This is a genomic window from Lactiplantibacillus xiangfangensis (assembly GCF_001438845.1).
Classification (GTDB): domain Bacteria; phylum Bacillota; class Bacilli; order Lactobacillales; family Lactobacillaceae; genus Lactiplantibacillus; species Lactiplantibacillus xiangfangensis.
The window spans coordinates 1-43,960 of record NZ_JQCL01000051.1 but is presented as its reverse complement, the minus strand read 5'-3'; the positions used below and the strand labels follow the sequence as shown (position 1 = coordinate 43,960).

The 43,960-nt window shown below is 46.0% G+C and carries 36 protein-coding genes, 4 tRNA genes and 1 other annotated feature; of the genes, 23 read left to right on the top strand and 17 right to left on the bottom strand.

Annotated features, from left to right (window positions below; all coding sequences use genetic code 11):
• The 5 genes from IV64_RS04175 to dltC form a co-directional block, all read left to right on the top strand.
• Positions 1 to 813: RNA-guided endonuclease InsQ/TnpB family protein (locus IV64_RS04175; protein WP_237757310.1), on the top strand; the 813-nt coding region annotated here is incomplete at its 5' end.
• A gap of 202 nt (positions 814 to 1,015) precedes the next feature.
• Positions 1,016 to 2,467 carry an aminotransferase-like domain-containing protein gene (locus IV64_RS04170; RefSeq protein WP_057705891.1) on the top strand — a complete coding sequence of 484 codons (1,452 nt, stop codon included), beginning with the start codon at positions 1,016 to 1,018 and terminating at the stop codon, positions 2,465 to 2,467.
• Between the two features lie 679 nt (positions 2,468 to 3,146).
• Entirely contained in the window at positions 3,147 to 3,554 is a 408-nt protein-coding gene (locus tag IV64_RS04160) for a GtrA family protein (protein ID WP_057705889.1), read from the top strand.
• A gap of 29 nt (positions 3,555 to 3,583) precedes the next feature.
• Entirely contained in the window at positions 3,584 to 4,528 is a 945-nt protein-coding gene (locus IV64_RS04155; protein WP_057705888.1) for a glycosyltransferase family 2 protein, read from the top strand.
• 91 nt (positions 4,529 to 4,619) lie between these two features.
• Positions 4,620 to 4,862: a D-alanine--poly(phosphoribitol) ligase subunit DltC gene (gene dltC / locus IV64_RS04150; protein ID WP_157061028.1), complete on the top strand. Its 243-nt coding sequence runs from the start codon at positions 4,620 to 4,622 to the stop codon at positions 4,860 to 4,862.
• Between the two features lie 80 nt (positions 4,863 to 4,942).
• Here the strand turns inward: dltC and IV64_RS04145 are convergent, their stop codons facing one another.
• A complete protein-coding gene (locus IV64_RS04145) occupies positions 4,943 to 6,148 on the bottom strand; it encodes an MFS transporter (protein ID WP_057705886.1) in 1,206 nt (401 codons plus the stop codon).
• 126 nt (positions 6,149 to 6,274) lie between these two features.
• Here IV64_RS04145 and IV64_RS04140 point away from each other — a divergent pair, with 126 nt between their 5' ends.
• The 3 genes from IV64_RS04140 (at position 6,275) to IV64_RS04130 (ending at position 7,470) form a co-directional block, all read left to right on the top strand.
• Positions 6,275 to 6,637, top strand: a complete 363-nt coding sequence (locus tag IV64_RS04140; protein ID WP_057705885.1) for a winged helix-turn-helix transcriptional regulator — start codon at positions 6,275 to 6,277, stop codon at positions 6,635 to 6,637.
• Between the two features lie 262 nt (positions 6,638 to 6,899).
• Positions 6,900 to 7,118, top strand: coding sequence for a type II toxin-antitoxin system PemI/MazE family antitoxin (gene mazE / locus IV64_RS04135; protein WP_057705884.1), 219 nt, complete (start codon positions 6,900 to 6,902; stop codon positions 7,116 to 7,118).
• A 1-nt stretch (position 7,119) separates the two neighbouring features.
• A complete protein-coding gene (locus IV64_RS04130) occupies positions 7,120 to 7,470 on the top strand; it encodes a type II toxin-antitoxin system PemK/MazF family toxin (RefSeq protein ID WP_057705883.1) in 351 nt (116 codons plus the stop codon).
• Between the two features lie 174 nt (positions 7,471 to 7,644).
• Here the strand turns inward: IV64_RS04130 and IV64_RS04125 are convergent, their stop codons facing one another.
• Together IV64_RS04125 and IV64_RS04120 are read right to left on the bottom strand one after the other, a co-directional pair.
• Entirely contained in the window at positions 7,645 to 9,699 is a 2,055-nt protein-coding gene (locus IV64_RS04125) for a hypothetical protein (RefSeq protein ID WP_057705882.1), read from the bottom strand.
• Positions 9,696 to 10,688: a glycosyltransferase family 2 protein gene (locus IV64_RS04120; RefSeq protein ID WP_057705881.1), complete on the bottom strand. Its 993-nt coding sequence runs from the start codon at positions 10,686 to 10,688 to the stop codon at positions 9,696 to 9,698. Before IV64_RS04120 ends, IV64_RS04125 begins: the two co-directional genes overlap by 4 nt.
• Positions 10,689 to 10,962: 274 nt before the next feature.
• Here IV64_RS04120 and IV64_RS04115 point away from each other — a divergent pair, with 274 nt between their 5' ends.
• The 3 genes from IV64_RS04115 to IV64_RS04105 all read left to right on the top strand — a co-directional run bounded on the left by IV64_RS04115 (position 10,963) and on the right by IV64_RS04105 (position 15,758).
• Positions 10,963 to 11,655 carry a response regulator transcription factor gene (locus IV64_RS04115; RefSeq protein ID WP_057705880.1) on the top strand — a complete coding sequence of 231 codons (693 nt, stop codon included), beginning with the start codon at positions 10,963 to 10,965 and terminating at the stop codon, positions 11,653 to 11,655.
• Between the two features lie 148 nt (positions 11,656 to 11,803).
• Positions 11,804 to 13,033 (top strand): HAMP domain-containing sensor histidine kinase, encoded by a 1,230-nt coding sequence (locus IV64_RS04110; protein ID WP_237757309.1) that lies wholly within the window; start codon positions 11,804 to 11,806, stop codon positions 13,031 to 13,033.
• Between the two features lie 157 nt (positions 13,034 to 13,190).
• Entirely contained in the window at positions 13,191 to 15,758 is a 2,568-nt protein-coding gene (locus IV64_RS04105; protein ID WP_057705878.1) for a YfhO family protein, read from the top strand.
• A 307-nt stretch (positions 15,759 to 16,065) separates the two neighbouring features.
• On the opposite strand, the gene IV64_RS04100 is transcribed toward IV64_RS04105, so the two are convergent.
• The 3 genes from IV64_RS04100 to IV64_RS04090 all read right to left on the bottom strand — a co-directional run bounded on the left by IV64_RS04100 (position 16,066) and on the right by IV64_RS04090 (position 19,702).
• A complete protein-coding gene (locus tag IV64_RS04100) occupies positions 16,066 to 17,535 on the bottom strand; it encodes a serine hydrolase (RefSeq protein WP_057705877.1) in 1,470 nt (489 codons plus the stop codon).
• Positions 17,536 to 17,736: 201 nt separating this feature from the next.
• A complete protein-coding gene (locus IV64_RS04095; protein WP_057705876.1) occupies positions 17,737 to 18,396 on the bottom strand; it encodes a P-loop NTPase family protein in 660 nt (219 codons plus the stop codon).
• Positions 18,397 to 19,000: 604 nt separating this feature from the next.
• Positions 19,001 to 19,702: an EAL domain-containing protein gene (locus tag IV64_RS04090; protein WP_057705875.1), complete on the bottom strand. Its 702-nt coding sequence runs from the start codon at positions 19,700 to 19,702 to the stop codon at positions 19,001 to 19,003.
• 138 nt (positions 19,703 to 19,840) lie between these two features.
• Between IV64_RS04090 and IV64_RS04085 the strand changes: the two genes are divergently transcribed.
• Positions 19,841 to 21,196 carry an FAD-dependent oxidoreductase gene (locus IV64_RS04085; protein ID WP_057705874.1) on the top strand — a complete coding sequence of 452 codons (1,356 nt, stop codon included), beginning with the start codon at positions 19,841 to 19,843 and terminating at the stop codon, positions 21,194 to 21,196.
• Between the two features lie 116 nt (positions 21,197 to 21,312).
• Here the strand turns inward: IV64_RS04085 and IV64_RS04080 are convergent, their stop codons facing one another.
• Together IV64_RS04080 and IV64_RS04075 are read right to left on the bottom strand one after the other, a co-directional pair.
• Positions 21,313 to 23,316 (bottom strand): ABC transporter ATP-binding protein/permease, encoded by a 2,004-nt coding sequence (locus tag IV64_RS04080; RefSeq protein ID WP_057705873.1) that lies wholly within the window; start codon positions 23,314 to 23,316, stop codon positions 21,313 to 21,315.
• 191 nt (positions 23,317 to 23,507) lie between these two features.
• On the bottom strand, positions 23,508 to 24,089 hold the full coding sequence (locus IV64_RS04075) for a TetR/AcrR family transcriptional regulator (protein ID WP_083491565.1): 582 nt from the start codon (positions 24,087 to 24,089) through the stop codon (positions 23,508 to 23,510).
• A 115-nt stretch (positions 24,090 to 24,204) separates the two neighbouring features.
• Here IV64_RS04075 and IV64_RS04070 point away from each other — a divergent pair, with 115 nt between their 5' ends.
• A complete protein-coding gene (locus tag IV64_RS04070; RefSeq protein WP_083491564.1) occupies positions 24,205 to 24,942 on the top strand; it encodes a sulfite exporter TauE/SafE family protein in 738 nt (245 codons plus the stop codon).
• A gap of 503 nt (positions 24,943 to 25,445) precedes the next feature.
• Here IV64_RS04070 and argS read toward each other — a convergent pair.
• The 5 genes from argS to IV64_RS04045 form a co-directional block, all read right to left on the bottom strand.
• Positions 25,446 to 27,134, bottom strand: a complete 1,689-nt coding sequence (gene argS, locus IV64_RS04065; protein ID WP_057705872.1) for an arginine--tRNA ligase — start codon at positions 27,132 to 27,134, stop codon at positions 25,446 to 25,448.
• Positions 27,135 to 27,514: 380 nt separating this feature from the next.
• Positions 27,515 to 27,589: transfer RNA gene (locus IV64_RS04060), tRNA-Asp, on the bottom strand.
• 44 nt (positions 27,590 to 27,633) lie between these two features.
• Positions 27,634 to 27,704: transfer RNA gene (locus IV64_RS04055), tRNA-Gly, on the bottom strand.
• Between the two features lie 63 nt (positions 27,705 to 27,767).
• Complete coding sequence (locus IV64_RS04050) at positions 27,768 to 28,013, bottom strand: hypothetical protein (protein ID WP_057705871.1); 246 nt, start codon at positions 28,011 to 28,013, stop codon at positions 27,768 to 27,770.
• A gap of 67 nt (positions 28,014 to 28,080) precedes the next feature.
• Complete coding sequence (locus IV64_RS04045) at positions 28,081 to 29,472, bottom strand: MATE family efflux transporter (RefSeq protein WP_057705870.1); 1,392 nt, start codon at positions 29,470 to 29,472, stop codon at positions 28,081 to 28,083.
• A gap of 284 nt (positions 29,473 to 29,756) precedes the next feature.
• On the opposite strand from IV64_RS04045, the gene IV64_RS04040 reads away from it, so the two are divergent.
• From IV64_RS04040 to IV64_RS04025, 4 genes are all read left to right on the top strand, one after another.
• Positions 29,757 to 30,548, top strand: a complete 792-nt coding sequence (locus IV64_RS04040) for a tyrosine-protein phosphatase (protein WP_057705869.1) — start codon at positions 29,757 to 29,759, stop codon at positions 30,546 to 30,548.
• A 217-nt stretch (positions 30,549 to 30,765) separates the two neighbouring features.
• Positions 30,766 to 31,004, top strand: a binding site (T-box leader).
• 49 nt (positions 31,005 to 31,053) lie between these two features.
• Positions 31,054 to 33,360 carry a 5-methyltetrahydropteroyltriglutamate--homocysteine S-methyltransferase gene (gene metE / locus IV64_RS04035; RefSeq protein WP_057705868.1) on the top strand — a complete coding sequence of 769 codons (2,307 nt, stop codon included), beginning with the start codon at positions 31,054 to 31,056 and terminating at the stop codon, positions 33,358 to 33,360.
• A gap of 13 nt (positions 33,361 to 33,373) precedes the next feature.
• Positions 33,374 to 35,230, top strand: a complete 1,857-nt coding sequence (locus IV64_RS04030; RefSeq protein ID WP_057705867.1) for a bifunctional homocysteine S-methyltransferase/methylenetetrahydrofolate reductase — start codon at positions 33,374 to 33,376, stop codon at positions 35,228 to 35,230.
• 70 nt (positions 35,231 to 35,300) lie between these two features.
• On the top strand, positions 35,301 to 35,660 hold the full coding sequence (locus tag IV64_RS04025; RefSeq protein WP_057705866.1) for a DUF1516 family protein: 360 nt from the start codon (positions 35,301 to 35,303) through the stop codon (positions 35,658 to 35,660).
• A gap of 36 nt (positions 35,661 to 35,696) precedes the next feature.
• Here the strand turns inward: IV64_RS04025 and IV64_RS04020 are convergent, their stop codons facing one another.
• Positions 35,697 to 36,170: a GtrA family protein gene (locus tag IV64_RS04020; protein WP_057705865.1), complete on the bottom strand. Its 474-nt coding sequence runs from the start codon at positions 36,168 to 36,170 to the stop codon at positions 35,697 to 35,699.
• Positions 36,171 to 36,331: 161 nt separating this feature from the next.
• Here IV64_RS04020 and IV64_RS04015 point away from each other — a divergent pair, with 161 nt between their 5' ends.
• The 4 genes from IV64_RS04015 to IV64_RS04000 all read left to right on the top strand — a co-directional run bounded on the left by IV64_RS04015 (position 36,332) and on the right by IV64_RS04000 (position 38,772).
• Complete coding sequence (locus IV64_RS04015; RefSeq protein ID WP_057705864.1) at positions 36,332 to 37,348, top strand: hypothetical protein; 1,017 nt, start codon at positions 36,332 to 36,334, stop codon at positions 37,346 to 37,348.
• 154 nt (positions 37,349 to 37,502) lie between these two features.
• A complete protein-coding gene (locus IV64_RS04010; protein ID WP_237757312.1) occupies positions 37,503 to 37,922 on the top strand; it encodes a hypothetical protein in 420 nt (139 codons plus the stop codon).
• A gap of 314 nt (positions 37,923 to 38,236) precedes the next feature.
• Positions 38,237 to 38,320, top strand: a tRNA-Leu gene (locus IV64_RS04005).
• A 379-nt stretch (positions 38,321 to 38,699) separates the two neighbouring features.
• Positions 38,700 to 38,772, top strand: a tRNA-His gene (locus tag IV64_RS04000).
• Between the two features lie 361 nt (positions 38,773 to 39,133).
• On the opposite strand, the gene IV64_RS03995 is transcribed toward IV64_RS04000, so the two are convergent.
• Both IV64_RS03995 and IV64_RS03990 read right to left on the bottom strand, forming a co-directional pair.
• Complete coding sequence (locus tag IV64_RS03995; protein WP_057705862.1) at positions 39,134 to 41,398, bottom strand: ATP-binding cassette domain-containing protein; 2,265 nt, start codon at positions 41,396 to 41,398, stop codon at positions 39,134 to 39,136.
• A gap of 89 nt (positions 41,399 to 41,487) precedes the next feature.
• Positions 41,488 to 41,775 (bottom strand): hypothetical protein, encoded by a 288-nt coding sequence (locus IV64_RS03990; RefSeq protein WP_057705861.1) that lies wholly within the window; start codon positions 41,773 to 41,775, stop codon positions 41,488 to 41,490.
• 118 nt (positions 41,776 to 41,893) lie between these two features.
• Here IV64_RS03990 and IV64_RS03985 point away from each other — a divergent pair, with 118 nt between their 5' ends.
• Together IV64_RS03985 and IV64_RS03980 are read left to right on the top strand one after the other, a co-directional pair.
• A complete protein-coding gene (locus tag IV64_RS03985) occupies positions 41,894 to 42,406 on the top strand; it encodes a hypothetical protein (protein ID WP_057705860.1) in 513 nt (170 codons plus the stop codon).
• Between the two features lie 116 nt (positions 42,407 to 42,522).
• The gene (locus IV64_RS03980; RefSeq protein ID WP_057705859.1) at positions 42,523 to 42,999 is read left to right on the top strand and encodes a MarR family winged helix-turn-helix transcriptional regulator; all 477 of its coding nucleotides are present in this window, start codon (positions 42,523 to 42,525) and stop codon (positions 42,997 to 42,999) included.
• A gap of 42 nt (positions 43,000 to 43,041) precedes the next feature.
• Here IV64_RS03980 and IV64_RS03975 read toward each other — a convergent pair whose 3' ends face one another.
• Positions 43,042 to 43,737, bottom strand: coding sequence for a CPBP family intramembrane glutamic endopeptidase (locus tag IV64_RS03975; protein ID WP_057705858.1), 696 nt, complete (start codon positions 43,735 to 43,737; stop codon positions 43,042 to 43,044).
• Positions 43,738 to 43,960: the final 223 nt, after the last annotated feature.

The window sequence follows — 43,960 nt, the reverse complement described above, 5'->3', positions numbered from 1 at the left end:
CAAGGATTTAAAACTGACCGGGCAAAAATTGTCGCTGGTAAGCTTAGGCTGGATAAGCCACATGGCGTTAAGAATTGGTATGACATCAGGATTAGTAAACACGTTGATTTGTCAGGTGTACTGAAGGTGGTCAGTATTTACCGTGAAAATGGTAAATACTGGGCTAGTTTTCCCTTTGAAGTTAAGCTTGATGACAAGCCACAAACTGGTGATAATTCAGCCGTTGACGTGAACGTTGGTCATTTAAATTACACGGCTGGTGTTATTAACACCTTGCCGAAACGATTACGTAAGCTGTATCAGCGGATCAAATTCTACCAAAAGCAGTTAGCTCATAAGCGAGTCGTGAATGGGAATAATGCAACTAAGAGCGGTTGTTACATTGCAATGAGAGCCAAATTGCAGCGTGACTATCGTAGAGTTGCCAATATCCAACACGACATCATGCAAAAGTTTACGACACAGCTAGTCAACGATTACGACAAAATTGTGATTGAAGACTTGTCCGTTAAGGCGATGCAGATGAGTCACGTTGCTTCTAAAGGTTTGCAACGGTCAATGTTTGGCTACTTCCGGCAAATATTAAGCTATAAGTGTGACTGGTACGGTAAAGAGCTTATTCTGGCAGATCACCAATATCCTTCAACGCAGCGCTGTTCAAAGTGTGGTCATATCAAAGTTGGGGACGACAAAATCACTTTACAAGGTAATGAGAGACACTGTACTAAGCATAATGAATACGTTTGTTATAGCTGCGGTGCAGTGCTTGACCGTGATGAAAATGCTGTTGCCAACTTACTAGATTTAATCTAAAAAAACAATAATTTAACGGGGCCGGCTAAAGCCCTTAAGCTGTCATAGTTGGTCCATACGATTACTCCCTATGGAATATCGGAACACCGGCGTTATAACGGTAGCAAGCAAAAATCAAGAAAGGAAATATGTAATCTTTCTAAATGTAGAAATCAGTAATGTTTTTCTACATTTCTCCATATTTTGCATAGCAGGTCTTGCGATGCAAACGCTTAAAATCAACTGGCAACCCGATAAGGCGGCCACAACCCCAATTTATCAACAAATCACGAATTATTTTCAACGCCAGATTACCCGCGGTGACTGGCCAGTCGGCGCCAAACTACCTTCCCAACGGCATTTGGCTGAAGTCTTCGCTGTCAACCGGAGTACGTTAATTACCGCCCTCGACGAATTGATCGCCGTTGGCCTGATTACTAGTAATCCCGGTTCTGGCATGGTCGTTTCTGGGAACCACTGGTCAAGCTTACTAGCTGAGCACGTCAATTGGTCGCAATACGTTAAGGCGGGTCAGTTTAAACCCAACTCCCACGCACTACAAAAAATCAATCAGTTTGAAACTGACGCCGTGATTAGACTGAGCACCGGCGAACCAGCACCCGAACAGTTTCCCCAAGCACTATTTCAAAAAGCCTTCGACCACCTCGGGCACAACCTGACTAGTCTGAACTATACCGAACCAGCCGGGATTTTGGCTTTGCGGGAACAAATCGCGCGCCACTTACTCAAGGTTGGTATTCACACGCAGCCAGAAAATATCCTAATTACTTCTGGTTCGCTGCAGGCACTCCAACTCGTCTCGATGTCGCTATTTCCAACTAACGCAACTATTTATACCGAGGCACCAACCTACGTCAAATCGTTACACGTTTTTCAATCAGCACAAACTCACTTAACCGGCATTCCCATGGATAGTCAGGGGTTGGCTTATTGGCAAATGACGCCGCCAGCTAAGGACGAGCACGCCATCATTTATTCAATCCCAACGTTTAACAACCCGACCGGGATCGTGATGAGTGCAGAACGGCGGCAACAGACACTCCAATATGCTCAGGAACACCGTCTCCCCATCTTAGAAGACGCCGCTTATCAAGATGTCTGGTTCAATCAGCAGCCACCCCAGCCTTTAAAAGCGTTGGACACTACGGGTAACGTCATCTACTTCGGTAGCATCTCAAAGTCCTTGGCACCCGGGTTGCGTATCGGTTGGACGGTTGCGGCGAAACCCGTTATTGACCGGTTGACCGATGTGCGGATGCAAACCGATTACGGTGCCAGCTCACTGTCCCAACTCGTGCTTGCTGAAATTTTGGCCGACCCCGAGTACGATACTTACCAGGCACACTTTCGAACGGTCCTCGCGAAAAAAGCCGCGGCCGCACAAGCCATCTTGCACCGGTACTGGGATGACTTTGCAACTTGGCAAGCGCCAACCGGTGGCTTCTATTTATGGGTACGCTTAGACGATGCCATCAACATCCCCAAATTATTCGACCTAGCAACCGCGCAAAACGTCCTGTTTAATCCGGGCAGTATTTACGATTTTCAGCCGAACCAGTATATTCGGCTGAGCTTTTCTTACGAATCTTCAGCGCGGTTTGAACAGGGCATTCAAATTTTGACCAACCTGATTCATGAGCACTTTAACGTTTAAACTCAAGGCTAAAAGCATTAAATTAGGCACAATCGCTGTTATATCAAAGATAAAAAATAGGATGCTTCATCGCTCCGCCGGACAGAATCAGTGGGCTGTGGGGTCGGCTACAGCCAAGGTACGGGCTTCCGCCTCACTTGTAAGCCTAAAGCCCAAGTCTTCCAAGACGCCCCGCCATGTCGCCAGGCAGGATATGCAAGGCGACATGACCGACACTGCCCACTGATTCTACCGGCTACGCTAGGATTGGTTAAAAGCGAGCTAAATCAATTTCCATCGAAAGATCAACTTAGCTGGAGGTCGACCATGATAAATCTTCCGTGGCAGGTGAAATAATCTTACTATTGTTATTTCCATCAGTGGCGACCGGAATAGCTTGATTTTGTTAATCCAGTCATTGATACAACAGTAACTAATCCTTAAATTTAAGTTTTACCCTAACTGCATTAAAAGACGTCTGAAAGTTAATTTCAGGCGCTTTTTACTATTCTCAAGTTAACTATCTGTTTTAGTTTCGATTCCAAACAATCGAGTTTACTGTCCTTTCGACCTTACTAGCTTTAAGCTTAACAAACATCAAATAATTTATGAGAGCTTATCATTTTTATTCAGTCAAGATAAGGGCAGTGACTACCATCGACGCTTATATTAAAAGTCAGTCACATAAGGAGCGTACAGCATGCTTCAACGCATTTATAGCCAGTATAAAAACGTGGTCGCTTACCTTATTTTTGGTGGCCTAACTACCGCGATGAACTTTATTCTATTTGGCCTTCTGACCCTTCCCGCCATTAATTGTCCCTACTTGATCAGTAACGTACTTGCGTGGTTCGGTTCCATCTTATTCGCCTACACCACTAACCGTCGCTGGGTCTTCGACAGTCAGGCCAATACGTTTCAAGCACGCTTTCGCGAGGTCGTTAGTTTCTTCGGGTACCGCGTTCTTAGCTTGGGTGTTGATGAACTCATCATGTTTATCGGGATTAGCTTATTGGCTGGTAACGGCTTGATTGTTAAATTGATCGACCAAATCATTATCGTTTTGATTAACTGGATCTTCAGTAAATATTTCATTTTTAAAAATTAATATCGTTCTAAAAGGGAAGGTCTGGATCTATGAAAAAAATTTCAATTATCGTGCCGTGTTACAACGAGGAAGCTACCGTTCAACGGTTTTACGACGCCGTTCAAACCGTCTACCGTGAAAAGATTGCCCCCATTTGGCCGCCTTACCAACTGGAATACTGGTTCATCGACGACGGCTCAACGGATCGCACCTTAGTCCTTTTAGACCTGATTCAGCAACTTGATGCCGACCACGTTCACTTGCTCTCATTCTCACGCAACTTTGGTAAGGAGGCCGCCCTCTATGCCGGTCTCCAGCACGCGACCGGTGACCTAGTTGTCGTGATGGACGTGGACTTACAGGACCCACCGACTCTATTACCCCGGATGATATCCGGCATTCTCGAGGAGCGCTACGACGTGGTCGGTACCAAACGCGTCGATCGTAAGGGTGAACCGGTTATCCGTTCGGTTGCTGCCAACGCCTTTTACAAACTGATTAACCACATTTCAAAAACTAAGATTGAACCCAGTGCCCGTGACTACCGTATGATGACCCGTCAAGTAACCGATGCCATCCTAGCTTTGCCTGAATATAACCGGTTTTCTAAGGGAATGTTTGCCTGGGTCGGTTTCAAAACCAAATCCATCAGTTTCTACAATCGTAACCGGGTTGCCGGTAATACCCACTGGTCTTTTTGGGACTTAGTCAACTATTCACTGGATGGCATCATTAATTTTTCCGACAAGCCCTTAGCCGTCGCCTCATTCTTAGGCTTGGTAACCTTTGTCCTCGCTTTAATTGCAGCCATCTTCATTGTTGTCCGTGCCTTAATATTTGGCGACCCCACTGGCGGCTGGCCGTCCATGGTAACAATTATCCTGATGCTAGGTGGGCTTCAATTGTTTTGCCTTGGCATTGTTGGTAAATATATCGGCAAAATCTACTTGGAAACAAAACACCGGCCAGTCTACGTTAGCAAACTTGAACGTTAAAACTTACTTAAAAAAGCGTCAGAAAGCTTCAGTTCGTCGAAACTATGCTAAGCTATAAAGGATTTAAATCTATTAAACGATAAGGGGAATTATTATTATGGATGATACAAAAGCAACAGTTTTATCAATTTTACAAGACTTAACGGGGGAAGACGTTTCCGGTAATATGGACACCAACCTTTTTGATGAAGGTATTTTGGACTCCATGGGCTCCGTTCAACTCTTACTTGAATTACAAAATCAATTAGGAATTGAAGTCCCCGTTTCTGAATTCGAACGTTCAGAATGGGACACACCCGCTAAAATCGTTGCTAAAGTTGAAAGTATGGCTTAATCAACACCAAAAAATGGCGCCTCAGAATTTTCTGAGACGCCATTTTTTTGACTGCTAATCATTATAACTAAACGGGAAAACTAATCTTCGCAATCCCCAGATACCCGGCGTTCAACTGGTCGTGCTAACCAGATCAAACCGGCTAGTAAGATCAAGCTAATGGCCACCATCAAAGCACCGAAAATCGGTGTCCACGTTAAACCAAACCGGGTCGTGACCTGACCCCCGATTCCCGACCCTAGCGCAATTCCCACGTTAAACGCTGAGATATTTAACGCTGAAGCCATCGTAATATCTTGTGGCGTATGCACTTCTGCTAATTGCACAATGTAAAGTTGTAGCCCCGGTACGTTCATAAAGGCAAAGATACCCATGGCGAGGACCGTAAATAGGCCTAACCAGTGACTATGTGCCGTTACGGCTAAGACCAATAGCGTGATCAATAACCCGACAAACATCTTAAAGAGTGCCGTCAACGGGCGCTGGTTAGCCCACCGACCACCGAGCGTATTTCCTAAAGCAACCATCAAACCGTAAACGACTAAGATAACGACCACGGCGTTGGCGGACCACCCCATTGCTTGTTCCAACAACGGTGACAGGTACGTGTAAGCCACGAAGGTTCCACCGTACCCTAACGCAGTCACTAATAACGCCAATAACAATTGCGGATTCGTTAAGACCCGGATAATTCCCCGCGCCGTTGCTTTTGCAGGTAACGGTAAATTACGTGGAATCAACCAGTAGTCGGCCAACAATCCTAAGACCCCAATCCCACTAATGAAGATAAAGGACCACCGCCAGCCGCCCAGCTGACCAATCATCGTACCCAACGGCACACCGGTAACCGTTGCAACCGTCAAGCCAGTGAACATGACCGCGATTGCGGAGGCCCGTTTTTCCGGTGCAACCACGTCCGCCGCGATAACGGAAGCGACCGTCATAAAAATACCGTGCGCTAAGGCAGCAACGATGCGCCCTAACAATAAAATACTAAACGTTGGCGCGAGCGCTGCTAATAAATTACCAACAATAAATAGTCCCATGATTAGCATCATCAACCGGTGCCGGTTCAAGCGTCCGGTCAATAACGTCATGACGGGTGCCCCCACCATGATTCCTAAGGCGTAAACCGAAACGGTTAACCCCGCCTGGGCTAAGTTAATATGAAAGTGACTGACAAGTAGTGGCATTAAACCGACACTAATAAATTCCGTGGACCCGATGGCAAACGCGCTAATTGCGAGTGCTAACAGTGTCCAAGTTGGATTGATTTTTTGATTCATTTCTCTACATCTCCTTAACTTGCTAACGTGATAAATAATGATTATACTAGCAAGTAACTTAAGAACAAGTACCGACTTTAAAGTGGGATACCCACTAAAAAGTAAGTATGCATAAGGAGGCTAACTATGCCAGAAAAGACTTATCAAATTGGGGTTGAAGCGACCATGGAAGTGATTGGTGGCAAATGGAAATCCATCATCCTGTGCCATCTCCGTCTGAAGCCCATGCGCACCAGTGAGTTGGAACGGGCAATTCCCCAAATTTCTCAAAAAATGCTTGTCCAACAGTTGCGAGAACTGGAAGCCGCTAACATTGTTCAACGTCACGTTTACCAAGAAGTGCCGCCACGGGTCGACTACCGTTTGACCGATTACGGACACAGCTTGTCAGGCGTTCTGCACCAGCTTTGCGTTTGGGGCGAAGAAAACATTGATCGCCGCCGCGACCAGGGCGAAGCCATCACGTTATTACATCGTGACGACCTATAAAACAAACTAGCCTATTCACCGCTTCGTTGAACAGAACCGGTGTGCTATGAGGGACAGTCCCAGCCATGATGGTGGTGTTTGGGAAGTACTTTTGCTGGTCTTTACACCACGGAAAGTCCGAAATCGCATGTTATCAAGGCCAACTAAAACAGATGTAATGAATTTGTCAATATTATGTTTTATTTAGATTAGGTCATAGGTTATAAAGTAGTATAACTTCGTAATACATGTTATACTCAGTTACAAGAAAGGGGCGCTTAACATGATGGAAGTAAAAACAGTGAGTCGCGGTAACTCCTTAGCATTGAGCTTGCCAAAAGATAATCGTTTCAAAAAAGGTCAACGTTGGCTGTTAATCCCCTCCACAGATGGAGAATCATTCACTTTGGTTCCCAGAATGGAAAATCCATACCTTAAAACTAAAGGCTCAAAACCCATGACGGAAGAATGGTCTGACGTTAATTGGAGTGAAGTAGAGTAAAATGGCATATACTCCTAAGCAAAAAGACCTCATCTGGATAAATTTTGATCCGCAGCGTGGCCGAGAAATTAAAAAACACCGCCCTGCCCTTATACTCAGTAGTGACCTTTACAACAAGAATACTGGCTTTGTTATTGTCGCACCAATTACATCCACAATTAGAGATCTGCCAGGTTATCTAACCTTGGGTGACAATTACCAAACTCATGGTCAGGTTGTGGCTGCACAAATTTACTCATTTGATGCCTCACCCACTGCCAATCGTCAAATTGATTACATTGAGACCATGCGTGATGAAGATTTTTACCGGGCCGCACAGATTGTTTACTACAACTTCGATTTTCCGTTTTAAACTATTCAAAGACTTCAGTCACATCTACAAACCAATAAATACCATTTGAGAATACAGAAATCTAAAAAAATAAAAACAAGGTGTCACACAACTACTTACGTTGTGAAGTGAACCCCCAATGTTGGACAATAATCCAACATTGGGGGTTTTCTGATTACTACTTTGTAGCTCGATTTATTTTTTATACTTACGATTCCGGTCAGTACTCATGTTTAACCCCAGCCAGGCACTTCCAAACAGCCCGGCTGCAACGATCACACTAACCACCATCGGACTCAACGGTCGTGCGACATGATTATCCCGAACAACGTACCGCAAGTAATTTTGTGGTCGCCGAGTCAACGCACCCGTCGTTGGATTATAAAACGCTTTGACGGTCCCGTATTTAATAGTTTGATGGCCCACGTTGGTCACCGTCACTCGTAACGAGGATTGATTAGTGGTCACGTAACGCATCGTTCTCAGCTCACGGGGCGTGCCCACTTTGCTCACTAACAGCCGGTTACCCGCCTCGATCTGAATCGCCACCACCCCCGTTTGTGGTCGGATGGGCGATAAATCTAATTGATTGCTAGGACCAGCCGTTTGGATCGTCTGGGTCACCGCCTGTTCAGGTTTCAAGCGCTGCGTCATGTTCTCAACGTAATGACCATTCCCCTGAATAGCGACCGTCGTTTGCGCAAGTTGCACCCGCCGACTCGTCTGCCACAGACTAACCCCACTAAACACAGCTAAGCCACCAAAAATCATCAACACTGGCCAATAACCGCGGGCATTCAGCGTCCATTGTGCCCGTTCGCTCATGCCAATAGTCCCTAATAAGGCGAGTCCCGGTAACAACGGTAACGCATACCGCGGCTCCGCCTCCCAGAAAAAGACGTGAAAGGCCGTCAATCCTAAAATCGTCAACGCAATCAGTAACATGCCATGACGATCCACGCGTGCCGTCAACAAAGCAAGCACGGCTTCAATCAAAAGCGTTAAGTAGCCCGCCTGTGTCATCAGTACTAACCAGAATTGGACTTGCCGCTGATGAGTGACGTAAAAACGTGGCGCTCGGATCCACTGGGTTGTCAATTTAAAACTGTCAAAATCACCAGTGGCCCAAAAGACCCGCATTTTTTTCGTTAGGTGGCCCACAAATCCAGTCACACCCAGTTGTCTAACGCGCTGAGTGATCATTGTTTTGGCCCGCCGTTGCTTGGCCGCCGCCGTGGGTTGTTGGTTGACCGATTCAAAATCAGCGTGGACATACTGTCCGCTATACTTAGGATTCAAGCTCATTGCAATCCAACTGGTTGCGGGTAATTGTGAATTAGCATCCGCATGAAATCCCGCTTGTTGCCGCCACACGCTGAACAAACTAAACACAACACCTAGGGTCACGGCAGTGCTCAATAGCCAACCGCTAACCGTTTGCCAAGTCACCCGGTGTTGAAGGCCTAAAACTAGGCTCGTTAAGATAAAGGCAATTTCAAAAACCACCAGGTTCGATTTCATTGCGACCCCGATTGCTAGCAACCATTCGCCGGCAATCACGCCACCCCATTTTTGCCAACCAGAACGTGTCAGTGCCCAAGTTAACACTGCTAACACATCAATGACTAATGGCATGACTAGCGCGTCGGTGTACGCGTACAACGCGTAAGCATAGACTGGCGGGCTCACCAACCAAACGATGAGTAATCCCAGCATTACGGTGCGGCCACAGTGCCAACGTTTTAATAAGTAGTAGCCGCTTACTAACGCCGTATCAATCCATAAAAAGCGCAGCCCGTTCAACACGACCCACGGACTCGCAATAACTGAAGTAATCGTTTTTATCAGACTAGCTTCCAGCAACGTAAAATTGACGTTATTAGGATAAATCAAAAAATAGTGCAACCAGTGGTGCTGGCCTTGAACTAACGCTAACGCCTGCGTTCGGACATAAAAAGCGTCGGCGCGGCTAACATCAATAAAACTGCACGCCACGACTAACTGGATAACAACCAGCAACGCTACTAAGCTCCACATCACGCGTTGAACGGTCTGCGGTGACCAACGCCGAATCCATCCCTGGCTGCCATTAATTAGTAGGAGCAACGTTAAGGTCAAACAGCCCACCACGACGGGTGAGGCTAGGTCCGGGTCACCTAAAAAATTAACGGGCTGCAACCAAGCCACCAACCCGGCCCAGCCTGATACCCCCGCAGCTAGCCAATTAATTCCCTTTAAAATACGATTCATGGCTGAATTTTCTTAGTTAATACCGCGGGTTGCTGCGTCGCAGTATAATCATCCGTTTCGATAATATAGCGTGGCCGGTGCTTCACTTCAGCAAAAATTTTGCCGACGTATTCCCCGACAATGCTAATGCCAATCAGTTGCACGCCCCCTAGGAACCATAAACTAGTCATCAAGGACGCCCAACCATCGACCGTGTTTCCAAGTAGATGTTGAACCAACGCAAAAATCATCATTAGCAGACTCACGCCGCTAATGACCACGCCAATTGAAAGAATCGCTTTGATTGGGGCGATTGAAAACGACGTGATGCCATTCATCGCAAAACTAATCATTTTCTTTAACGGGTACTTGGACTCACCCGCCAGCCGCGGTTTGCGTTGGTAATACAGCTTAGTCGTTGGAAAACCCAATTGTGGGACGATTCCCCGCAGAAATAAGTTGGTTTCGGAATAAGTCATCAAGGCCGTGACCGCCCGTTGGCTTAACAACCGAAAATCAGCGTGGTCGGGCACCAGCTGGACGCCAATTTTACGCATGACGGTATAAAAAGTCTCCGCCGTCCACCGTTTGAACCGCGAATCACTAGACCGGTCATTGCGGACCCCTAAAACAACGTCACTCCCAGCCTTGAAGCGGGCCACCATCTCCGGAATCACCGTTGGATCATCTTGTAAATCGGCATCAATGGTAATCACGGCGTCTGAAGTCTCCCCCGCAACTTTCATCCCCGCCATTAACGCATTTTGATGCCCAAAATTTCGACTAAATTTCAGACCGCAATAAAGTGCCGATTGCTGTTCTAGGCCTTTAATAAGTGCCCAGGTTTGATCGGCGCTGCCATCATCCACAAATAACACGCAACTGTCCCGATTAAGTTGGTTACTTTGAATCATTTTCTGTAAGATCTCCCCTAATACTTTAGCGGAGGTCGGCAACATTTCTTCTTCGTTGTAGCAGGGTACAATAATCGTTAAACGTGGCTGTTGCATCGTAACGACCCCTTTCTTGTCCCATAAACCTAACTCACTTTAGACTAACTCAAGATTAGTATAGAAAACCACAAATTGAAAAACTAGTCATTGCGCCTACATATTTTCTGAAAAAATCTCAGAAAACGTTTAGTTAATCATAATGGCTGATTTAACGCGGGTTCGCTAAAATGGAACTATTATGATAGTTGAAATATCAAACGGATTCCTACTTCAAGCAACGATAAAAACCGCTATACTGAAAATAAAAAGACATGAAAGTGACATTTAACCCATGGCAAAAATACTGCTTGTCGACGACGAAGCTAGTGTCATCGACTTTTTGGAACAAGAACTAACCTTTGAAGATTATCACGTTGTTACGGCAATGGATGGTCACGAAGCTTTACAGACGTACCAAGATCAAAAATCCGATTTAGACCTCATTATTTTGGACTGGATGCTTCCTAAAATGGACGGCTTGGAAGTTCTGCGGCGAATTCGTAAACACGATGACATCCCCGTCATTATGATGACTGCCCGTGATTACGTGGGCGACAAGGTGGCAGGCCTAGATGGTGGCGCTGACGATTACATCACCAAGCCGTTTGACACCGAAGAACTATTAGCCCGTATCCGTGTGATTCTTCGTCACGAGCAACGTGCGAAGACCCCGCAAAAGGTCTACCAATTTGCCGATTTGGCACTTGATACTAAGTCCCGGCAAGTTCAACGTAACCACCGCTCAATTCAACTGACCCAGCGAGAATACGATTTATTATTAGTCTTACTCAAAAATGCACCCACTACCTTAACCCGTGACGAGTTATTGGACCAAGTCTGGGGCGTTGACTTTGAAGGCCAACCCAACATCGTTGACGTTTACGTGCGCTATTTACGTCAAAAGGTAGATACGGAACAGGAACGCAAATTAATCCATACCGTTCGTGGGATTGGCTATTGTTTGCGAGATGACGCCAATGCTTAAACTCATCCGGGGACATTCCAACACCGCTGAAATCACGCGAACTTTCACGATAATGATGCTAATTATTATTTTTATTACCGGCTTGTCGGTTTCTACCGTCATTGGCCTGCGTCTAACCCGTAACCGTGTTGAGGACGCGCACACACTCATGAAAAGCTTAAAACGTTCAGTCACGGATGACGACCCTGATTGGAATCAGTGGAGCTTAAGAAGTCCAATTAACACAAAGGATACGTACGTCCAGGTAGAAACGGCCGCACCAAAACGCGCCGCCCACATTTACTACTCGCCAAAAACCAAATCTTTTTTAAAAGCTAGTGAAACCGCGGTACCAGGCTTTCCATCCGTTCGCTACCGCCACGGATATGGTCTGTTTTACCATCTAGTTTCCGATAAACACACAATCAATTACGAGACTTGGACGAGTTTAAATTCGGTGCTTCACATTTTCCGCCTAATTTTGGAAGACATGTTACTGGTGCTACTTATTTGTAGCGTGTTAGGCTACTTTGTGATGGGATGGTTGGCTAAACACCTTAACCGGCCACTTGCAAACTTGACTCAAGCCGCCCAACAAATCAACCACGCCGACAACATTTCTTACCACGAAGCCTTGCCGGTACCACTACATCCTGATGAAGTTCACGAATTAGGACTAGAAATCAACGACTTACTACGGTCTCTGAATGAGCAGGTTCTCCGTGACCACCAGTTCGTTTCCGACGCGTCCCACGAGCTCCGTACCCCGTTAACGGCTATCCGGGGGCACGTGAGTCTTATCAAGCGCCGGGGACAGCAACATCCTGAAGTCGTTCCCCGCTCATTAAGCTTTATTGATCACGAGTCGGCGCGCATGCAAACCCTTGTGGAAAGCCTGTTACGTTTATCCAGAATGGACCACGTCGACCTCACTGGTGACTTTTACGACGCAACCCAATTAATTCAATCAACGATTACTAATTACCAAGATGAGCTACCACAGCCCATCACGTTGAACTTACCGAAGCAGCCCGTTTCAGTTTATGTCAATGCGGATAGTCTGCAACAGATTCTCATTGCGTTACTGAGCAATGCTAGCAAATATTCGCCCACCGACGCTCCCATAACGGTCTCCCTGACCGTGGTTGACAGTCATCCAACCATTAAAGTAGCTGATGGTGGTCTTGGCATTCCAAATGAGAATAAGTCTCACATTTTTGAACGCTTCTATCGCGTCGATCAAGCCCGCTCCCAAAAGATTCCCGGAAACGGACTAGGACTATCCATTGTCAGCCGTTTAGTTGATTTGAACCACGCCACCATCGCGGTAAGTGACAATTATCCCCGTGGCACCGTCTTTACCATTCAACTCGCCACGACACCGCCAGCTGACGCTTAACATTTTAGACACTTGTGATTATTTCCAGGTGTCTTTAATTTTCCCTTATTTCATGGCGGTTCTTTCAGTTAGCTTTCTTAGCTACCCAAAAGCCATGATAATTATTATTTTTATATCAAATTAACCCTCATCAACAAGGTATCGGAGTTGAGAATTGATGTTGAAATCATTACAACAACGCGACTGGCTACGACCACTCTGTGCTGCGCTACTTGCCATAATGACCGTGACCATTATTTTTACTGCTGAAGGCATTACGCCGTTTGGTAATCATAATTTATTAATCAGCGATATGGGGGGCCAATACCTGTCCTTCTTCACCGCCTACCGTCACGCTCTGCTAGAGCACAATTTCCAATTATATTCATTTTCACAGTCACTAGGCGGTAGTGCCGTTCCCACCATCGCTTACTACCTGATGAGTCCGTTCAACCTGATTATTTTGCTATTTCCCGCCACGGCGCTACCAACCGGACTCAGCATACTTATCATAATTAAGATTGCGGCCATTGCGGGAACGACTACCCTCTTCTTACAGCGGCACTACCGAACAACGAGCTGGGCCGCGTGCCTCTTTGGCCTCGCATTCAGTCTGTCCGGCTTTGTTGCCCTGAACTACTTCACGATTATGTGGTTAGACGCACTAATCTGGCTGCCATTAATTTTGATTGGCTTAGAGCACTTGATCATGACTGGTCACGCCGCCATGTTTTTCTGGTGGTTGTGGATCAGCATCATCACGAACTATTACCTCGGCTACATGACGTGCCTATTTGTTATCTGCTACTTCGCATACTTACTATTTGAAATGAAGGCCCCTGGCACTTCACTGTGGCAAGTCCTGAAACAACGTGCCCACTTGATTCGACGAGTCGTTGTGACCGCGCTTTTGAGCGGAATCAGCACCCTCTTCTTACTGATTCCGACACTGCTAGGCATGCTACAGACCGCTAAGTCCACGGTTGAAAAATCAAGCTACTACCCCACGCCACAATTCGGATTGAGTGTCCTGAGTCAGTTTGGTCTGGGCGCGAATAACTACGCAACTCGGCTTGAACACGACCCGACCTTATTCAGTACAACGTTCGTGGTCTTACTAGTCCTAGTCTTCTTTGTACATCCCCAAGTTAAGCGGGCCCATAAAGCCCACGTGCTTGCGCTACTACTGATCTTATTTCTAAGCATGGCCATTCGTACCCTTGACACCGCCTGGCACATGTTCCAACGGCCAGCGGGATTTCCATACCGCGAAGCCTTCTTCTTTAGTTTTGTCATGGTAATGGTCGCGTTTGAAGCCTGGCAAGCCGGCGCTAAAAAGATTGAACGCAAATGGCAATGGGGCCTCCCACTAATCCTGATGGGGGCGTTAGTCATCGGGTGGCGACATCAGCTGCCTTCAACGTCATCAGTGTCTAAGCAGACCCTGATGATTAGCCTGTGCTTTGTCATCGTGACCGCTCTAATTTTATTTACCACTCGGCACCTCGTCCGAGCCGGCTTACTGACCGGTGTTGTCACCGCAGAACTAGTCGGTAACGGCATTTTAACCATGCAAAAATCACCGTTCGGTAACCAAGCCGTCTTTCAACGGGCTTACCAATCAGAATACCGACAAATGCAGGCAGTCAACGATCCCGACGGTCAACTTTACCGGGTTGAAAATCGCAATACGCTTATTAACAAAGCCTATAATTACAATAGTCAGTACCGTAACTATAACGACCCCATGTTATTTAACTTTCATGATATTACCTACTACAGTTCCACCTTCAACAACCAGACTAGGTTGATGCTTAAATCACTTGGCTTTTTCAGCAAAAACGCCCGCCGAGTCAGCTCGGAAGGTCTCAACCGGGTCAGCGCCATGCTGCTAGGCGTCAAGTACAGCGTGATGCTCAATACGACCGGTGAGGCCTCAACCAAGACGTTGGCCAGTCACGCTGGCATGGGCTTCGCCGTTCCGACTGATCTGACGACCTTATCGCTGCATGCCGATAGTGCAATCGTCAATCAAGAGGCAATCTTGCAACGCTTACGTCCGAGTGCCACACCGTACTTTGCCAACGCTACAATCGTGAAGCAGCTGGTTAAACACAACAAAACGGCTAAAGAATATCCTTATAGCCATACCCTGTGGCTCAAGGCCAACCATACCGGTAACTTATATTATGATGATCCTTCAGCATCCAGCAAGTACACGACGATGCGCGTGAATGGGCAACTGGTCAAAACTAAATTCAATGCTAATGGCGGCGTGGTTCTACGTAACCTAGGCTTCTTTAACAAGGGCAGCCTCGTTAAATTAACCGTCAAAACGACCCACGCTAAGCTCACTAACCGACTTCATCTGGCTAGTTTGGATCAGGCTGCCTTCAGAACAATTTATCATGGTTTACAAGGAAGTGCCTTTATTCCTGAATACCACGCGTCCGGCCTAAACACCGTCGTTTCGGGTCACATGACTAACGATAACCACCGACAATGGCTGTACGTGGCCATCCCCGCTGACACCGGCTGGCACGTGACGGTTAACGGGCACGACGTGACTCGCAAAGAGAAGACGGTCCTTGGTGGCATGCAGGCCATTCCAATTCAGCCTGGAAAAAATCAAGTCAAAATGGTCTATCACGTCCCCGGTGGTCACCTCGGCGCACTAATCTCACTATTCAGTTTAGCGAGCTTTAGTGGCATCACTTGGTGGTGGCGACGAGACCGGCAAGCTTAACGATAACCAACTAAAAATTAGCCGCTCCGTCGGGTAGCCTTGCGTGCTATCGGTCGTGAAGGTGGCGTTGAGGTGGTGATTTTCCACATCTACACCACGGACAGTCCGGGACAATTGCGTTTTTTGCAAGTGTTTCGGGCGAGGATTAAGACCGCTCCTCAGGCTTAACCCGGTCCCACGACCGCATGTCATCAGTGGCAACCGGAATAACTAATCCTTAAATTTATGTTTCAAACTTCAGTACCCACGCAAAAAGCACCGCAAAATCGACATGATTTTGCGGTGCTTTGTTTAGTCTAATCTTTAACTAGTAAGCGATCTTTTGGACGTGTTCAGCAATATTGGCAATCCGTGGGAAGCCAGTAAAGCCGTGTTGCCCGTGTCCCCAAGTAAGAACGACGAGGATGTACCGTTGCCCATTTGGCATGGTGACAATTCCGGCGTCGCCGTTGTTATCATCCAAGAAGCCAACTTTATCTCTGACAACCGTGCCCTTGTTAGCCCGCGTCACACCGGTTGGAATCCCGCGACGGTAAACTTGGCGCTTCATCAGGCTCAAGATAAAGGCCCGGTCCTTCTTATTCGTGAAGGCCTTTTTCCCGTATTGTAGGTCTTTTAAGACTTTGACCAAACTGTTAGCCGTCGTCACAGTATTACGATTTGAACTAAATGGTGTGCCGTAATACCCTTGTGAAGCCAACCAGCGGTTAACGTTAGTCCGACCATACTTGTTCAAGATGCTGACCGGGTAATCATTGGCTGAGTCCACGATCATCCGTGTCATCCCAGCCCGGTTAGCCTTAGTCCATGAGAACTGATGTTGTTTCTTTAAGTTCATCAAGTACGCTGCAATGTAGAGCTTATAAGTGCTAGCAGAAGTGGTGACGTGGTTGCCACGGGAATTAACCGCTAGCTTACCACTCTTATAAAGTGAGGCGTGTTTCGCTTTAGCCGCTTTACTCCCCTTTACTGGAGTTAAGTTATAATAAGCAACTTCAGCTGTCTTATCCTTAGTGACAGAGGTTAAGTACTTCTTGATCTTCTTCTTCAAAGCTGTTCGGTGCTTAGCAACGTCGTAGTAAGTACCCTTCTTTAGATCCTTATGCCAGACCCAGCCCTTAGTCTTGCCACTAGTGACGTAGTAGTACGAGTAGGCTTTACCCTTTTGGTAATACATCCGTTTTTTAGTGGCTTTATAAGTCTTAGTCTTGCTAAGAGACTTGCCCTTAGTCCAAGTCATCGCCGATTTCTTACCGGATAATTGGTAAATCTTTTGGGTTGGTGCTTTGGCCTTCTTGAATTGCTTAGCTTTAATGTAATTTTTAGCTTTGATCTTCTTAGTCGCCGTAACTTGATAATTACGACCCGCCTTTAAACTACTTTGTAATACCCAGCCATTTGCACCGTTCTTAGCGTTTTTAACGTATAAGTAACGAGCCGTTTGACCGTCTGGCGTCGTAATATCCGTTTGAGCAGTAGCCGTCCAAGTCGTTTTCGTGTAGTTCTTTAAATTGTGATTTGACCGCATCTTGACTTGGTCGTTGCTACCTGACAAGACGTAGGTCTCACCCTTAGTCCCGTAATAGGCTGTCGCTGGCATTGAGACCGTTGCCGTTCTTGTTGTGACTTCAGTTGGTGTTGATGCTTGACTACTACTCTGACTGTCCGTATTCGGTGTCGTCGCAGCGCTTGCTAACGTAGGTGCTAACAAGGTCAAGCCACCAATAACGGTTGCAAGACCGAGCGTCAATCCCCGATCTCCCTGAGCAAAACTCATGATGATTCCCCTTTTCATTTATCAATCTAAAACCTGTTTGACTGACTATAATTATAGGTTAATTAATTAATAAATGAAACGGATATTTTTTATTTTATATTCGAATAACAACTGCTTTTCTACCGTCTATATTGGCGCACAAAAAACGGCTGCGACCGATAGCCGCAACCGCTCTGTTATGCCTGATAATCAAATGCGTCACTACGCTGTGATTTTAGCCAACAATTGTTCCGCATCAACGAGCACCTGTTTCGGGTCCTCACGCGCGTCCCTTAAAGTGCCCAGTGGCTGGAGTTTCATTGCGGCAAACTCAACGTGCCGGGACTGAAAATCACGGTGAAAAGGCACCAGTTCTTTGGCGGGAATCGCCTGACAAACTGCCGCTGGAGACGGGTAAGTGTTCATGACGGTATAAATTGCTGGGTTGGTTGCAGTGTACTCCATGCTAAATTGCAACGTTCCTAGATCTTCAAATAGTTGCTGATTCAAGTCAATATTTTCCGAGTAGGTTAAAATAATTTCATCTGCTAGTGGTAGCCAACAATGGTTTAAGAGCCAAGTATAGTTCGTATATGTCGGTCCAGATGATTTCAAATCAATTAATAAATCGTCAGTTTTAACAAATTGTAAGTCCATCCAAAAGTTTTCTAATTGGTCAGTCGATTTTAATTCTGATTGCCATTGATGTTGTCGCTTGGCTGGTATCACCTGAGTCCACGTTGCGACGTCGTAGTCACAATGAACGATGGTGACAGATCTGCCCTGATCACACAGAACGTTTGCCAGTGCGAGTGTTAATAAACTCTTACCACTCGCCGTTTGCGTACCACCAATGAGCAGTGTACGCGGTTCTTTTCTCAAATTAATTACCCCAAATTTCTTTTTGAATTACCCACAGCATACCCGGTGATGCAACTAAAAGCTAGCCACTTACCGTCCCTTAACGGGGTTGAAAAATAATTAATGAGAACTCGCTGATAATTTTGTTGGCAAATTAAATCTGTGGTTAAATATTGGACGTTCACTCACAAAAGTGAACTAACAACCCGGCTGCCAACAAGTTAAATTGTCACGCGACTCATTTATGTAGGACGTGTACAATTAAAACTGACACTATTAATTTCAACAAAGGTTAGTTTATCAACCGTTAAATGAATTTTTACTAACAATTTGTGTTTTAATGGTTAACTAACTAATTGGATTTCAATCTCATGGCCAAGGTTGGAATTAATGAAACCGTTGTCAATACTGCTATATTGGCGCTGCCTCTTCTTAAACCAGACAATTTTTCATTTAAATTGGTCCCACAGCTACTAATTTGAAGTGTCAATTCTTGACTAACTTTTAGGGCAAATAAAAAGATCACCCGAAACTTAATTTCAGACGATCGATTAATATTTAAATACCAACCAAAGGCGACATCGTGTTTGGTTTGATTGCGTTAAGCTCATGATTAATAAACCAGCTAATGTGCAAGGATTCTCTCACTGTTTTGCGGCAACGTCAGTAAACGTGGCTTGCCGAAGTAATAACCTTGTTTGACTTCGATCCCAATTTTTTTACTCAATTGATTGTCCGCTTGCGTTTCAATGCCTTCCAAAACTAAGCGCACGCCATATTCAGCACTAATTGCCCGCCAAAAATGAACGCGACGTTGCATTTCTGGTTCTTGAAAATCTTGTTTGAAGTTTTGTAGCGCAAATTTAATTTCACTTGCATAGGGAAGTAACTCCCGAATTTCAGTAAAGTAGTTTTCCCCGCTACCAACGTCATCCAACGAGACTTCCATGCCATTTTGCAAAAAAGTTTTAATGTGTTTTAGCACCGAATCGGTACAGTACGTTTGGGTACTCTCATCTTCAGTTAATTCAACAACCAGCTTAGTCGGATAAAGTTGCTCCTGACACTTAACGAGTGCATTTGCGATTGTTGTAGTCATTAACTGCTGGCGACTAATGTTCACCGAGCATTGTTCAACTTTCGGGGCTAGCACCCTTGTCGTCACGACTAATAATTTGGCAAAGACTTCTGGATCAATGTCATCAAATGAATCCGGTAGCCGCCAACCTTGGGCCGTTTTTTGCCGAATCAAAAGTTCAAAACCACTAATCATTTTCGTTTGTGTATCAATTTGTGGTTGCACAAAGAAGCGATAAACTGGTTCCATATGAATCCCCCCGCTCACAAACTTGTTTTCACTAAAAAAGATTAATATAGTGTGCTAATTTAGTGCGTAAATACAATTAAACGTATAGACTTGACTATATAGTAATCTTATCTGTAAATTAATTAAAGGGGCATTTTTATGAAAGTTATCGTCATTGGTTGTACGCACGCGGGAATTGCCGCCATCAAGCAGATCTTAATCAATTATCCAACGGCTGAAATCACCGTCTATGAACGTCAAGAGAATATTTCTTACCTCTCTTGTGCCACATACTTACATATAGAGGGGACCGTAAAAAGTCTGGATGAGACTTTTTACGCTGAACCAGACGAATTTGTGAAACAAGGCGTCAACATGCGTATCAGGCACGATGTCATTAAAATCGATGCTGCGACACACACACTACTAGTCCAAAACTTAATCACCAAAGAATTTTTCAACGACACTTACAACAAATTAATCATGGCAGCTGGCTCAACCACCGCTATTCCAGCAATTACGGGTATTGAGAACCCTAGGGTACTGCTCTGTAAAACTTATGATCAAGCCCACGACCTTTGCCAAAAAACGGTGTCACAACGACGGATTGGGATTTTAGGTGGCGGCCGAATTGGGATTGAACTGGCAGAAGGCTATGCCAAAAGTGGCCATGCAGTCACCCTATTCCAGCGACCTAAATACTTACTCGATAAATACGTCGAACCGAATTTATCGTTAGCGACCGCTAAACTGCTCACGAAACACGGAATTAAAGTGTTGACCAATACAACGGTCACAAGTTTTGATGAAGACCCAGATGGTAGTTTAGTCATTGCGACTCAGGATGACCGTTACCACGTCGACATGGCAGCGGTTAGTGCCGGCATGTTACCTAACACTAAGCTACTTAAAGGCCAAATTGAGACCACGCCCGATGGTGCAATCATTACGGATGACTACATGTACACCTCCGATGAAGCTATTCTGGCCGCTGGAGATGTGGCGGCCGTTCGCTTAAACATCACCGATCAAAATACCTATTTGCCCTTAGCCTCACAAGCCGTTCGTCAAGGCACACTTGCTGGAATGAACGTTGGTGAACGCCGCGTTCGGACGCTGGGCTCTCAGCTCACTTCCGGCATGTTAGTCTTTGGTCACACCATTGCTGAAGCCGGGCTGACTTTAGAAGCAGCCAAAGCGGCCCACTTAAACGCTGCAACCGCACACTATGAAGGTCCTTACCGGCCAAACTTTATGCCGGACGCCTACGAAGTCAACATTAATCTGGTTTATGACCGTAATAATCGTCGGGTACTCGGTGTACAACTGATGAGCCAACACGACGTCTCCCAATCAGCCAACGTGGTCTCTATGTTGATTCAAAACCACGGTACCATTGATCAGTTAGCCATGGTTGACATGTTATTCTCACTTAATTTCAACAATCCCTTTGACTATTTGAATTTAGTGGGCCAAATTGCTGTAACACAAGAAAACGGCTATGCTCGTAGCTAAAAGCATGTTTCGACCATAATAATCGAAAAAAGTCTGTTCAGAAGTATTTCTGAACGGACTTTTTTAGTCTTGTAACAGCTATTTGCGAAGAACTTGTTTCACAAACCAGCTTAACGCTACCGGGCAGCTAACGCCTTAATTGGGTTAGCGCGTGCAGCGCGCCGGGCTGGTAAAATCGCGGCCAACCACGCAATGACAATTGCCAAAATAAAAATCATCCCAATACTTTGCAGATGAATCTGAACTAGCGGGTACCCCGCAATCTTATACAGCCAATGGTTGAGCACAGCTCCGAATCCGTAAGTCAAACTGGTCGCTAAGACCGCACTCAGGCCGCCTAACATCAACGCTTCACTGGTAAATAGCCGCCGAATATCGCGGCGACTCTCACCAAGCGAACGTAGAACCCCGATTTCCTTCATCCGCGCGCTGACAGACATGAACATCGTGACAATGATCATCAGTGCCGACACAATCAGCGAAATACCAGCAATGGCCGCAAGTACCGTCGTCGCGATTCCTACGTACGTGTTGACACGGTCTAAGGTCGTTGAAATACTGTTGGCGGAAAATTGTTGGCGGCCATTCACTTTCAACTGGTTGATTTCATCCACGACTGCTTCATTTTGGTCACGCATTGACACCCGTACCGTTGCGAAGGTCGGCTGCTTCGACGTCCCGGCCCCCTGCGCCATCGCTTGCATGGTCGCATAGTTGACGGCATTTAGGCTCGCACCCGACGGACTATCCACAATGCCGGAAACCGTCAGTTGCCGTTTCACCGTGACCGGTTTGCCCTTCGCGTTAGCCGTCTGATAGGATACGGTCACCGTACGACCAACCAAGTCCCGCCAATTCGTTGCGGACCATTTTTGGGCAATCGTCCGCTTATCCAAAACAATTTGATTATTCCCAGAAGGACGGTGACCCACTTTCAAGCTTGAGTTGGGGTCCGTGCTAGTCCAGGTCGTCAATTCTGGCGCTGAATACCGGTCATTGCCCACCATCACGGTCGCATTCGTCGCAGAAATTCCGGGTTCAACGTCAATCACGTGGTGCAGTTCCCGCAAGGTCTGTAATTGCTTTTGCGAAAAGGTCTTCATGTGCGAGGCAATCGTCCCCGCAAGTGCCGGGTCAACTGCGACTGACTGTTCCTCTTGGTCCTTACCGTTGCTACTATAGCGCATGACCGTGATCGATTGCGGATCAACCACGTTATTGATTTGATGATTAATATACCCCCGAATTCCATTGCCAAGACCGGTAAAAAGCATCACCGCAAATAAACCGATAGCGGTTCCTAGCACGATTAAGCTGTTCCAGCTCCAAGTAAAACGCATGTGCCGAAATGCCGTCGCAAACGACACGTGCCATGGCAAAGGTCGGGCAGCAATCGTTTGCTGTGGCGTTTCGGCTGGATCTTGCGCTGGGGTTGCGGGGCGTAAAACGTGTTCGTTCTTAATTTGGCCGTTAACCAAGTGTTCCACGCGGTTAGCCGCTTGGGCGACTTTCTCAGAATGCGTCACGCAAATGACCATCCGCCCATCCGTGGCAATTTTTTGTAAGATGCGCATCACTTCGGCCGTATTTTCAGCATCGAGGGCGCCGGTTGGTTCGTCCGCCACGACAATCGGCGGGTTACCGGCAAGGGCCCGAGCGATGGCAACCCGCTGTTGCTGTCCACCAGAAAGCTGATTGGGATATTTCTTGACCTGGTCCGCTAACCCCACCTGTCTTAATAACTCGTGCGCCCGGCGCAGTCGTGCTGCACGCCCTAATTTTGTCATATCCAAAGCCAGCATCACGTTTTCTAGGACGTTCAAATGTTGGATTAAATTATAACTTTGTGAAACATAGCCAATCGTTTCACGACGGTAGCGGTCTAGTTGGCGTTCCCGTAAGTGATCCAACGTCTGTCCGTGGACGGTAACCGTCCCATCAAAGTTGCGATCCAGCCCGCTAATAATATTCATCAGGGTGGTCTTGCCCCCGCCAGATTCCCCTAAAATTGCGACAAATTCACCTAGCTCAACTGATAAATTAATGCCTTTCAAAACCGGAAAGGCCTGCTTACCAATGTAGTAACTTTTGCGGACATCCTGAACTTCCAAATAAGCCATACCGTTGCCCCCATTTTCCTATACCAATTCTGTCTAAGCTTAGCACCCACTAGCTTAGACGGGGGAATTGACCCGTTGGTACCGCATGTTTACTTATTTAGTAGTGCGTAAATTGGTTTATGAGCATTAACAAGGCATTAGCGGCTATTAAGGAAGCTCATTCTGTCATAGCTGATTTCAAGTCATTTAAATCAATTCCCACTAATCGATTGATCCGACCTAATCATCAAATGACTAATTAATGCGGCAATTTGTGCCTGTGACAACCCCTGTTGTTGTCGTTGATAGGCATAGCTGTCACTTTTTAGCATCGCAAGGACCATGTCAGCTCTAAAAGTGAGTTCGGTCGCACTGATTTCACCGCTAATAGGAAACAAAATGCGTTTGAATAGCTCGACCAACTGTTGGTACAACGGACTCTGATAATAAGTCGCCATCACAGTTGGACCTGTCTCAACCGCCGTTAACAATTGTATGCGCCGCTCACGAAAAGCCAAGTATTGCGCTAACACCTGCTGAAATTGAATCACCGGTTTAGCCGTCGTTTGAGCCAGATACTGTTGACTCGTTGTAATAAACTGGCGAATAAAGTCCAATGACAAGGCCAGGCATAATTCGCTCTTATTGGGATAGTTACGATAAAGCGTTCCCGTACCAATCTGTGCTGTGCTGGCGATATCCTTCATGCTCACCGCGCTGACTGAGCGCTGTTGAAATAATTTAGCCGCCGTCGCCAAGATTTTGGCTCGATTTTCTACTGCATCTTTACGCATCTTGACACCCACCTCACGTTTCGCTCTCAGCTTACGCTAACTAAACTCGCTTGACAAGTGGAGCACACTCCACTTATAATCAATTTACTTTTACTCTTTGAAGAAGGTCAACTAAATGCTCATTTTCGCCTATGGTTTAATTATTGGTATTTTTGTCAGTTTAATCGGTGGCGGTGGCGCAGCTTTATACCTCGGCGTCCTCACCAGCCAAATTGGCTTAACGACCGCAGTAGCAGTGCCGACTTCCTTATTGGTAGCCCTTCCCGCATTGTTTTTCGGTTTTCTGACCCAAATGCGTATCAAGAATGTCAACTTTCATGTGGGCAATCAAATGATTCTAGCAGCTGTTCCTGGCATATTGGTAGGAACCATCAGTGCGCAATTCATCCCACAAAAGTTATATAACTGGATTGTTGGCATCATCTTTATCGTGATGGGTGGCATGGTATTACTTAAAGCCATTCGGCGTCAAAAGAAATCCCGTAAAACGGCTCAACAAATTTGGATTGCCCGTGGTTTCGGCCTACTCAGTGGGCTAATGGTTGGTATCGGCGGCTTAAGTGGTGGTGCGACAACGGCGGCTGGGCTCACCATTTTAGGGTTAACCGCAGTCGAAGCTGCCGGCACTGCCACCTACGTGCTAACAACGATGTCGGCAATTAGTCTAATCGGACACCTATTCACCAGTACTTTTGCTTGGCAAGCTGGTTGGTTATTGATGATTGGTGCCATTATCGGTGCAGTCATAACACCCCTTGTGATTCGCCGATTAGATTTAGACAAAGTCAATCGGGTCCTAACACCATTTCTCGGTTTACTGATCATTTACTTTGGCGTCAAAATGTTTATTTAGCACGCCGGTTTAAATCTCAGACCTTTCAACCCATAACTATAATTAACTAAAGATTGAAAGTGCTAAAACTAGTTCAATCGTTGCCACGACACTACTTATCATTACTAAATTAGTCAAGTTTGATAGCAACCTCAACATAGCTGAAAGTTGCTTATGCTAGTCGGATGCTCGGAGGTTGCCACTGATGACATCGGTCGTGAAGGTGACCTTTGACCGGTGAATTTCCGGCCTTAGACCACGGAAGGTCCGGGACAATTGTGTTTTTTGCAATTGTTCCGGGATCGGGGCAAGACCGCATGTTATCAGTGGCAACCGGAATAGTTTACAAATAGCTAATTTTCATGGCTTAGATACTGATATAGCAGTACTTAATCCTTAAATTTAACTTTCAAACTTTAGTAATTAAAAAAGAATCCGTTCAGAAATAGACCACATTTCTGAACGGATTCTTTTATATTATCTCAGACGCTAACCATTATAACGTCATTTTAAATGTCACAAATTTACATTTCGTCTGGTGCTTTAACACCTAATAACCGAAGTGATTCTTTCAAGACGATGCTGACACTCTTAACAAGGGCCAAACGCGCATTCAATTCGTCGTCTTCAACTAAGACCTTGGTGTTACCGTAATACTTATTGAAGGCCTTGGCTAAATGAATCGCGTACTTAGCAACAATCGATGGTTCGTATTCGGCACTAGCGCGAACCACCGTTGCTGGGAATTCACTCAATAACTTCAAAGTATCCCAAGCAGCGGGATCACTCAAGGATTGGCCGTCAGCGGCAAGTTCTGGGCTACCGGCTTTACGTAAGATACTTTCGGCACGGGCGTGTGCGTATTGAACGTAAGGGCCAGTTTCACCTTCAAAACGAACAACTTCTTCCAAGTTGAAGTCAAAACTGTTCATCCGTTCGTTCTTCAAGTCGTGGAAGACCACGGCGCCAATCCCAACGGCGTCGGCTACGGCGTCCTTGTTATTTAAGTCGGGGTTCTTAGCTTCGATTTGTTGATGTGCTAAGCTGACCGCGTCGTCTAAGACTTTGTCCAACAAGATCACGCGACCACTCCGCGTTGACAACTTCTTACCACCAGAAGTGATCAAGCCGAATGGGATGTGGTGGATCTGGTCAGCCCAGTCAAAGCCCATTTCCGTTAAAACGGCCTTTAATTGCTTAAAGTGGTTAGTTTGTTCATTTCCTACGACGTAGAGTGATTGAACGAAGTCGTAAGTCCGCTTCCGGTAAATGGCAGCCGCTAAGTCCCGAGTAATGTAGAGCGTTGCGCCGTCAGACTTTTTGATCAAGGCTGGGTTTAAGTCATACTTGCTTAAATCAACGACTTCCGCACCCTGACTCTCATGGAGCAAGTTCTTGTCTTCCAAGATATCGACAACTTCGGCCATCTTATCGTTGTAGAAAGCTTCACCCTTGAAGGAATCAAAATCAATGTCCAACCGTTTGTAAATCTTCTTGAATGCTTTTAATGATTCAGAACGGAACCATGACCATAAATGGGTGGCTTCTTCATCCCCATTTTCCAACTTCTTGAACCATTCACGGGCTTCGTCGTCCATTTCAGGATGGTCCACGTCTTCTTTATGGAAACGTACGTAATACTTCAGTAAGTTATTGATTGGGTCAGCTTTAACTTCTTCTTCACTCCCCCACATCTTGTAGGCGGTGATCAGCTTACCGAATTGTGTTCCCCAGTCCCCTAAGTGGTTGATCTTAACGGGTTGGTAATCCAATTTGCTTAAAATGTTGGCTAACGAATTCCCAATGACAGTTGACCGTAAATGGCCCATTGAAATGGGTTTAGCAATGTTTGGTGATGACATGTCAATTGGCACTTGGCCTTTGGCACCCAAAGTACCGTCACCAAAATGACCTTCTTGCGTCAAAACTTGGTTTAAGATATCCGCTGAAAAAGCATCCTTTTTCAAGAAGAAGTTGACGTATGGTCCCATGGCAACGACCTTTTCAAACTGACTTTGGTCAACCTTTTCGACCACGTCGCCAGCAATCATCTGTGGTGCTTTGTGCATGATTTTAGCTAACGTAAACGTTGGGAAAGCCAAGTCCCCTTGTTTCGACGTCTTAGGTTGTTCAATTTTGCTTAAAATGTCATCCTTTGATAAATCTGGTAGGGCTGGTGCTAATGCATCCGCCACGAGTTGTTTGTAATCCATGTTTTCCTCCTCAGGGTATTGGGAACAAAAAAAAGTCCCCTACACATCGTTAAATATGTAAGAGACGAGACGTTCCCGCGGTACCACTCTAATTGATATTACATCCACTTTTATTATCGAATTGTCGTCTTCAAAAGCGCGCTTCGAACGGGACTGGGCTCGGCTTTCATCAACCCGAACTCGCTAAACCAGTACTTGGTCCTACTATTCTTTCTCATTAGACGTGTAAATTTAACCAAGCGTTAGTATAACAGACTTTACTAACTTTGACTAGCATAACGCTAAAACCATACCTTGGTGTGCAATGCCCACTTTTAAGCAGCCTGGTAGCCACCGGTTGAAAGCTACAAAAAAAGACATTCAACTGAATGCCTTAATGACGGTCCGTACGAGACTCGAACTCGTGATCTCCTGCGTGACAGGCAGGCGTCCTAAACCAACTAGACCAACGGACCATGGGTTACGGGAGCTGTGCGCGACTGCTCCGTATTGAAACTAAAGCGGGTGACGAGAATCGGACTCGCGACGCAAGCTTGGGAAGCTTGAATTTTACCACTAAACTACACCCGCATTCGACAACAGAAATTAGTATAGCATACATTTTTTCCGTTGTCATGGTTATTTATAAATTTTTTATGCTTCTGGTTCTGGAACTTTGACTGGCTGAGGTGCGGCCTTGATGAGTTTTGCATCACCCTTGCGAACAACTGCACGGTGATTATATTCATTCACGACTGGTTCATCGGATTTAGTGAATTCCTTGATTAAAATCAAGACTGAATTTTCATACACTTTTTCGATTTCACCTTTAAAGTCGTGTTCCAGTGAAGCAAATTTCTTACCTTGGACGTAATCGCCAATTTTTAATTCTACAGCCATGTGATAACTCCTTAATTAAAATTGATAACAAATATTATCAAAAAAGTTCCGCGCATGCAAGCCCAAATTACTCTTTTACGGTATTTTCTAACGTTGATTCAGCTTCCCCGTTGGTCACTTGTTCGTCCTTAGACCGTTGACGCAGTTCGCGAACGGCTTTGACGTACGCTGGCAGTAACACGGCACATGACCCGATCCAGGCCAAGGGTTCCGACATACAAGCCCCAGGATAAGCCAAAAGGCGAACTAAAATCAAGGCCGCAAAGACCCGCATGAACAGTTCCGCCGCCCCCGCTAAGGTTGGAATCGCACTGCGGCCCAACCCTTGAAGCGTATTCCGCATAATGAAGAGCATTGAAAGGAAAATATAAGTACTTCCGATAATGTTGAAGTATGTCTGTGACAAGTTCAAAACGGCCATGTCTTGATGACCAACGAATAAGCCAACTAACTGTTTGCCCCAAATAATTTCGATCAACCCAGCGGCGACACTAAAACTTCCCGACAGCCACATCGTCTGTTTGACCCCTTTGATGATTCGCTCATACTTGTGGGCCCCAAAGTTTTGGGCGGCAAAGGTTGCCATCGTCACACCAAACGACATTAGTGGTTGGGTCGCCACCTGGTCAATCTTTTGAGCAGCCGTGGTTGCGGCCACTGAATTAGTCCCAAGACTGTTCAGTGCAGCTTGCAAAACAATCGTTCCAATCGCAATGATTGACATTTGAAATGCCATCGGTAACCCGACGTTCAAGTGGGCCTTAACTTCTGACCATACCAACTTGAAATGACGACGGCCAATGTGCAAAATCGGCACTTTTAAAATGATGTAAACCAAACACATCACCGTTGCAATCAACTGTGCCAAGATGGTCGCCCAACCGGCACCCGCAATGCCCCAATGGAAACCTAAAATGAATAGAAGTTCCAATCCAATGTTAATTAACGAACTAATAATTAAAAACCATAACGGCGTCCGACTATCTCCCAGGGCACGAATAATGTTTGATAACAAGTTAAACGCAATCGGGGCTAGCATCCCGCCCAGCATGATCTGTAAAAAGGTCCGTGCATCATTCATGATGTCTGGTGGTGTCTGCATCAGGACTAGGATATGATCCACAAAGAACATGGACAAAATCGTTAAGATCATCCCAACAATCAGACTAACCACAATACTGATGGCAAAACTACGCCGAACGCCCTTATAATCTTTGGCACCAAAGTACTGGGCCGTTAGTATTGAAAGTCCGGCCGTGAGTCCTTGAGCGAACCCAATGATTAAGAACTGGACACTACCAGTTGACCCAACGGCAGCTAAGGCTTTAACGCCTAACGTCTGTCCCACGATCAGTGTGTCTGATAAACTGTAAAATTGCTGAAAAATGTTTCCGATTAGTAACGGAATCGTAAACCAAAAAATTAGTTTTAACGGTTTCCCTTTTGTTAAATCGTTCATTTTCGCACCCCTTTCATATATTAAGATGGTAGCCAAGCAACCGTTTTCAACATCGACGAACTGCTAAGCAAACTTTGCTAGTATATCAACTTTAGATGGGGAATACTAGTGATTTACCCGAAAATATTAAAGTACTTATTTTTATGACCATTTATCCGCATTTTGCTGAATTCGTTCCCCAATAATTGTAATAAATTAGCCTACCGCACAAAGGAAGTCCCCCACGACGTTACGACTAATAAAAGCAACTATACTAAAGCCAAATCATTTGGGAGTGTGATATTATGCGACAATTTCTACAACGATTAACGCTCGTTCTCCTGGCCACCGGCTTACTGACAGGCTGTACGGCACAAGCCGCCCCCATCAGTACCACGTATGGTCAACATATTAGTCTCCAAGGTGGTAGCAACGTCCAAGACTTGGGCGGAATCACAACAACTAACGGCCGTAAAATTAAAGCCCACCGTTTGATTCGCAGTAATCAGTTGACGCACCTCACAAAAGCGGACACTAAAATTTTGGCCAACCACTACCAGGTCAAAGTGGTCGCCGACCTGCGTGCCCGTAATGAGATTCAAGCGGCACCGGATGTGGAACTCGCAAATGCGGCTTACGACCAAGACAGCGTGGTCGCTAACGGTCAGGTAACGGGCAACACGCTTCAATACTACCGCGACCTCGTCTCCACCCCCGTTGCACGTCGCGGATACACGGCCCTGTTCCACCAACTCCTGACCAATCATAGCGGCGCTTTGCTGTACCACTGCACGTACGGGAAAGACCGAACGGGAGTTGCGACGATGCTGATTTTATCCGCGTTAGGCGTTTCTAAAAAGACCATCCTGCAAAACTACTTGTACTCAAACGTCAATCTCGCTCGGGGGTCCCGGCTCGCTTTCAAAGATCCCGCCAAGCCTAATCAACCATTTAAACACGTCACGGCCGCGAACCTTAACGCCGCCTACCAAGAAATCAATCATCAATACGGGTCACTAACTAATTTTCTCCGACGCTTAGGTCTCACCCCGGCCAAACAGCAACAGCTCCGCCAAATGTACCTAACCAACCGTTAAAATTCACCTTCCAACCTTTAATTAGAAAATATAAATTAAAAATTGAAGAATAATTTATTAATCTTCTATAATTAGTCAAGCTAGCCTAAATTGGCACCCAAGACAGCTCACAACGTGATATAAGTAAAATAATATCAATTCATCTAAATGAGCAAACGATTAAATTTTTGTTTGACCAAATGAGATTATGGTGGTATTTTCTAATCAAGCATAATTATAGAACGTCTTGATGAGGAAAGTAGTCTTGCAATCCCGTTCAGTGAGCCTGGAATAGTGGAAACCAGGTCGGCGAGCACTTGATGAAAATGGCCTCTAAACGGCACCGCCGAGCATTTGCTAGGTGATGACAGCCAGCTCCTGTTACCCAGCTACCGTATGAAATGTACGGGATAAGATCAATATCGTGAGGTATTGATAAACTAAGGTGGTACCGCGAACGGCAACTTCGTCCTTTTGAGACGAAGTTGCCGTTTTTTATTCTCACTAAATTAAAGGAGTGGTCATTATGACTGTTATTAGTAGTAATTTAGGGTACCCCCGCTTGGGCGAACATCGCGAATGGAAACACTTATTGGAACACTTTTGGAAAGGACAACTGGATACCACCGCGTTCCACGCGCAGGCCAAACAACTCCGGTTAGCTAACCTCAAAAAACAACAAGCGTTAGGCATTGACCTCATTCCAGTCGCCGATAACTCCGACTATGACCACGTGCTCGATACGATTGCGGCTTTTGGGGTCATCCCCGCCCGCTATGGTCACTTTGACCAGCAACTTGATTTACACGATTATTACGCCCTCGCCCGCGGCACAAAGGATGCGGTGGCTTCTGAAATGACGAAATGGTTCAATATCAACTACCACTACATCGTGCCCGAATTTGACGACGTCCACTTCCAATTATTAGATAACCGGTGGCTGCGCTACTACCAGGAAGCCAAAGATGAGCTCGGTATTACCGGTAAGCCCGTTATTTTAGGGCCCGTCTCATTCTTAAAACTCGGTAAACGTAATGGCCAATACTTAGACGACGCGGCAGTCACCGAACTGCTTCCCCAACTGCTGCCACTCTACGTGCAAGTCTTTCAAGAGTTGGCCGCAGCTGGCGTCCAATGGATTCAACTAGACGAACCAACCCTCGTCAAAACTACGCAGTCAGCTGAACTCAGACCTTATAAGGAAGCTTTGACACAACTACACGCAGCGGCCCCAACGTTGAACATCGAATTACAAACTTATTTTGACAGCTTAGATTTATATGATCAGATCGTCACGCTACCGGTTCAAGCCATCGGGTTAGACCTCGTCCACGACCACGGTGAAAACTTAACCGATCTTTTACAACGTGGTTTTCCAACTGACAAAGTTCTCGCAGCCGGCATCATTGACGGTCACAACGTCTGGGTGTCCGATTTATCAGCCAAACTAGCCCTCATTCAACAACTATTAGCAGTTGTCCCTAGTGACCACCTGTGGTTACAACCAGCCAACTCCTTGCTACACGTGCCAATCACGACCGCTAATGAGACGAAAGCCGATCCCGTTTTACTCGGTGGCTTAGCTTTTGCGGACCAAAAGTTAGCTGAACTCAGTACCCTGACCACCGCGGCCAATAAGGGGACTGCCAGCGTCCAAGCTGCTTTTGACCGCAACCGTGCCAACCTGGATGCCCTCAATCAATCCAGTCACCGCAATAACCAGGCCGTTCGTGAAGCGGAAGCGCACCTTACTGACCAGACGTTTGAACGCCAGGCTCCGTTTGCCACTCGGATTCAGTTACAACACGACCGGCTAAATTTACCGTTATTACCGACAACGACGATTGGGAGTTTTCCGCAAAGCAGCGAAGTCCGGTCTAAACGCGCAGCTTGGCGTAAGGGCAACCTGTCCGATGAAGACTACCAAGCCTTTTTACACGCTGAAACGAAACGCTGGATTGAAATTCAAGAACAGCTCGGCTTAGACGTGCTCGTGCACGGTGAGTTTGAACGCACTGACATGGTCGAATACTTTGGACAAAAGCTGACCGGGTTTTACGCCACCCAAAACGGCTGGGTTCAATCATACGGCTCCCGCGGGGTTCGGCCACCAATCATCTTTGGTGACGTCGCCTATACGCAGCCAATCACGGTTGCCGCTTCAGTTTACGCCCAAAGTTTAACCACTAAGCCGGTCAAAGGGATGTTAACCGCCCCACTGACCATCATCAACTGGAGCTTCGTCCGTGACGACATCCCTAAGGCCCAGGTTCAAAACCAAATTGCACTCGCTTTGCGCCAAGAAGTGGGTAATTTGGAAAAGGCGGGCATTAAGATTATCCAAGTAGACGAACCCGCACTCCGGGAAGGACTCCCCTTGAAGGCCCGCCACTGGAAGTCCTACTTAGACGAAGCCGTCTACTCTTTTAAAATCACAACGACCGGCGTCCAAAATGACACCCAGATTCATACCCATATGTGCTACTCGAACTTTGCTGACATTATTGGAACCATCAAGGCCTTAGACGCCGATGTTATTTCGATTGAGACTTCCCGGTCACACGGCGAAATCATCAGCGCTTTTGAAACGACCGGCTACGACAAAGAAATCGGTTTAGGGGTCTACGATATTCACAGTCCCCGCGTCCCAAGTGTTGATGAGATCAAAACCAATATCCAACGGGCCTTACGCGTCATCGACGTTCACCAATTTTGGATCAACCCGGACTGCGGCTTAAAGACACGACAAGAGCCCGAAACTCGCGCCGCACTGGCCAACATGGTCGCCGCTCGTGATGCCATTCAGTCGCAACTGAACACGCCTACCAAGTAAAGGGGTGATTTCTATGGATTTAAGACAAGCACTCAAACAACGCGTCCTGGTTGCGGACGGTGCCATGGGGACCCTTTTATATGGTAACTACGGTATCTCATCGGCTTTCGAAAATCTGAACTTAACCCACCCCGACACGATTTTACGCGTCCATCAAGCCTATATCAGTGCGGGGGCCGATATTATTCAGACGAACACCTACGCCGCTAACCGTTTAAAACTAGCCCGCTACGACTTACAAGACCAAGTGACGGCCATTAATCAGGCGGCGGTCCAAATCGCCCACTCTGCCCGGCAGCACGCTGATCACCCGGTCTACATTTTAGGAACGATTGGCGGGCTAGCTGGTGATACCGACCAAGAGATTCAACGGGCAACCCCCGCCGCTATCGCTTCTAGTTTAACGGAACAGCTCGACGCCCTCCTAGCAACCAATCAGTTGGACGGCATCCTACTCGAAACTTACTACGCCTTACCCGAACTGCTGGCAGCGCTCAGACTCGTCAAAGCTAAAACTGATTTACCGGTCATCACCAACGTTTCAATGCTAGCGCCGGGCGTCTTGCGGGACGGGACGACGTTTGCCGCGGCTATTCGGCAACTCGCCAAGGCGGGCGCCGATGTCGTCGGCACCAATTGCCGCCTGGGACCGTACTACCTGGCCCAATCGTTTGAACACCTTGCGATTCCCGAAAACGTTCAACTCGCGGTCTACCCCAACTCCGGGTTACCGGGGACCGACCAAGACGGCGCGGTTGTTTATGACGGCGAGCCCAGTTACTTTGAAGAATACGCGGAACGATTCAGACAGCTAGGACTGAACATTATTGGGGGCTGCTGTGGCACGACACCGTTGCATACCGCGGCAACCGTTCGCGGATTAACGAGTCGCACGATCATTCACCACCGGACGCCGACCCATCAGCCGCTAGCCACGCCATTAGCCCCAGCCAAGGGGCAGCACCCGTTTCTAGCAAAAGTTGCAACGGCTAAAACCGTTTTGGTGGAAATGGACCCACCCCGCAACTTCGACACGACTAAATTTTTTAAGGGCGCACAACGACTGAAAGCCGCCGGTGTCGATGGGATTACCCTATCCGATAATTCCTTAGCCGAAGTGCGGATTGCAAACGTTACGATTGCCGCACAGTTAAAATTGAACTACAGCATCACTCCAGTCGTTCACCTGACGACCCGCGACCATAACTTGATTGGCCTTCAGTCCGAAATCATGGGCTTACACAGTCTCGGGATCGATGACGTTCTCGCAGTGACCGGTGATCCCGCAAAGTTAGGCGATTTTCCCGGAGCCACTTCCGTCAGTGACGTTCGTTCCGTTGAGCTCATCAAACTCATCAAACAGTTCAATAGCGGCATTGGTCCGACTGGAAAATCCCTCAAGCAAGCCAGCGATTTTCGCGTGGCCGGCGCCTTTAACCCGAACGCCTATCGTACCGACGTCTCCGTTAAGTCCATTGAACGTAAACTCGCGTACGGGTGCGACTACATTATTACCCAGCCAGTGTTTGACCTCGCCAACATTTACGCCATGGCTGACGCCCTTAAAGCAAGCAATATTCACGTTCCGGTATTCGTTGGCATCATGCCGCTCGTATCCAAACGCAACGCTGAATTTCTGCACCACGAAGTTCACGGTATTCGACTACCAAAAACCGTCCGCGACCGGATGGCACAAGCAGAACTAGACGGCAATGAACGGGAAGTCGGTTTACAAATTGCCAAAGAATTAATCGATGGAGTTTGTGAAGTCTTTAACGGTGTCCACATTGTCATCCCGTTTAATCGTTTTAAAACGGCCATTGAACTCGTGAACTACGTACAACAAAAGAATCTAACGGCAACCCATTAAAACAAAACGCCTCTAAAGCTCACTTTCATGCTAAAATTAGACATGAACTGCGAACTTGGAGGCGTTTTTGATGTTTCTCATAATTCATATTATTGGCTGGTTGTGGTTAACCGTCATGGTGGCCCTCGGACTCAGCCGTAAAGCGGTCAAATCAGCTAACCGCTACTTAATTTTAAGTCGGCTTGGCTATTTACTTCTTATTGTAACGGGCGTTTATTTGGCCACTAAAACGTTCACCGGCAACTGGTGGCTGACGCTAATCAAGGCCGTCTTGGGTATCGGAACAATCGGTTTAATCGAAGTCGCCTTTGCCCGTAAACAAGAGAGTCATCTCACGGGTCACCTACTGGCGTTACTCAGCCTTGGTATTTTGGTGACGGTGGTTTGTGGTGCGCTCTTGCACTGGAATCTGACTGGTAATTGGATCTAAAAAAGCACCTAGAATTTAAGTTCTAGGTGCTTCAGATTACGAATTGCGATTACTTAAACGTTTCATTAAATTGCGGCGCATGCGCATCTTTTGATTATGCTCCATAAAGATCAAGCGCGAGGTTCCGTAGTTAAACAACCCCACGAGGACTTGGTCAATGATTTTGACCAGTAATGGTCCCCAGAACAATAATGAGATTCCCACGAACATAATCAGGGTATCAAATAGGTACGATAATCCCCGTGTCAGCATGAACCCGATGAACTCGCGGCACCAATGCCAAAGGTCAGTCGATTTAGAATGGAAGACCACCGCTTTATTGGTAAAGAAACTGAATAAAGTGGCCAAAATCCACGCAATTGTGTTTGAAAACAAGTAGTGTTCGAATAAAATAGAATGTAAAATCCAAAAGGCCAACACGTTTACGAGTGCGGCCATAAAACCAAAGATTGCGTATTTCCAAAAATACTGATATCGCCGGTAGACTTTTGTTAACCACTGCACTGTCATTCGCCGCCGTTTCTAAAGTATTATCGTTCCAGTTATTAAAACAATAGCAATATCATAACGCATTTAGTGTCGTGCTGACAAGCACGCACCAAAAATTGGTGTTCGTTCTAAACGTCAATTATACTTATACTAATCTGCAATTCTTTTTGGAGTGAATTCATATGTCAACTTTACCTTTAATCTTGGGGCTCGGTTTGGCCTGCCTACTACTGCTTACGATTTTAATCGTTGCACTGGTTCACGGGCACCGCGTCAAACAAGATGCACAAAAACAGGCCACCTTACTGAAATCCATTCGAACCCGGTTAGTTCAACAAAGTTTGGCAAACCAAGAACAAGAACGGCGGTTAACAAAACTACAAACCCAAAACAACGGTTTTCGTGAACGCCTTCGTCAATCGGTACCCCATCCGATCGAAGTGCCACATACGCGGCGAATCACCGCCAATTCACGGGCAATTTTCCGGTCCTACGTCATTGGGTTGGACTATTATCAAAAGGAATTCGAAGCTGCCTTGGCCGATGCCAGTAAACGGGGGTACTTCAAAATGTACGACGACTACAATGAATCCGGACTCAAAGCCGACTACTTATATGATAAGAAGTACAAAGTTGACGCCAACGCCAACATTGGTGAAATCCAACTCGTCGAAGAAGTCGATGGGCCCCAACGGTCCGTGCGCGTCGAATTAAAAGTCGCTGATCACGGCTACACCATTGGCTACTTACCTAAGAAACAAGTCAACGAGGCCTTTAACGTCATTGATATTTACGCTAACTCCGTCATGACGTTGTCTTCCAAGACTCATTTAACGGGTGGTGAATGGAAAATGGCCATTGACGCGGTTGACGAAATGCAGTACTTAAATGATCCCAATGCTAAGCACCGGGATTTGCAAGATTACGGGTCCATCGATACCCCACTGAGAATCAAGACTGGGAAGAAATCCTACTTCTTGCAATTCACCTTATACGAAATGGAAATCAACAACGATCAGATTCCACTGTATAGCCTCGTGGATACCATTGATGGCCAACGGGGATCCGTCGTTCAAGTGGACGCCGCACCAATCACGTATACGGTGTCCGTTGAAGCGGGATCTAAGCTGGGCAGTAAGGTCAGCGTCATTCCTGAGCAAATTGACCGGGTCATCTGGGTACCCAACTGGAAACAATAAGGACGATTACCGATGAAAAAATTACTATTAGTCACGCTTTTATTAATTAGTATCGGGGTCATGGCATATGTCGACGTTCAAATCATTAGCCAAACGCCCTACCCGAGTTTATCGCAACAATAACCATCGTAAGGAGGCCTGCGACGTGTCAAAAATGCTTACCATCAGCGCTTGCAGTTTGCTCTTATTATTAGCGGGATGCACGTCACAGGCGCAACCGAGTCTATCGACGACCCAAGAAAATACCATTGCCGCTAATAACCGCAAAACGGCGGCTGACCAACAAGCTAAGGCAGAAGATGCTAGTGCGGCTAAACGTTCTGGCACCCAGTATCAAGCAACCAACGACCACATTACTGGCGCTGACAAAGCGGCCGCTGCGGTCAATCAAGTCTTGGACGCCCCTAAAGCACAACTTTTCGTTGCGGTACCAAACGTTAACGTTGATGGTAGTGGGCATCACTATTACCAGGTGAACGCCTTTGCCAAAACAACTAATGGCCAACGGGGGCAAGCTTTAGCCCACTACTTCGTTTACTTAGATGGAAAAATTACCACTAAACAGATCGATTAATTCTGACAAAAAACATCGCGTCCATTTCGTTTATTACTTAACGAAATGGACGCGATGTTTTTGACTCTCAAGTCAGATTCAGGACCACTTTTCGGCTTGAATCGAGCGCCACGGCAAATGAAATCACGGATGACTGGAAGCGGAAATTTTATTGTTACTAACGTTGTTATATCGGTTAATTAGTAATCATTTTTGCCTTTCATCTTTTAGCTAAATCAATTGAAGCAACCATTACTAACCGTTAGATATTCATCAAAAAAGGTTTCTTTTTTTCTACTTTTTAGTTATAATTAACAATGTTGTTAAATATTTATGCCCCAGTGGCGGAACTGGCAGACGCGCAGCGTTCAGGTCGCTGTATTGGCAACAATGTACAGGTTCGAATCCTGCCTGGGGCATTTTTTAACAGATAGTCGGTTTAGGCCGGCACAAACCTTCGACTTGTCGGGGGTTTTTATTTTGCCAAAAAAGATTCTAATAGTTCTGAATTATTACCTTGGTGTACTTTTACCGCCTCATAATTATAAAAAACATATTCATTTTGTCCTGCTTGGAATTCCCAATAGTTTCCTGACGAAACATTAAGGGCTGCAGTGCAATGAATAACTTTATTCTGTTAGCAAATATTGCACCAACACTATTTCACGTACTTTAGTCCCCCATACCCACTCTTTTTGTTATATTTATGCAAAAAAGTTTCAGAATTTCATGAAACAGGCTTTGCAAGCTTCCAAAGAGGTGTATACTAGTTAATGTTGATAAGAAATCAACGTGATGGCGGTATTGGCGAAGTGGTTAACGCACCGGATTGTGGCTCCGGCACGCGTGGGTTCGATTCCCACATACCGCCCTTAGAAGTAAAACAAGTTGCTTTTAAGTGATGTATTTAATAAGTTTATTCCATTACAAAAGAGCATGAAAAACAAATGCCAAAGTTAAAGTATATAATTTTGGATTTAACAATTATCTTTTTCATTATCAGTCTAGTTTTTATTTGGCAAGTAATAGTGTTAGGACCGCTCCGGCACTATGCTATCTTACCGATAATCATTACTGGTATTTTGTTTTTTTATTGGTTGCATTTAGCGTTTAATGATCATAAAGCGTAGGAACACAAACTCTTGACTCCATATAAAAAGCTACTCACAAGTTGGGTTCTTTTTTTATTTTCAAACACAAAAGGTGACCGGCCCTAGCCAGTCACCTTTTTTTCATTCTTCAAACCATTCTTTTAAGGCCATCCCCGTCCGTGACGTAGGAACGTCAACCGATGCACGTGGCGTTCCACTGTACATGATCTGACCACCATAACGGCCAGCATCTGGGCCCACGTCAATCAACCAGTCCGCCTGACTAATCACCGCTAAATTATGCTCAATAATAATTAACGAATTGCCCGCCGCAACTAGTTCATCGAATAACTTCAATAACCGGGCCGTATCTTGCAAATGTAGCCCTGCAGTCGGCTCATCCAACAAATAAACGGTCCCCTTTTTCCCTAATTCAACCGCCAGCTTCAACCGTTGAAGTTCACCGCCAGACAACGTTGTCAACGGCTGAGCCAAGGTCAAATAACCTAAACCGACCCGGTCCAAATCATTTAACTGGGTCGCAACTTTAGGCATCTCCTTAAAGAAGTCCTTTGCGGCCGTTACGGACAGCTGTAAAACGTCCGCAATGGTTTTTCCATGATATGAATAAGACAACGCCGTTTCGTTATATCGCTGACCGTGACACAACTCACAAGTCTGCACGACGGGATCCATAAACGCCATGTTCGTAATCGTGACGCCCTTCCCCTTGCACCGAGGACAAGCGCCCTTACCGTTATAGCTAAACCAACTCGTCGCCACACCGTTCGCTTTACCAAACAACTGGCGCACATTATCTAAGATTCCTAAATAAGTGGCCGGGGTTGAGCGGATATTTAAGCCCACCGGTGTCTGTGCCAGGTCAATATAATCCGTATGCAATTCCTGTTTTAACGCCGTTACTAACGAACTTTTCCCCGAACCGGCCACCCCAGAAATCACCGTCATGATTCCTAATGGGACGTCAACACTCACGTCGTGCAAATTGTTTTCTTGTACGTGGGCTAAATAAATTTGACCAGTTGCGACACGTTCTGTTCGCCAAGTATGTGAACGCCGTAACCAGCGTCCAGTCAAAGTATCTGATTTCAGTAACTCGGGATAGGTCCCCGTGAAAGTTACCTGACCACCAGCTGCGCCCGCCTGAGGCCCCATTTCAACAATGTAATCCGCAAACGCAAACATCGCCGGGTTATGCTCCACGATCAGAATCGTATTGCCTTTATCCTTTAGCTTAGTCAGCGCCCGTTTGATTAACTGAATGTCATGCGGATGGAGCCCCACACTCGGTTCATCTAAGATATAGACCATGTCCACTAAGGCACTCGTCAAATATTTCGCAATCTTAATGCGTTGCGCTTCCCCACCGGACAACGAACTGGTCCCCCGATCAAGCGTCAAATAACCTAATCCAATATCCACCAGTGATTGAATCTTAGTGGTTAGCTCCCGCACAACGTCGACCGCTAATGGCACGTCAATGGCGGCTAAAAAGGCCAAACAGTGCTTAAGATCCATCGCACTCACTTCAGCGATGTTCTTCCCATTAATTTGGTTCGTCAGTACTTCCGGCTTTAAACGGGTGCCGTGACAAGCCGGACATGGTTTACGCGTTACGATTGCCGCGATGGCATCGCGATGATGCTGCGCTTCCTTCTTGCCAATGATCGACCGGCGAATCCGCGGGACAACGCCTTCGTACAAAGCGGTACGCGGAAATCCTTCGCCCGGATGATCCAGCTTTTGTTGGGGCGCGTGCATCAGTAACTCGTACTCCGCTGCGGTGTAGTCCTTAATGGGCTTATCATCGTCGAATAAACCACTCGTTGCGTACCGCCGCCAACGCCACGTGTCTGGCGAAAAGCTCACAAACGTGATGGCGCCTTGATTCAGTGACTTCTCTGGATCAATTAACTGGCGCTCATCGATATCGTCAACGTAGCCGAGACCTTGACAGGTGGGACACATTCCTTGGGGCAAGTTGAATGAAAACGTGTCAGAGTAACCGATAAACGGCCGGCCAATGCGTGAAAATAACAACCGCAGCAAGGAGTAAATTCCCGTATAAGTCGCAAGGGTCGACCGTGCATTTTTCCCTAAGCGCTGCTGAGCAATCACAATGGCAACGGGCAAATGTTCAATTGCTTTAACGTGGGGTTGCCCGTACTTGGGTAAATATTGTTGCGTAAAGCTTGGAAACGTTTCGTTCAGTTCTCGCCGGGATGCCGCGGCAATCGTATCAAATACTAACGACGATTTACCGGAACCAGATAAGCCGACGAATACCGTTGTCGCGTACTTTGGCACCCGCAAACTAACGGACTTCAGATTATTTTGTTGTGCATCCTGAACATCGATAAACCCATGTGTAAATTTTGTTGCCATAGCAACCCCTTCCCGTGCGAACGAGCGCACCACGAAAAAAAGGACTGAAACCGAAGTTCAACCCTTTGTCATTTTAAGCTAAAACTGAACTAAACAGACTCATCCACCAGTTTAACTACCGTACCGTAGCCGGTCACGACTAAAAACCGCGGTGCAACACTCATTTGCGCAATATTCGTATTGAAGTTAACGTAAATTAAACCGTCGCCACCACTGTCCTCCGCTTTTTTTAATAGTGCTGGTTTAACTTGTTCGATTAAATCATCTAAACGTTCAAACTGATCAATTTCGTCCGATTCAAACATTAAGTGTTTCGTTACCGAAACGACCCCTTTAATCATGTGGGCTCGCTGTAAATCTCCGGTTGTCATAAACATCGTTACCAACCCCCTGTTTACTCTAATTTTACTTGATATCCCCCTAGGTCGCAAACGTTGGCAAATTAATTGACCATTTTCAATAGAAAGACTAAATTAGGGCTTAGGGAGTGATATTTTGAAAACAGCAACACAACTTTTACAACAATATACGTTCGAGCCGGTGACCCTCACCACTAAGTTTGAACAACACGCCTTAGCGGTCCAACATCAGGACCGTGAAATTCCATTTGGTCACTTTAAGATTCGATTGAAAAATATCGATAATCAACAAGACTACGAGCTTGAATTGAAGCAACGTTTACAAGTGACCGCCAGCTCCGGGTTCCAGTTACGTTCCCGGCTTCACGGTGTTCGGGTCCATCACGTGGCAAATGCGCCCCGTACTAGTTACCAGGTCCGTACAACTTTGACCATCAAAACGGCTCCGAAAATGGCTGATTCAGTCAAACATGACAAGGTTACCATCGACTGCCTTATTCCAGTTGAACACCACGTGGCAAAAACGTTACCTGATCAAGTCCCGCTATATGCCTTTACGGACAATCACACCCTTGCCATCAACCAAACGGCCATGGCCAAACTCTTTTTAAAGTGTATTGCGAATAGTCCGCTTGCACTCGCAAGCTAGTTTTTGCCCACTTATAATTATTTACATTAAGTATTATAAGTAAATGTGATATTTAATTGCATTTGGCTAATTAATTGCGTACAATGTACTAGAAAGAGTTCAAGGAGGTCAGTTTAATGGCAACGCCAACAAAAAATATTTTATTGGACGAACAATTATGTTTCGCCCTATACACCGCTAGTAAGCGGTTTAACCACTTTTACGCCGAGGCTTTAGCGCCATTTAAGCTTACCTATCCCCAATACATTACGCTACTAGCTTTATGGGAAAATAGTCCGATGACGGTCCGGGAATTAGGTTCCCACGTCAACTTGGACAGTGGGACCCTTACCCCGCTACTCAAACGGATGCAGACACAGGGATGGGTCGAACGGAAACGTGACGAAAACGACGAACGGCAAGTGAATATTTCACTATCCCAAAAGGCCATCGATACTAAGCCCGAAATTTTTACCCACGTGAATACGTGCATGGAATTATTAGGCATGGATGAAAAGACCTATAACGAGACCCGTGACACTGTTAACTTTGCGGCGGATCGAATTAAAAAAGCCGATCCAAGTACCGTTAAATTTACTGGTGACGAATTGTAAAGGATTACACTGAAAGCTCTTGGACAAGTGTCCAGGAGCTTTTTATGATTTCAGTTGTAACATCATCAAGCCAATGGCCGCGGCGTTGATCACAAAGTGCAAAATAATGGCGACTTGAATTTTACCCGATAATCGGTAGACAGTTGCTAAAATCAGTCCCATCATGACGTACGTCAAAAAACTAGGCCACGTAGAACTATTATGCAAGCTCCCAAATACCAAGCCACTTAATAAAACTTTTAGCCACTCACGGTTAAAGAATAGATTCGTCAAGGCACCACGAAAGACGTATTCTTCCATCAAAGGGGTTAAAAAAATTGCGCTGAGACCCATCATCCAGAACGCTAGCGAACTCCCACTCATTAAATTTTTTATTGCAAGATTGTTCTGAGTCTGTGTCTGATGATAAATTAACCGGTTGATGATTTCAAAACTACTTTCAAGAATGACAATGAGCAAATAGCCGCCGAAAATTAAGCGCCAGTCGCGTATTTGCAGCTTCGATAACTGATATACTCCGGTATAGTGGCGCATCGCATTGGCCGCAGCGAAGCTGACCAGGAAAAAGACCACAAAGTAGAGTATGGTCATGGCGATACGCCAGCCAATCATGCTTTGAACTCCTTTAAGTTGGTTAATTAACCTAAGTAACATTGGTGGTGTAATGACCCCCAGGATCAAGCCTACCATGATAAGGACCCGCCAAATCCAGTTCAGACCGCGATCGACTATTTTCATCCGTTCTCACCTCTCGGCCTTATTTTACTGCAGGCCTAGGATTCAGACACGTGTTCGCAAGTCTTACTTTCAGTCGCATTGCCGTATAATTTATAAATTAATCGTTAAAAATAATCAAATAACATATAAAATAAAATCTAAGGTTAAAAAATAATACATAAATTTTTCCTGAATTGTCAAATCAAGTGCAACACTCACAACCCATTCTTATCAATTGGTCTAG

What these genes read in the sequence shown, in the direction of transcription:
- IV64_RS04170 (WP_057705891.1), top strand. Translation starts at nt 1,016, where the DNA reads ATGCAAACGCTTAAAATCAACTGGCAACCCGATAAGGCGGCCACAACC.
- IV64_RS04160 (WP_057705889.1), top strand. Translation starts at nt 3,147, where the DNA reads ATGCTTCAACGCATTTATAGCCAGTATAAAAACGTGGTCGCTTACCTT.
- IV64_RS04155 (WP_057705888.1), top strand. Translation starts at nt 3,584, where the DNA reads ATGAAAAAAATTTCAATTATCGTGCCGTGTTACAACGAGGAAGCTACC.
- IV64_RS04145 (WP_057705886.1), bottom strand. Translation starts at nt 6,148, where the DNA reads ATGAATCAAAAAATCAATCCAACTTGGACACTGTTAGCACTCGCAATT.
- IV64_RS04140 (WP_057705885.1), top strand. Translation starts at nt 6,275, where the DNA reads ATGCCAGAAAAGACTTATCAAATTGGGGTTGAAGCGACCATGGAAGTG.
- mazE (WP_057705884.1), top strand. Translation starts at nt 6,900, where the DNA reads ATGATGGAAGTAAAAACAGTGAGTCGCGGTAACTCCTTAGCATTGAGC.
- IV64_RS04130 (WP_057705883.1), top strand. Translation starts at nt 7,120, where the DNA reads ATGGCATATACTCCTAAGCAAAAAGACCTCATCTGGATAAATTTTGAT.
- IV64_RS04125 (WP_057705882.1), bottom strand. Translation starts at nt 9,699, where the DNA reads ATGAATCGTATTTTAAAGGGAATTAATTGGCTAGCTGCGGGGGTATCA.
- IV64_RS04120 (WP_057705881.1), bottom strand. Translation starts at nt 10,688, where the DNA reads ATGCAACAGCCACGTTTAACGATTATTGTACCCTGCTACAACGAAGAA.
- IV64_RS04115 (WP_057705880.1), top strand. Translation starts at nt 10,963, where the DNA reads ATGGCAAAAATACTGCTTGTCGACGACGAAGCTAGTGTCATCGACTTT.
- IV64_RS04110 (WP_237757309.1), top strand. Translation starts at nt 11,804, where the DNA reads ATGAAAAGCTTAAAACGTTCAGTCACGGATGACGACCCTGATTGGAAT.
- IV64_RS04105 (WP_057705878.1), top strand. Translation starts at nt 13,191, where the DNA reads ATGTTGAAATCATTACAACAACGCGACTGGCTACGACCACTCTGTGCT.
- IV64_RS04100 (WP_057705877.1), bottom strand. Translation starts at nt 17,535, where the DNA reads ATGAGTTTTGCTCAGGGAGATCGGGGATTGACGCTCGGTCTTGCAACC.
- IV64_RS04090 (WP_057705875.1), bottom strand. Translation starts at nt 19,702, where the DNA reads ATGGAACCAGTTTATCGCTTCTTTGTGCAACCACAAATTGATACACAA.
- IV64_RS04085 (WP_057705874.1), top strand. Translation starts at nt 19,841, where the DNA reads ATGAAAGTTATCGTCATTGGTTGTACGCACGCGGGAATTGCCGCCATC.
- IV64_RS04080 (WP_057705873.1), bottom strand. Translation starts at nt 23,316, where the DNA reads ATGGCTTATTTGGAAGTTCAGGATGTCCGCAAAAGTTACTACATTGGT.
- IV64_RS04075 (WP_083491565.1), bottom strand. Translation starts at nt 24,089, where the DNA reads ATGCGTAAAGATGCAGTAGAAAATCGAGCCAAAATCTTGGCGACGGCG.
- IV64_RS04070 (WP_083491564.1), top strand. Translation starts at nt 24,205, where the DNA reads ATGCTCATTTTCGCCTATGGTTTAATTATTGGTATTTTTGTCAGTTTA.
- argS (WP_057705872.1), bottom strand. Translation starts at nt 27,134, where the DNA reads ATGGATTACAAACAACTCGTGGCGGATGCATTAGCACCAGCCCTACCA.
- IV64_RS04050 (WP_057705871.1), bottom strand. Translation starts at nt 28,013, where the DNA reads ATGGCTGTAGAATTAAAAATTGGCGATTACGTCCAAGGTAAGAAATTT.
- IV64_RS04045 (WP_057705870.1), bottom strand. Translation starts at nt 29,472, where the DNA reads ATGAACGATTTAACAAAAGGGAAACCGTTAAAACTAATTTTTTGGTTT.
- IV64_RS04040 (WP_057705869.1), top strand. Translation starts at nt 29,757, where the DNA reads ATGCGACAATTTCTACAACGATTAACGCTCGTTCTCCTGGCCACCGGC.
- metE (WP_057705868.1), top strand. Translation starts at nt 31,054, where the DNA reads ATGACTGTTATTAGTAGTAATTTAGGGTACCCCCGCTTGGGCGAACAT.
- IV64_RS04030 (WP_057705867.1), top strand. Translation starts at nt 33,374, where the DNA reads ATGGATTTAAGACAAGCACTCAAACAACGCGTCCTGGTTGCGGACGGT.
- IV64_RS04025 (WP_057705866.1), top strand. Translation starts at nt 35,301, where the DNA reads ATGTTTCTCATAATTCATATTATTGGCTGGTTGTGGTTAACCGTCATG.
- IV64_RS04020 (WP_057705865.1), bottom strand. Translation starts at nt 36,170, where the DNA reads ATGACAGTGCAGTGGTTAACAAAAGTCTACCGGCGATATCAGTATTTT.
- IV64_RS04015 (WP_057705864.1), top strand. Translation starts at nt 36,332, where the DNA reads ATGTCAACTTTACCTTTAATCTTGGGGCTCGGTTTGGCCTGCCTACTA.
- IV64_RS04010 (WP_237757312.1), top strand. Translation starts at nt 37,503, where the DNA reads ATGCTTACCATCAGCGCTTGCAGTTTGCTCTTATTATTAGCGGGATGC.
- IV64_RS03995 (WP_057705862.1), bottom strand. Translation starts at nt 41,398, where the DNA reads ATGGCAACAAAATTTACACATGGGTTTATCGATGTTCAGGATGCACAA.
- IV64_RS03990 (WP_057705861.1), bottom strand. Translation starts at nt 41,775, where the DNA reads ATGTTTATGACAACCGGAGATTTACAGCGAGCCCACATGATTAAAGGG.
- IV64_RS03980 (WP_057705859.1), top strand. Translation starts at nt 42,523, where the DNA reads ATGGCAACGCCAACAAAAAATATTTTATTGGACGAACAATTATGTTTC.
- IV64_RS03975 (WP_057705858.1), bottom strand. Translation starts at nt 43,737, where the DNA reads ATGAAAATAGTCGATCGCGGTCTGAACTGGATTTGGCGGGTCCTTATC.